A 52,468-nucleotide genomic window follows, 5' to 3' on the forward strand; every position below is an offset into this window, starting at 1 on the left:
GAACGGGTCCACCCACGCAGCGCGGTGCGGGAGTTGCCCCAGTGGGTCAGACGGCGAACCGGGCCACCGGCCACAGCGGCGGTGTAGATCTCGGGGTGTCCGCTGCGCACCGACGTCCAGGCCAGTGACCGCCCGTCCGGGGAGAAGCGGGGACGGGAGACGGGTAACCGGTCCGTCGTCAGGCGCCACGCTCTGCCGCCGTCGGCCGGTGCCAGCCAGACGTCGTCGTCGGAGACAAAGGTGATCAGCTCACCGTGCAGGTGGGGGTACCTCAGGTAGGGAGAACCGGAACGATCAGAGTGGATCATGGGCACACCATAACGGCGGCGGGCAAGCCGCCACCGTGGTTCTGGTCAGCTCGCGTCGAATCGGCCCGGCCCTCTCGGCCGAGTTCGCTCGCGGGCCGGTCCGATTCCCCGGCGGTGCCGCAGACGGAACTGTCGAATGGGCCTTGTCGGCGGCCGCTCGCAGGGAGTGGCAGGGGTAGTCGGAATCGGACCCTCCGGTCCCGATGGCCAAGTCTCCCGAACGCGTCCGGATACTGCTTGACATACGAAGTCATACGAATAACTATGTTGGTCCATGGACTCACTGAGGAGCGACTTAGCCGAACCGCCCGACATCGAGGGCCACAGCAAGCGGATCTGGCGTCGTGCCGACGGGACCTGCATCGTCGAACTGATCCCCAGCCTGCGTAGTTTCACGTTCGACCGGGACGAGCTGGTGCCGCTCACCGCTAAGCTGCGCCTCGACTTCTACGAGCGCGCGGCTCTCGCCCTCAAGGCGTCAGGTGTCCCCACCGTCTTCCGGGAGCGGGTGGGCGAGATCTCCTATCTCGCCGATTACGTTCCCGCTCCGCCCTTCGAAGTGATTGTCAAGAACCGTTCGACCGGATCGACCGTCCGCAAGTATCCCGGGCTCTTCCCCGAGGGGCATCGATTCGATCCTCCCGTGGTGAAGTTCGACTTCCGGGTGGATCCCGAGGACCAGCCGATCGGCGAGGATTACCTGCGGGCCTACGGGGTGGACGTCGAGGAATTCCGCCGCATCGCCCTCGAATGCAACGACGCATTGCGGAAATGGCTTTCCCCGCTCGATCTGTGGGATTTCTGCGTCATTATCGGGCAGGATTCCAACGGTGCGCCGACCATCAACTCCGAAGTGTCTCCGGACTGCATGCGGCTGCGTGACCAGCAGGGCAATTCGCTGGACAAGGACCTGTTCCGGCAGGGGGTCGGTCATGACCGCATCGTCGCGGTCTGGGCCGACCTGCTCGGCAAGCTGCCGACATGACGGTGGCTCAGCAGCCGGTCGCTCTCGTGACCGGCGCGAACCGGGGCACCGGTCTTGCCGTCGCCGCCGAGCTGCACGCGGCGGGCTGGGAGGTCTGGGGGCTGAACCGCACGGCGGCCGGCCACCCCTGGATGCGCGAACTTCACTGCGACCTCCGGTCCACGACGGCCGTGACAGCCGCGGTCGGGACGGTCGTCCAGGAGCGCGGCGGGATCGACGCGCTCGTCGCCAACGCGGTGGTGCGCTCGCTCGGCCGTCTCGACTCGCTCGACGCGGACCACTGGCGAGCCGCACTCGACGTCAACCTCACCTCCGTCGTCCAACTCCTCCAGGCCGCGCTGCCGTCCCTGCGCAGGCGCGGCGGCAGCATCGTCCTGATGGGAAGTCACGCCGGGAGCCGGTTCTTCGAGGGCGGGGCGGCCTACTGCGCCACCAAGGCGGCCCTGAAGGCGCTGGCCGAGGTGCTGCTTCTCGAGGAGCGGCCGAACGGCGTGCGCACCACACTGATCAACCCCGGCGCGATCGCCAACGAGGCAGCGGACGAATCGCCGTTCAAGCTTTCCACCGCCTCCGTCGGCCAGGCCGTGCGCTGGGTCCTCCAGGCGCCGGCCGATACCGCGGTGGGAGAGATCGAGCTGCGCCCGGCGTGCCTGCCGGCGATGGCCGTGAAAGGCCTGGACCGGCTCCAGGCGGTGTGAGCGCGCGAACGAAGCCGTCCGATCGCACTGTTCATTCTTGATTCGAGTAGGGAATCCAATGACGGACATTCTAGATCGTGACCCCACGACGACCCCGACCGCGGTGGGTCACGCCTCCCGGGCGAGCGATCTGCCGGTGCTGCAGAGCGCCCTGGAGAGCTGGCCGATGCCGCCCTCCCGCACGGTGCTCGTCGCGCACCTGCTGGACACCGCGGTGCCCTATGTACGCCTGCTGAACAAGGCCACCGAGCTCGTCGAGGTCGTGCCGGTGCCCTACAGTGCGCAACCCGAGGCCCTGGCGTTACTCGACGACCTGCCAGTGAGCCTGCCGGGTTCGATCGACGAGGTCGGTCGTCTGGCGGTCACGGCCGCCAAGCAGGCCGCGCAGCACGGCAGTTCGCCGGTCATCATCCAGGAGGTGGGTGGCTACTGCGCGGATGCGGTCGGCGAGTTGGCCGGCGCTCCGTACTTCCGCGGCATCGTGGAGGACACCAAGCAGGGACAGTGGCGCTACGAGCGGGCCGCACCGCTGCCGTTGCCGGTCTTCACCATCGCCGACAGCCCGCTCAAGGCGCTCGAGGACGTCCAGGTGGGGCGCTCGGTGGCCTACAGCGTCGAACGGCTTCTCCGGCTCCGGTTCTACCGACTGCTCAGCGAGCGGCGGGTCCTGGTGCTCGGGTACGGCGGAATCGGGACGGCCCTGGCCGAGCACCTGCGGCGCAACGGTGCCCAGATCGCGGTCTACGACCCGAGTGAGGTCCGGATGTCCGCCGCCGTGGTTCACGGATTCCGGGTGGGCGCGCGCGAGGACCTGCTCTCCTGGGCCGAGGTGATCATCGGGGTCTCCGGACACCGCGCCCTGACGGCGGACGACCTGCCCCTGCTGCGCGACGGCGTCGTGCTGGCCAGCGGCAGCTCCAAGCAGGTCGAGTTCGACGTGGAGGGTCTGCGCCGGGCCTCCTCCGCGATGGTGGAGGTCGACGAGGTGCAGGAGCTCCAGGTCGCCGACCGCACGGTGTACCTGCTCAACGAGGGCAAGCCCGTCAACTTCATGGAGCAGAGCATCCTCGGGTCGGTCCTGGACCTGGTCTACACGGAGCTCTACCTCTGCACGCGCGAACTCGCTCGGCAGACCCACGAGCCCGGCCTCCACCGCTTGGAGCCCACGATCCAGCAGGAGTTGGCACAGAGGTGGCGAGAGGAGTACGGACCGCGGTGAACCCGATCCTGAGGAAGGTACGAGCGCGGGTGGCGACGGACTTCGCCGAGGCCGACTCCGCCCACGACATCGGTCATCTCGACCGGGTCGCGACGCTGGCGGGGGAGATCCTCTCCAAGGCGGGTGGGGACCCGCTGCCGGCGCAGGTGGCCGCGTACGTCCACGACTACCACCGGGTGGAGGAGACGCGGCAGGGACGGCGGCCCATCCGCCCGGAGGAGGCCCGGGCCGCCGTGGTGCAGGTGCTGGAGAGTTGCGAGGTGCCGGGCGAATGGCACCCGACGATCCTGGACGCGGTGGAGCTGACCGGGCGCTACCGCTTCGCCGGGGAGGACCTCGATGCCGAGTCCCCGGTGGCGGCCGCGGTGCACGACGCGGACAACCTCGACGCCATGGGAGCCATCGGTGTCGGCCGCGCCTTCGCCTTCGGAGGGATGCTGGGCGAGCCGCTGTGGGATCCCGAGGCCGCCCTGAAGGGCGTCTACGCGGAGGGTGGGACGTCCTCCGTCCTCGCCCACCTCTACGAGAAGCTCGTCCGGCTGGAACAGGACATGCTCACCGAGCCCGGTCGCCGGATGGCGGCGGACCGCGCGCTCCAACTGCACCGGTTCGCGGCCGAGTTCCGGTCCGAGTGGGCCGGGCCGCAGGATCCGCAGGATCCCGCCGAGCGGCGGGTCCGGTGGGATGAGCGGACCAGGTACCTGTCGGTGCAGGAGCCGGAGGACTCCTCCGACGGGCCGGCCGTCCGGATCGGCTTCCGCGGGAAGGTCTGGCTGACCTTCGACGAGCAGGGGCAACTACTGGCCGTGAACCTGCTGGAGGTGCCCGACGCGCTGGCCGTCTGCGTGCCGCGGGCCGAACGTCACCGCTTCCCGTGGAGCGGCCAGGCCGAGAGTACCGAACCCAGCTGGCTCCTCGACCCCGACAGCGCCTGGGTGTGGGTCAACCTCGCCAGCGGCATGCCGCAGCGACGCCTGGTCGGCATCGGGGACGCCGAGGTGCTCCTGCGGAAGGAGAAGCCGGTGGCGCTCCACCTGCACCTGTGGCAGGAGACTCCGGAGGCGACTGTCGCGGGAGTGTCGTGATGGGCTACCTGAACCTGCTGCGTGGCCGGCACGTCACCCGGTTGCTGCTCGGCACTCTGGTCGGGCGCCTGCCCAGCGCGATGGCCGCCCTGGCGATCCCGCTGGTGCTCCGAGCGGCCGGCGCGGACTTCGGCTTCATCGGCTTCGTCGCCGGGGCGTTCGCACTGGCCACGGCGGCGGGCGGCCCGGTGCTCGGCCGGCTGGTGGACCGGACCGGCCAGGTGCGGGTCCTGGTCTGGTCCGCCGCAGTGGCGGGGGCGGGCCTGGTCGCCATCGCGGCCAGGCCCGCGGACCCGGTCGTGGTCCTCGTCGGCGCGCTGCTCGCGGGAGCGGCGACCCCTCCCCTGGAGCCCTGCCTACGGGCGCTGTGGCCGCACATCGTCCCCGCCGGCCGGCTGGAGTCGGCCTACGCCCTGGACTCCGCCTCGCAGGAACTCGTCTTCATCGGCGGTCCGCTGGTGGTGACCGGTTGCGTGGCCGTCGCCTCGCCCCCGACCGCCCTGTGGGTCGCGGCGCTGCTCGGCGCGCTCGGGGTACTGGTGGTCGCCACCGCGCCGCCCACCACGAGCTGGCGGGCCCCGGCCCGGTCGACCGACTGGCTCGGTCCGCTGCGCAGCCGCGGCCTGCTCGTGCTGCTGGTGAGTCTCACCGGGGTGGGTGTCGCGATCGGCACCCTCAACGTCCTGGTGGTCTCCTACGCCGAGCAGCACCAGGTGCTGGGCGGGGCGCCGACCCTGCTGGCCCTGAACGCGGCCGGAGCGCTGACCGGGGGGCTGGGCTACGGCGCCGTGCGCTGGTCGTCGGCGTTGTCGCAGCGGGTGCTGTTGCTGACCGCCGGCCTGGCAGGCGGCTATGCGCTGCTCTGCCTGGTGCCGTCCCCGCCGTACATGGCGGGTCTGATGATCCTCACCGGGCTCTTTCTCGCGCCGGTGCTGTCGGCGGTCTTCGTCCTGGTGGGCGAGTTGGCGCCGGAGGGGACCGTCACCGAGGCCTTCGCCTGGCTGGTGACCTTGATGACCAGCGGAGTGGCGCTGGGATCGGCGGCGGTGGGTACCACGCTCGAGTTCGCGACGGAGTCCTGGGCGGCCTCCTGCGGAGTCCTGGGCGTGGCCGTGAGCGTTCTGGTCCTGCTGGCCGGCCGACGCCACCTCGGCCCGCCGGCCGTCCACCGCAGCGAGACCCCCACGAGTGCCCCCGCATGACCCGGCCCGCGTCGACCCGTACCATGTTGATCTGTACCGACCTGGACGGGACCCTGCTCGCCAGCGACGGCAGCGTCAGTGCCGCGACCACGAGCGCACTGGCCGAGGTCCGGGCGGCGGGTGTGCACCTGATGTTCTCCACCGGGCGACCGACCCGGGACGCCCTGACCTGGGCAGCGCAGGCGGGTGTCACGGGTCTGCTCGCCTGCAGCAACGGTGCGGTGATGCTGGACATCCCCGCGGCCCGGGTGCTGTTCAACCACTGCTTCACCGACGAGCAGCTCGATCGCCTGCTCGGTCACCTCGAACGGCGCTTCCAGGGATGCCTGTTGGGGCTCGACACCGAGCACGAGCTGGTGCTGCAGGCCGGTTTCGCCGACCGGGTGCCGAACTGCTGGTCCCACACCGAGTCCGCCGACCTCCGCAGGTGGGCCACCAGGACCAACCGTGCGGTCAAGGTGCTGGTGGCCCACCCCGTGCTGTCCTCCGCGCAACTCGCCGCCGCGGTCGGTGCGGAGGCGTCCCTCGGGGTGCGGATCTCCTACTCGACGCCGTACTTCCTGGAGATCTCCCCCGAGCGCGCGGACAAGGGCCAGGCGCTGCGATGGGCGGCCGACCACCTCGGGATTCCGATGACCGCCACAGCCGCCGTGGGAGACATGCCCAACGACATACCCCTGCTCCGAGCGGCCGGGCTACCGGCCGCGGTCGCCAATGCCCACCCGGACGTCAGGGCGATGGCGAAGGTGCTGCTGCCCAGCAATGACGACGACGGGGTGGCTGTCCTGATCCGTTCCGTCCTGGCCCGGCTGGCGGGTGGGCGGCCGAGCCTTCGAACGACCTGAGCCACCGGATCGCTGAGCGTAGGAGGACGTTCGTGCCACACATGGACTGGGTTGCCGACAGCTGCGGACTCCTGGCGAGGACGGCCGAGGAGTTCGCTCGAACCCGTCCCTTCGCGGGGCTGACGATCGGCGCGGCCATCCACCTGGAGCCCAAGACGGCGGCTCTGCTGCTCGTGCTGCGGGAAGGCGGAGCGCGGGTCGTCGCCACCGGGAACCTGATGACCACGCAGGCCGAGACGGTCGCGACGCTGGCGGCCAGAGGCGTCGAGGTGATCGGCGGTCGCACCGACGACCAGGAGATTCACGACGCTCACCTCCGTCAGGTGCTCTCCCGCCGACCGGACCTCATCCTCGACAACGGGGGCGACCTCTTCGTCCGCTTCCTGGAGGCACCGTACGACCACCTGCTGGGCGGAACGGAGGAGACCACCTCGGGCCGGGCGCGGCTCTTCCCGGAACGCGGCCGGATCGGTCGCCCCCTGCTGGTCATCAACGACAGCCCGATCAAGCAGTTCGCCGAGAACGAGCACGCGGTCGGCCAGAGCGTGCTCGAGTCGTTCATGCGGATCACCAACCGGGCCACCAACGGGCGCAGAGTCACCGTCATCGGGTACGGAGCGTGCGGACGCGGGGTCGCCCGCAACTTCGGCAACGCGCATGCCCGGGTCTCCGTTCTCGAGTCGGACCCGGTGCGACGCCTGAACGCGCTGCTCGACGGCTTCGCGGTGCCTGATCGAGGGGAGGCGATCTCCTCGGCAGAGATCATCGTGACCGTCACCGGCGCTCCGCAGGTGCTCACAGCGGACGATCTCCCGCTGCTCTCCGACGGTGTGATCCTGGCCAACGCCGGCCATGTCCCGTGGGAGATCGATCTGACCGGCTTCCTGGCGCATCCCGACGTCCTCGGGTACGGAGAACCGACGGAAGGGGTCAAGAGCCTGATCCAGCGCAACGGCGGGCGGGTCAACGTGCTGACCGACGGTCATATGGTCAACCTGTCCGGACCCCGCCCGCTGGGGAACTCGGTGGAGTCGATGGACCTCGGATTCACGCTCCAGGCGCGCTGTCTGGAGGCCATCGCGCGCGGGACGGTTCCGCCGGACCAGTGCGTCGTCCCGGTGCCCCGGGACATCGACGAACGCGTGGCCCAGGCGTTCGTCTCGCTCGCCAACCGCGCCGGGTAGCCGCAGCGGCCGCGGCACCGTACCCGGCCGGCGACGGCTTGTCGGCGCGCTATGCGGGCTGCGGGTAGCGGGATGACGTTCGGGTGGTCGAGGGGGCGAGCTGGTTGCAGCCTTGGTGGGGCCGATGGCCGCCACCAACCAGACATGCGCGGACCGGATCCGGGGGTGTCCGGCGCTGTCCGGAGGGTGTCCGGGAGCGTCCGGGACTGTCCGAGATGGTGCTCGACCAGTTGTTCTCCGTTCCGTCGGCTGCTGAGGTTCGGGGTGTTCCCGGCGTCAACCCCGGGGCGGAATCGACTCTTTGGAGGAGCACCATGCGATTCACCAGGACCAGGAAGCGCGTCGCTGCCGCCGCGATCGCCGCGATGGCGATGGGCGCGATCGGGATCGGGACCGCGACCTCGGCCCAGGCCGCCGAGGGCACCTGGCAGTTCGGTACCGGCGGCTGTGTGGCGCTTGAGGAGATCAACCTCGGGGGCGATTACCACGACTACATGGGGATCGTCCCGACCGCCAACCCCGGCCACTGCCTGTTCGGCGTCTTCGACCGGAACGCCTGGCAGTGGTTGGGCCCCGGCGCGACCCCCAGCAGCAACTCGTCACCGTGGTACTACGACGGACCGGGCCAGAGCCTGGAGGCGTGCCTGATCGATACGGCCCACAACAACACCTGGGCATGCGGCCCGATCAACTGAGCAAGGTGCGGTGAGTGAGGTGGGAGCGGGCCCTTGCGGTCCGCTCCCACTGCGCAGCCGCAGCCGCAGCCGCAGCCGCAGCCGGACGTGAACTCGATCATCCGGCTGCACCCGGAAGATGACGCCAATGAAGGACGTCCGAGATTACAGTGATTGCCGTGCAGCTTCGGTACGGCTTCGTCTGTACCCGAACGGGCCTCAGCGTGCCGCGCCGGCAAGGGCGTTCGGGTGTCCGCGGGTGGTCTAGCAGGGCCCGGGCTTCGTCCGCCTCGGGGATGTTCAGCGAGGGGTGGATCTCGACTGCCTGTTCGGCGTGCTCCCGAGAAGTGTCGGGTTCTCCCGGGCGCTGGTACGTGCGCGCCAGTCCGAAGTGGACGCGAGGTCGTACCGCTCGCCGGAGCGTCCATGGCCAGCAGGGCGTCGCCGAGCAGGGTGTGCGACTCGGCCTGGCCGACGGTGTCGCCGAGGTCCTGGTGGGCGCGATCCTCGGTGCGCAACGGAGCGCACTCTCGCTGACGCCGACCACCCGGAGCAGACTCGCCAGCGCCGCGCCCGGTTCAAGCGGCCGCTGACCCGGAGTGAACCCGCGCAGGTCGACGAAGAGCTGCCCGTCGGGGAACCGGCCGGCGAGGGTGTGCCCGGTATGAACGGCCGAGGCGGTCTTGCCGACGCCGGCCATACCGTCGATGGCCGAGAATGACGACGGCAGGAACGGCCCGGCGCTCCGGACGCGCACCCCTCCGTCGGCGGCCCCAGTCTGTAGCCATGGCGGGTCCCTGACAACAAGAGAACGCCAAGCAAACGCCATGGAGCGATCAGTCGGTGTTGGTCAGGATGGTCCCCGGCACATGCGCCGCGATCGGCCGATCGGGCCGATCCCTCAAGGGGGGTATATGACCGGGCAGCACATCGACGGGGATCCGGACCGGTTATCGCAGCAGTTTCCGGCGACGATGCCCGATCCGGACGAGGCGACCACACCGCAGGAGTTCGTTCGCCGGCTGCAGGCGTTCAAGGCATGGTCGGGCAGCCCGTCGCTGCGCGAACTCGAGCGCCGCACCGGCTTTCCACGCAGCACCCTCTCGGGAGACCTGAGCCATCAGCGGAGTCGTCTCCCGCCCCTGGAACGGGTGCTGGCGCTGGTCACCGCCTTCGGCGCGTCCGCCGAGGAACTCGCACGCTGGCAGTCGGCCTGGCAGCGCATGCAGATGCGGCAGCAGTCGGCCGAACCACCGGTGCCGGCTTCGCGCTCCGCCGTCGAACCGCCCACACCCGATGAGGCACCGCAGGTGCTCCGGGAGCCGGAGCGGACGAGACGCCACCGATTCGCTCATCGGCGCCTCATGTGGCCGGTGCTGTCGATCAGCGGTCTGCTCGCCGCCCTTCTGGCCGTTGCCCTGACCGCCGCCCCGGTCACCGGCGGGAGATCTGCCGCAGCCGGAACCCGGCCGTCCTTCCCGGTCGGCGCCCAGAAACCGGACCGGTGCGGCTATCTCGGCCGGATCAGCGACAAGGTGGCTGCCTCCCCGATCGACGAGGCTGTCACGACCGGCGAGTCGGTGCAGATCAAGAGCCCGGTGGCCAAGGGTGACACGCTGATCGTCACTCTGATGCTCGCCGGGGCGGGCACCGGCCCCATCACCGTGCGGGACACGGCCGGGAACCGGTACCGGGCCATCCGCGACGAGACCACCGACGGCACCCGGCTGACCGTCTTCGCGTTGTTCGACGCCAGGCCCCTGGACTCCCTGGACCAGATCACCTTTCTCTGGCCGAGTTCGAAACACGACTACACCGCGGTGGACGAGTTCCGGGGCATCCGATCAGCCGACCCGGTGAGCGGCCCCGGCCCACCGGGCGAGTCGCCCATCAGCTCCAAGGACGCAGAGCCGTGCGGCAGAAACGGCGTCACGACCGCGCTTCGGAACGCTTCCGCGCCCCGCTCCCGCTGATCGGTGACCGTGCCCTTGCCGAAGACGTCATCGGGCCGTTCAGGCACGTACCTGAGACGACGTCAGGATCGAACATCTGGGAGTGGAAGAATCCCAGTCGAACAGCAGCAATTCGCTGGCAGAGGGCTGGGCGTCGGGGTGGCGCGACTGGCGGGGTCAGAACTTTGTCGTCACGGTGGCGCCGGTAAAGGCAGTGGCGGCGTGGAGGGTGATGTAGTTCCAGCCGGCCGGGGGGTTGGTGATGGTGAGGGTGTGTGGGCCGTCGCCAGTGGCGGAGGCGGTGTTGGCAGTGCTGTCGGCCCAGGTGGTGGGGCTGTAGTAGAGATCGGTGGTTCCGGTGCCGGGGGTGGTCGTGATGGTGAGGGCCTTGGTTCCGGCGGGGATGTCGATGTAGAGGTAGCTGTTGTCTCCGGCGGCGGCGGTGAGGTTGGATCGGCTGCAGTTCTGGTCCAGCCGGCGGGTGTCGTCAGCGGTGCACTCGGCGGCTGAAGCACCGACCGTGACCGTCTGGTCGGCGGTTGCGGTGGCGCCGACCTTGTCGGTGACGGTCAGCCGGACGTGGTAGCTGCCCGGCTTGGTGTAGGTCTTGGTCGGGTTGGCGTCGGTGGAGGTGGTGCCGTCGCCGAAGTCCCACTTGCGGGCGGTGATCACGGCCGAGTCTTCGGTGGTGTCGGTGAGCGTGACGTCCAGCCCGTTCGCCTTGGCGGTGAAGGTGGCGGTGAGCGGCTTGCCGGTGGCGTTGCACGCGCCGGCGGCGCATTCCTCGAGCCACTTGGCCCAGTCGGCGTCGTAGTTGGTGCCGATGGAGTTGATCAGGCTGAGTGCGGCTTCGTAGTCACCGGATCGGTAGTGGCCGAGCAGGGTGTCGATGTCGGAGCGGTGCTTCTCCATCATGTAGCGCACCGCGAGGTAGCCCCAGGGGTAGATCCGGTCCGTGCCACTGCTGTAGGTGTTGGCGAAGACGGTGCTGAGCGGGTAGGTGCCCTTGGCCGCGTCGGCGACCGCCTCGGTGTCGGTCACGCCACGGTAGCCGTAGGACTCGTACTCGGCGAAGCCCTCGATCCACCAGATGGTGTCAGGGGTGGAGGTTGCGGCGGCGAAGTCGCCGGCGGTGTCGAAGCGGCCGTCCAGGTAGTGGGTGTACTCGTGGTTGAGGTTCCATATCTGGAAGCTCGGGCGCAGCCAGTCGGCTTCATAGGCGACGAACCGGGCTTGGTTGTCGGGCTTGGAGGGGTCGCCTTCCTCGTAGATGCCACCGTTGTTGGTGTCGACGCCGAAGATGACGTTGGCGTAGGTCTGGTAGTCGCTGGTGGAGTGGAAGACGTCCACCTCCATGGCGCTGTTGTGGTCGTCGGGCAGCGGGCCGGGGTCCTTGACGAGGTTGTGGAAGTAGGCGTTCTCGCCGGTGAGGCTGTCGCAGGTGCTGAGCAGTTGGTCCTTGGTGAGCGCCTGGGTCACGATGTGGATCGTGCCGCACTGGTAGTCGATGGTCAGCACGGCCGCCTTGAGCCGGTTGGCGAGGTCGCAGGTGCCGTAGTCGGAGCAGTTGTTCTGGTCGTTGTCGTTCGCCTGGGCGGCGATGCCGACCCAGAGGGGTGCGGTGGGGCCGGTCATCGAGGACTTGGCCAGCAGGCTCTTGATCATCGGACGGACGGTGGGGGCCAGGGTGCGGTCCTGCAGGAACCGGGCCAGTTCGGTGCCGGCGTTGGACGCCAGGTAGCTCTGCGGTCCGCCGAGCAGGCCGAGGTTGTTGTCGGCGAAGGTTTCGAGGGTGGTGAGGACGGAGGGGTCGGCATCGGTGGCGGTGACGAAGTCGGGGTTCTGGTGGCCGCGGAAGAGGACGGTGTAGACGTTGTTGACCGCGGTCAGCATGTTGTACGAGTTGTTGTACGAGCTGTTGTAGCCGGTGAGCAGCTTCTTGAGGACGGGCAGGTAGCGGGCGTTCTGGCTGGCGCTGTCGATCAGGGTGACGGCTTCCGAGAGGACGGCGCCGTTGGCGTCGGTGGCGTCCAGGCTGTGGGGGTTGGCGTAGAAGGAGTCCAGGGCTGACTGGATCGCGGTCTGCAGAGCGCTGCCGTAGGTGCCGACGTCGGAGGGGCGGTTCCACTGCACGTAGTAGCCGGCCCGAAGGTAGAGCACGAGTTCCAGGACGTGGGTGCTGTTGTCACCCGGGTAGTCGCGGGAGGCGGCGGCCAAGGCGTCCGCCACTGTTGTCATCTGCGACTCCTGGAAGGCCAGGTGTGCGTCTGGACCGGTGAGGCTGAACAGGCCGTTGATGCAGTCCGGGCCCGCGGACCGGATCGCCTGGAGCAGGGCGCCGCCGGTGTTCGCGGTGAAGGCGCTGGTGGAGCAGGCGGCGGCACTCGCCTTCGGGCCGCCTGCCTTCGCGGTCGTTGCCTTCGACATTGCCGCGGCGGACCTCGTCGGCTTGCTGTAGCTCTGGTGCAGAGCCTCGGTGTTGGACGGCAGAGGTCGACGGTCCTTGGGGCGCACCCGCTTCGAGTCGTCGTCCTGGACGGCGTCGGTGGCTGACTGGGGTGCCAGGCCTGGGCGGGGAGTGGCGGTCTTGACTGCGGGGGAGGGGCTGATGAGCCCCGCATGGGCCCTGCCTGGCCCGTTGACGGCGATCCCCACCCCGGCGGTCAGCGCGAGGGCGGCGGCTATCAGGAGCTTGGGCAGCTTCTTGCGGGCGTGTGCGGCTTTCATGTGGTTCTCCTGGTGTGGGGGCAGCGCCGTGCGGCAACGGCCTCGCGGAGGGAGGGACTGCGCGCGCAGATGATGCGCCGTCTGGGTTCACGGCGCCGTTGGCCGCGGCGGGCATTGGGCGCCGAGCCGATAACGGGTTCTGGCCGATCTTGAGTCCGAGTGATGGAACTGACTGTCAGTCAGTTCTGGATCATCCGTGGCGGCGGGACGGGATGCCGGTGATGACGCTCGCCGTCACCGAAGTGCCCACCGGTGCACGGCTCCTGTCACGGCCCACGTACCGCTCGTTTGCCAGTCATGTGCTCTCCTTCACCGGCAGATGGGTGGTTTGCTGCCGACGTATGGGAGATGGGGCACGGGGCCTGCGGATAACGGAAAAGTGCGCGAGATCTTCAGGATGGCGAGCGCGGGCAGCCGACCTGAATCGCTCAACCGCAGGTGGGGCGCGGTTGTTGGAGTACTGTGCTGACGGGCGCGTAGACGCCGCGGTGATCACTGCCCGGGCTCCGGACGGGGGGATCCGATCCGACCGGTTCCCAGTCCGTCCCCCGGACACCAGTAGTCTGACTTCATATCAGTTCGCGAGGCGGGGGCCTGAAGAGATTTCAGTGATCTTCCCGGCGTTGTTCGTCCCGAACGACCAGAAGGGGTGCGGTGGGATGCTGGGGGGCAGAGGGTTCGGCGATCGGCAAGACGGTGCCGGCTTCCATCCGGACTTGCAACCCCCGTTCTGGAAGCGCCACGACGCGCGCATCCGGATCGCTGCCTTCACTGCCACCATCGGCGTAGTGGCAGGCCTGCTCATAGCCGGCGTCCCGTTCGACGACCAGGCGCCGGCGCCGGCGCCGGCGCATTCGACCGCGCCCGAGCTGGTCAGCACCACCCTCACGGATCGCGACCCCAAGGCCGCACCGAACGCGCAAGCGGTCTATCAAGCCCTCGCCGAGCTGGAGAACGCGGCCCGCGGCGGTGCCGCCGAGGGCACCGTCCTCGGCCAGCACGTGGAAGCGCACAACGAGCGGCTCAACCCCGAGTACGGCGACCAGCCGGGACTCAAGCAACCCGGCTACTACTACCGGAAGACCGAGGAACTCACCGGCCGCCTGGCAGGCTTCGTGGAAGCCGATCTGGGCCCGGGGTACGAGGAGCCGGGGTGGGCGGCGGGCGACCCGCGCAGCTACTCGACCGGCAAGTGGCCGACGTGCCGACCGGGTTGGCAGTACACCGACGACGTGGTGGACCTGCTACAGGGCGTCTGGTCCGGGCTCCCCCGGCCCGCCGACGGCAGCTACTACACCGGTGGCACCGAGCACAACTGCGACGGCTCGACCACGACGCTGCCGGAGAACGGGGGCGGCCCGGCGGGAATCGTCGGGATGTCCTTCCACGAGCCCTATCCGGGCAGCGAGCTGAAGTCCTTCTCCGAGGTCCAGTGCTCCGGTTCGCCGGCCGCGCACGACCCGGGCTGGTTCGACCGGGTCATCGACTGGCGCGACAACACGCCGGAGTACCAGGCGCTGCTGGGTGATCTCTCCTACCTGGCGGACCACCTGGCCTACCTGGCCGACCACGGCGTTCCGGTCCTGCTGCGGCCGTACCACGAGATGAACGCCACGAGCTGCGCCAACGGCTTCTGGTGGGCCGACCAGCCGCCGGAGAAGTTCAAGGCGCTCTGGCAGATCATGTACAACTACCTGGTCGGCACCCGCGGACTGCACAATCTGATCTTCGTGTGGTCGCCTTCGGCCTGGGACGGCGCCAAGGGCGGCGATCCGGCGGCCTACTACCCGGGAAGCCAGTACGTGGACCTGGTCGGCGTGGACGACTACAGCACCACCCCCCGGACGCCCGGGCGGTCCGCCTGGACGTCCCAGTGGTACGACGGCCTGGCCTCCTACCGGAAGCCGCGCATGCTGGCCGAGTCGTTCTACGTCCCGGTCAACCAGGCCCAGAAGGACACCCTCGGCCGGACACCGTGGGTGGTCTGGTCGGTCTGGGGGCAGGCGATCACCGCGGACAACGCCACCGAACCGAGTCGGCGCAACAGTCAGGACGACCTGACGGCGAGCTTCCGCGCGCCACTCGCCATCACGGGTGGCGGCAGGGCGCAGGGCTCGACCTTCGACTGGCGGAAACTGCACCGGCAGTGACGGTCGGGTGTTCCGGGCGCCGGGCGCCGGGCGAACGACTTCGCCACAATCGGATGCCGGGCGATCTGTGGAGTGGCGGACCGTCACGTCACTTTGTAATGTTGCTACTTGGCCTCATCTGACCATAGGCATATTGACGCGAACTCCTAGAGGTGAGTGCGATCATCGGGGGAAACCAGAACAATTCCGGCATCGGGTCGCACGACTCCGCCGAGGTGCCCAAGCTTTACCGGGTCGCGGCCCAGGTTGCGCTCGGATGGGCCGCCCTACTGCTGGTGCGGGCGCTCTGGAACTGCTTCGCCGATGTGGGCATCGGCAACTTCCTTCTCGGAATCGTGTACTACGGCTCGACCGACAAGACCGGCCAGGCCGAGACGTCCAGCCTCAGCTATGCCGTCTTCTACGGAGTCGGCGCGTTCTTCATCCTGCGCGGGAGCCACTGGGCGCGCGGTCTCGTCTGCGGTGTCGCCCTGGTCGAGGGGTACAACCGGCTGCGCAGCCTCACCGGGGCGCTGTTCGACCACGCTCAGCGCGGTTGGTTCACCAGCAGTACCCAGGGCGAACTGCTGCTGGCCACCTTCGTCCTCGGTGTGATCGTCAGCGTCGGGCTGGTCCTGATGCTGACCCGCCGGGTCGGCGCCCATGTGCCCTGGCAACCGCCGGTCAACGCCTGGACGGCCGCCGCCCTTCAGGCCCAACAGGCTCTGGCCGCCCAGCAGTCCGCCTACGGGCCCGGTCCGTTCCCGCAGCAGCAGGTGGGGCAGCCCTTCGTCGCCCCGGGGCCGATGAACCCGTACCAGCAGCCGGCGATGCACCAGCAGGCGCAGCCGCCGATGCAGCAGCCCCTCGGGCAGCCGCAGCCGCAGCCGCAGCCGGTCGCCGGGCCGGCCGCGCCCGAGGGGTTCGGACAACAGGCCCCGGCGCATCCGGGCACGGCGGCACCGGCCCAGCCCGCGCCGGGGGAGTCGCAGCAGCGGGGCTGACGGGCCGACGGCCACAGTCGCAGGAGCAGGGCCCCGAGGCGGTCCGGCCACCGGTCGGACCGCCTCGGACCGTTCGGAGGAAGGCAGTACTACCGTATGACCAGGGCAACCGACAAGCTGGCCCACCGGATCTCCCAGTGGCGCCCCGGCCTGACGCCGTTCGCCCTGCCGTTCCTGGCCCTGCTCGGGTTCGGCCTGTGGACCTATCGGCCGAACCACACTCCACTGGGCTGGATTCTCACCATCATGTGGTCGGTCCCGGCCGTGGGCGTCCTGGTGGGCCTCCAGGGCGCACTGCTGATCCGGCGCCGGATCCGGCGCCGGCACGAGATGACCCCCGCCGCGGAGGTGTCCGACGATCTCCTGATCGTGCTGGTGCCGACCATCGGCCGGCACGACACCTACCCGGCCCTGGAGCGATCCGTCCAGTCGTACGTCGCCCATCTCCCGGTGTACTTCTCCCAGCTCCGAGTCGACGTCCTCACAGAGGAGGGCTGCGAGGCCGCCGAGCGGATCGACACCCTCGGCGCCACGGATCCGCGGATCAGGATCGTCACGGTGCCGAAGGCCTACCGGCCGCCCAACGGCACCCGGTTCAAGGCCCGGGCCAACCACTACGCGCACGAGTTGCGGATCGCCGAGGGTGAGGCCCGGGACGAGGTGTGGGTCCTGCACATGGACGACGACACGGGCGTCGGACCGGACACCGCCGAGACGCTCGCGCAGTTCATCAACCGCCAGCGCCGATCCAGCCCCGACGAGGCCAAGCACATGGCGCAGGGCATTCTCACCTACCCGCGCGAACTCGCCGTCAACCGCTTCACCTGGCTGGCCGACGCGGTCCGGCCGGCCGACGACATCGCCCGGTTCCGGGCGCTCACCGGCACCGGAACGCCCATCGCCGGCGTGCACGGCGAGCTGCTCCTGCTCCGGGCCTCCATCGAGGCGACCATCGGCTGGGACTTCGGCCCGAAGGCCATCGTCGAGGACGCCCAACTCGCGCTCACGTTCTGCCGCCGCTATCCGGGCCGCAGCGACTGGTTCAACGGCCGCTGCTACGGGGCTTCGCCGGCGGGCGTCCGGGACTTCGTCAAGCAGCGGGAGCGCTGGTCGTGGGGGCTCGTGGCGCTGTGCTTCAACCGGAGCATCCCACTGCGGCACCGCTGGTTCCTGGCCCTGTGCGTCTCCACCTGGATCATCGGCCCGCTTCAGCACATCGCCATGGTGCTCGCCTTCGCCTGGCTGAGCGGCTCGCTGAACACCTCGCCGGTCGCACAGTCCGTGGTGCTGCTCTGGGCGCTGAACTTCGGGTACGTCATCTGGATGTACTGGGAGGGGCTCCGGCTGAACGGGCTGGTCTCGGCGGGCGGTCGGCGCCGCTGGTGGGAGCCGATCGCCGTGGTCGCGCTCATACCGGTCTTCTCGGTGCTGGAAGGCATCGGCGGGTTCCGCGGCTTCCTGAAGTTCGTCCGGGGCGAGGAGAACAAGTTCGTGGTGATCGCGAAGCCCGCCTGAGCCGCTGCGGGCCCCGTGTGGCGCCAGCGACCCGACCTACTCAGACCTCACAGGAACCCGACGCCATGACCCGATCCCGTCGCCCCTGGCTCGCCGTCCTCCCGGTCACCGTGGTGACCGCCGTCGCCGCCGTACCGCTCGCCCTGGGAAGCCAACCGCTGCACTGGGCGCCCGGCTCGGCCGTGCCGAGGCTCTCGACGGGTGCCACCCCCTCCCCGGTGCCGAGCCCCGTCAAGGAGTTCGCCGACCCGGTGATCAATGCCGCGGACCCGGTGACCGCCGCGCCGTCGGCCGACGTGCCGACCGTGGCCCACCCGTGGGAGCCCGGGATGCCTCAGTGGGGTGCCCAGGTGTACTGGGAGGACATGCCGTCCGACGGTGAATCCGAGATTCGCGGGAAGGCCCAGCGCATCGCCGACTACCTGGTGGGTCTGGGCGCCAATTCCGTCGCGCTCTCCTTCCCCGTCTACACCGACGGCATCGACGCGAACAGCCTGCACACGGGCCAGAAGACCCCCTCCCCGGCCAGGCTCAAGCCGGCACTGGACACCTTCCACAAGGCCGGCCTGCGGATCACCCTGCGACCGATCATCGACGAGCGCAGCCTGCTCCCCCAGTGGCGGGGCGCGCTCGCCCCCGCGGACAGGGATCAGTGGTTCGCCTCGTACGGCAGTCTGCTGGCCCAGTACACGGACGTCGCCAGGAGCTCGTCAGTCACCACCGTGGTGGCCGGCACCGAACTCGTCTCGCTGGAGGGCGATCCGCACTGGTCCGCGCTGGTCTCCGACCTGCGCAAGCACTTCCCCGGCGAGCTGGTGTACGACACCAACTGGGACAACTACGTGGCGCACGACGTCGACGTGCCGGTGGACCAGGTCCAGGTGGACGCCTACTTCCCCGTCGACGCACCGGACAGCGCGGGTGTGGAGCAGATCACGGCCGCCTGGAACCAGTGGCTCGACCGCAAGCACTCCGGCGACTTCTCCGCCACCCTGCTCTCCGAGGCCGGCATCGGCGCGGAGAACGGCGCCTATCGGAGCCCCGGCGACTTCTACCGGTACGGGCGGGTCAACCCGCAGGTGCAGGCGACCTGGTACACCGCCGTGTGCCAGGTCGTCCGGCAGCGCAGGTTCGGTGGGGTCTACTGGTGGTCCGTCAACTTCCACACCAACCCGTCGATACCACCGGCCGACGACCACTCCCGGCTGGACTTCGCGGGGCGCTCGCAGACCGAACAGGCCGTCAAGTCGTGTTTCTCGCAGTCGTACCAGCTGCCCGTCGACAGTCAGGACGGAAGCTCCGGCGCCGGCCATGAGACCGGCTCCGGCAGCAACCGCCCCGTCAGGCCGCCGAAGCGCTGACCGGCCCTCGACCACCAGCCCGGCGGTTCTGCCTACCTGGTGGTGGCCGGGGCCGTCAGGCGCAACTGTTGCTCGAGCCACGGCGCGATCAGGGCCTGGCCGTCAGTCGTCAGCCGGGTGCCGTCCACGGTCGCGTAGAACCGGCGGCCCCGGGGCGTGCCCTGGCGGCAGGCATCCACCGGGCAGAGCTCGGCGTTGAGGTCGACCATTCTGACCCTGCCCCGATGGGTGTCGGCGAACTCCTTGACCCGCTGGTTGTAGCAGGCGGCGCCGATCGGGTCGGCCGCGCTGTTGTCGAGCCGCTCGTTCATCACGAACACGGTGGCCTTCGGCACCACCGACTCGATCACCTGGAGGGCGTCGGCGAGCCGCGCGAGGTACAGCTGACGGTAGGCCGGGTCGCACGCGGTCTGCTTCCGGCCCGCCACCGTACGGTCCGCTGCGTCCCTTCCGAGGTGCAACAGCACGGCGTCGGGCTCGTTGGCGGCGAGGCTCGTCCGCCACTGCTGGCGCCAGCCGTCGCATCCGGGGTGGCCGTCCGCGTCCGCCAGTACCCCGCAGCCGGCGAGGGGGCCGACGACCCCGCTCGCGCCGTTCAACGACCCACCGGGCCGGTTGAGCGCGGTGGCGAAGTCACCGGCCAACCCGTCCCCCAGGCCGAGGACCAGTGCGGGGCCGTTCGGACGGAGCAGCTGAGCGGCCCGGGCGGGCAGCCAGTACGAGCCGCCGGCGACCGCGAGGCATCCGGTGAGCACCAGAGGCAGGGCCCGCGCCGCGTTCCAGGGCCTGACGGCGGCCCGCCGGGTCGGGTAGTGCACGCAGATCGCCACGAGCCAGCTGAGGCCGAGGCCCGCGAGCAGCACTCCGTACCAGGTGATCTGCGGCCAGCCGCGGCGCAGCAGCCAGAACAGCAGCGGCCCGACGAGCAGCACCGCGTACCCGATCCGGCCGAACTCGACCAGCAGGGGGCGGCCGAGCAGCCCGCACAGCGGGCCGCGGCCGAGTGCCGTCACCAGGGTGAGCAGGGCGAGCAGCAGCGCGGTGGCACCCTCTACCAGCAGCGCGGCGGTCGGCGCCGGGACCAGGTGCGCCAGCCTCGACTCGGCGCCGGTACCCGATCTGACGCCGACCGCTGCCAGCCCGACCGAGAGCACGGCCCCGGCAAGCGTCCAGCCGATGGCCGCGCGGGCACCGCCCGCACCGGCCACGGCACCTCCCGCACCACGACGTTGGATCACGATCACGGCGCAGCACGCGGCGACTCCGCCCAGCGCAAGGTCGAGCATCCGCTCGGCGCCGGCGAAGAACGCCTCGTGCGAGGCGAGCCCCCGCCAGGCCGCCGCGGGCAGCGCGAACGGCAGGGCGACCAGGGCTGCGGCCGCCGAGAGGAGGAGCGCGCCGAGCACCCGCAGCGATCCGCGCAGCAGGAACAGCAGGACGGTCAGCAGCAGCGGCCAGACCAGCGCGATCTGACCGACGACGCTGAGCGGCCAGACCGCCCCGAAGGGCTCGGGAACCCACGAGCCGTCGTAGGCCGACTTCGGCAGGATCCCGTCGGCATGGAACTGGGCCCAGTCCGCGCACTGCAGAAAGACCGCCGGCACGAACGTGCGGAACACCTTGGCGATCGGCAGCCCGCCGACGAGCCCGACTGCGCCCAGTGCCGCCCCGAGGCACAGCAGCAGTACGAGGGTCTGCTGCTTCAGCAGGCGCTGCCAGCGCGGCAGCAGGCCCGGACGCCCGGACGCCAACTGCTCCCGCAGTACCGAGAACGTGACCAGGAACCCGGACGCGACGATGATCGCGTCAACGGCGGGGACGGACCTCGCGCCCGGCATCCCGTCCGCCTCGGCCAGCACCCCCAGTACGGCAAGGCCTTGCAGACCGAGCACGGACGGTGTCCGGAGTGCGGCCGCCGGGGTGTTCGCCGCCGGTTCGGCCCCGGCGGCCGAAGCGCCGTCGAGGGCATCGGCCGGCTCGCCCCCGGCACCCGCAGCACTGGCGGGCACACCCTGGAGGACAGCGGTCCGGCCTCCGCCACCGGACCGCGCCCGCGGCACGACTGCCGCCGCCCCCTCCAACTCCGATTCCGTTGAACCTGGCCTGACCGTCCTGAACTCAGCCATCGATGCCCGCCGTTCGCCCCTGGTTGCTCCGCCGCTCCCCCCGCGCAAACTCAGCTTCCGTGACAGCGCGGACCGTTGGCGGGCTCGTCGCGTTCGCCCACCAACAAGCCAACCTTTATATCAAACGGACATCCGGCCCTCCGCGACGCACTTCCGTCCTGACAGGCGCAGTTGACAAGCCGTCATTCCAAGGCCCTCCCGGCTGCCCCGGGATGATCCGGTGCCATGCCCCGTCTGCGGGAGGCCAACGAGGCAGGTCCGCGGCCGCTGGTAGACCGGCGCGCCTGCGGGTGAGGCCCACGGCCACCTCGGGGCGATCCGTACGACGAGCACCCAGCGGCGGTGCTCAGCCGGCAACCCACTCTTCCGAGCGCTGTGCCGAAGCTCGCCCCAACGGGGACCAACGTCTCCCCGGCGCACCTCGTCCAGCTGCAACCGACCCCGCGGGCGAGCCCGTTCCAGTGGCCCGGCTGCCGCCGCCAGGCAGTCGGATGACCTTTCCCGCGCGATCGCCGCAGGATCGCGAGAGCCCCCCGGGGGTCGACGGCTGTGCCACGGGGTGGCAGGTGTCCGTGAGGTAGGCGTGGCGACACCCCGACATCCGGCGCGTAGACAAAATCGAACAAGCTTGAATGCGGGATGTCATCAACCATGCAAAAAAATATCGCTCGGTGCTGATGAGCGAGCAATTCGCGCCTGCCTGGTCGGAAATTCTGTCGCTGCGACTACAGTGCGATTCCCTGAGCCGGCATTCGGGGAGTCGGCGGCAACTGTCCATGAGAACACGGTCGATTGCGGAGACATGTCAGAAAGCGGTATATCGTCGCGACGGAATTCAGGTCCCCGTGCGGGCGAGGTCGGCTCCGTGCTGGCACTGCCGCTGCCCGCGGCATTTCGGTCGGGCAGGGCAGGGCTGGATTTCGCCAGGATGCTGACGGGAGTCCTGCACGGTCGGCTCTCCGGAACTCTCCTCGTGAGCGGGGATCCGGGCGGCCGCTTTCACCTCGGGGACGGCGCCATCGTCGAGGTCACCTCACCCGGTTCGCCGGGGATCGAGACCCTTCTCCTGCGCTCGGGTCGTGTCAGCGAGGCTGACTGGGCTTCGGTGGTCCAGTCGGGGGCCGCCGGGGGGCGTGTCGGCGCCGAACTGGTCGCCCGGGAACTGGTCGGCTCCGCGGAACTGCAGCTGATCTGCGTGATGGCGGCGCTGGACGGGGCCCTGGCGATGGGAATGGGCCGGATCGATCGAGTCGCGCTCGACCGCGAATCGCCGACTTCCTGCTTCGCCCCGCCGGAGGGAATCGAGCCGGAATGGCTGATCCATGAAACCGAGCGGCGGATCAGGGCCCTGGGCGGACAGTCGATTTCCCCGTTTCGTGACCGCTTGACCCGGACCGACGCCGGTACCCGGCTGTTGGACGGCGGAGCCACCGGTGAACGGCGGGAGATCCTGCAAAGGGCCAATGGCAGACGCAGTTCCCGGGATATCGCCTTCCTGCTCGGGCGAGGCCTCTATGCCGTCACGGTCGAAGCCTCGCGACTGCTGCACGAAGGGCTGGTCAAGGTCGTGCCCTCGACCCTGGGGGAGACCGATGAGTCGTCTCCTGCTCCGGTGGGCGGCCGGAACCCGGAGCCGGCCGGGCCGGCGGGCCGTGCGGAGGATGCGGCTCGGCTGCCTCGTCGTCGGCCGGGCGCGAGCGGGATCACCGATGTCCTTCCACTGCGTCCCGTGGCCAGTTCCTGGCGACCCTCATCAGCAGTCGTCGCGAAGTACCGGGGGACCGGCAGCGCGCAGTAGCAGTCGACGCGGACGTGCCCGACACGCGCCGGGTGGATGAACGGACTGAGGCGACGCGGCTCGCGTCGGTACCAAGCAACGAATCAACGGGAGAACCGTGACTGACAGGCATGACCAGCTGGCCGCAGAGGTGCGGGTGCTTCGGGATCGGGTCGTCGGTGTCACCGACGTCGTGGTGGCGTCCGTCGACGGACTGCTGATCACAGCCGAGACCGGCGAGACCGCGGGAGCCGAGAGCCTGGCTGCCCTCACCGCGGCCTCCTTCAGCATCGCAGGCCGCGCCGGCAGCATGACCAGCAAGGGTCGGCTCCACCACACGGTGTCGCAGTTCACCGACGGCTACCTGGTCGCCCGGGCGGTCGGCGAGATGGCACTGATCGGGGTGCTCGGCGACGCCGGCATGGATGTGCAGCGGCTTCATGCCGAGGCGCAGGAGTCCGCGGAGCGGATCAGCATCCTGCTTACCGCGGCAAGCAGTAAAGGCGAGGTCAACTGACCTTATCAGTAACTGAGTTACTGACTACGAGGTCGACATCGGTCCACTTCCAGGACAACACGGAGAAGGAGCACAATTGAGCGGGTCAGAGGTCCGAGGGGCCCAGAGCATGAGCGAGAGGGTCGCGAGTCTGGTGAAGGCCTTGCGCGTCGAGGTTCCGGACTGCGTCGCCGCGGGGGTCATCGACATGTCCACCGGCATGCTGCTGTCGGTGGAGACCGTCGACTCGCACCCGCCGGAGGTCCTCGACATGCTGGCGGCAGCCACTCTCGACCTGTTCCAGGGCCGTAATGTGGTGATGATCGAAGGCATCTTCAAGGAGCGGCGCGGGGTCGTCAGTGACCGGCACTACTTCCAGGAGATCCTGGTCAACAGCGACAACCTGACGCACCTCTTCCTGCGGATCAACAGCACCGACGAGATCGTCGCCGTGGTCGTCTGCCGCAAGACGGTGAACGTAGGCATGCTGTTCGCCCAGGCCCGGAGGGTGCTGAAGGACCACGGCCGGCTGTGACCGTCGCCGCACGGCCCGCTCGGCGGTGGCAGGTGGCGGATGCTGCCGGCCGCCGCCGGGTCGTAGGAGGGTGCGGCAGCGTCACCACGAACAGCATCACCGTCAGCCGATGCCCGCGTACGAGTGCTTTCCGGTGACGAAGATGTTGATTCCGTAGTAGTTGAAGAGCATGCAGGCGAACGCGACCACGCCCACATAGGCGGCCTTTCGTCCGCGCCAGCCCGCGGTCGACCGGGCGTGCAGGTAGGCGGCGTAGGCGACCCAGGTCACGAACGACCAGGTCTCCTTGGGGTCCCACTCCCAGTACTTGCCCCATGCGGCTTCGGCCCAGATGGCGCCGGCGATGACGGTGAACGTGTAGAGCGGGAAGACCATCGCGGTCATGCGGTAGGAGAACCGGTCCAGCGTGGCCGCCGCGGGAAGCCGGTCCCAGACGGAGGCCGGGGTGCCGAAGGGGCCGGTGCTCTCGCCCAGGGAGCATCGCTTCTCGTAGGTGTCCTTGCCGAGGTAGAGCAGGGTCGCGGTGGTGGCGGTGTAGAAGGCGCCCACGCAGAGCGTGGCGGCGGTGACGTGGATTCCCAGCCAGTAGGAGTGGAGGGCCGGGACGAGCTGCTCCGCCGCGGTGTAGAGCACGGTCACCGCGACGCCGAGGGTGAGCACGACGCCGAGGGTGACTGGCAGTCCCAGCCAGCGCACCCGCACCTTGGCCGCCAGCAGGCCCAGGTAGACGAGTACGGTGGCGAGCGCGAAGGCGCAGGAGAACTCGTACATGTTGCCCCAGGGCCAGCGCATCACCGACAGCCCACGGGTTGCCACTCCACCGATGTGCAGCAGCACGCCGAGGGTGGTCAGCGAGACCGCGATCCGGCCCGCCAGGTCCGCCCGCGGGCTGTCACCGGCCGCCCCCTGCCCGTCGACCTGCTCGACCCCGCCCCGAGCCGAGGTCACGACGCCCGCGCCCTCGCCCGCCAGCACGGTACGCGTGACCGTCGTGGAACCGCCGTCCCCCGATGCCACGGTGACCACGGCCTTCTTGGCCACCCGGCGCGGAGCGGCCGCCGCCACCGTCTCGGCCAGACTCGTCTGCTCGGCCGAGCGCCTCGCGACGGCCCCCCTGCTGCCGAACGTCCACTCGAAGAGGTGGGCGAACATCGCGAGGAGGTAGACCGCTGTGGCCGCGATGATGAGTTTGATGGACATACCAGCCAGTTGAGGATCAATGGCCGAGGCGAGCTTCACCAAGAACTCCTTTGGAGTCAGTTTCGATGAGGCGGACCTACCAACTGTAAGGCGGGCGGATCACCGCACCGGCTGCGGGGCCGAGTCGACGCCTACCGGGCTCTCGGGCCCGACCGATGAGCGATAATCGTTGCCTGGTAGGCCTCCTGACGGTCAGTCTGTTAGCCCGGTAGTTCGGTGGGGTTCGGTCGGTGCGTCGGTACGGCGTGGCGTCCCGTCAAGTGTTCGAAGAACGACGACGGGAAGCGCGGCGCGGTGAACGGCCGGTGCTCGATCCGTTCGTGGGCCAGGTCCGTGATGGGGTGGTCGGCGCACGGCGCACGGCGCACGGCGCACGGCGCACGGCGCGCGGCGGACGTAGGAGACCGTTCTGGATCTCTACAGGGCTTGTCGGCTACCGGCAGCCGCTCCCCGGGCCGAAGCCGGTGGCTCGCCCTGCGTCGCCACGGACCGTGACCGGTCCGGTCACGGTCCGGTGGTTCCGTCGATGTGCTCGCGGAGGAGGTCGGCGTGGCCGTTGTGCCGCGCGTACTCCTCGATCATGTGGGCGAGGATGTAGCGGAGGGAGAAGACGTCGTCCCGGTACTGCCCGGTGACGTCGAGGGACTCGGCCGCATCCACGATGCCGCGGGATCGGGCGCACTCCTCGTGCCAGATCTCGAACGCCTCGGCCGGGTCCGCGGTGCCGACGTCGAAGGCGCCGCCGTCGCTTCGGGGCCAGTGAGCACTGCTGCCCTCGCCGTTCAACACGTTCCGGAACCAGGTCCGCTCGACGTCAGCCATGTGCCGGACGAGGCCGAGCAGGGACAAGCCCGAGGGCGGCACGGCCCTTTCCCTGAGCTGCTCGGCGGTGAGCCCCGCACATGCCAGCGCCAGCGTGTCACGCTGGCGCTGGAGGAAGCCGGTCAGCGTGGCGCGCTCATCGGCCGCCCGCGGAGGTCCGAACCCCTTCTGGTCGTCCATCGGACCATCATGACAGCGAGGGGTGCGAGGCAGTCGGATCTCCGCGGTTGACCTGCGCCGCCGACGACCGGCTTCCGTTCGGAGGTTCGGTTCGAGCCTTTGGAGTGCTGAGGCTTGAAGGGCGTCGAAGCTTCGAGCCGGCGTCTCTCCGGTGGGTGGCGGGCGGGAGCGTGGGGCATTGACGCCCAAAAGTGTGAGTGATTGAATACTCACATGACAAGAGATCAGGCCCGCCGATTGTCCACCGCCGAGGAGCGTCGCGAGACGGTGTTGCGTACCGCCATCGGCGCCTTCGCGGCCCGCGGTTACTGGGGCACCACCACGACCGAGGTGGCCAAGGCGGCCGGCATCTCGCAGGCGTACGTCTACCGGCTCTTCCCCAACAAGGAGTCGCTGTTCGTCGCCGTGGTCGACCATTGCTTCGTCCGGGTGCGGGCCAGTATGGAGCGTGCCGCCGCCGAGGCGTCGGGCAGCTCGTCGGAGGTGGTGCTGGGGGCGATGGGTGATGCGTACGCCCAGCTGATCAGTGACAACGACCTCCTGCTGATCCAGCTGCACGCCCAGGCCGCAGCCTTCTCCGAGCCCGCCGTGCGCGACGCGGTCCGTCGCGGGTACGCCCGGTTGGTGGAGTACGTGCGCGGTGCCTCCGGCGGCACCGAGGGGGAGGTCCAGCAATTCTTCGCCACCGGCATGCTGTGCCACCTCATCGTCTCCATGCAGGCGGACGATGTGGACGCGCCCTGGGTGCGGACCCTGTCGGCGGGCATCACTCACTACTGAGCCGCATCACGCCGTCTCCGCGGGGGCGGATTGTCGCCGGGCGGGCGGGTCGTTTTTGCGGGCCTCTTAGTGAGTGGTCAACCACACATAATTTCCCTTCCGTCACGCGTGGCGGCGACCGCTGCCCACTGATCCCGATTCCGCCAGGCCGGCTCCGCGCCGACCAACCGAGAGGACGCACCACCGTGTTCACCATCGACGAGTCCGCTCCCGTCATCGTCCGCCTGTCCACCGTGATCGACGCCCCGCTGGAGCGGGTGTGGGCCGCGCACACCGACATCGACTCCTGGGCCGACTGGAACGCCGACGTCGACCAGGCGAAGGTCGACGGCCCGCTGATGCCCGGCACCTCCTTCAGCTGGAAGACCCACGGCCTCGACATCACCTCCACCATCCGCGAGGTCGTCCCCGGCGAGCGGCTGGTGTGGGGCGGCCCCGCGGGCGGCGTCGAAGGCATCCACGTGTGGACCTTCGAGCAGACCGGCGACCAAGTCACCGTCCACACCGAGGAGTCCTGGAGCGGAGCACCCGTCGACGCCATGCCCGAGGACCTGGGCCTGGCCCTGCGGCACTCCCTGACCGGCTGGCTCGCCTCCCTCAAGGCCCGCGCCGAGCAGCACAGCTGACACCACCAGCCCACAGATCACCGAAGACGTCGTGAGAAGCGAGGTTCCCGCCATGACCGGCAAGCCGTACCTGACCGGCCACTACACCCCCGTGGCCGACGAGATCACCGCCACCGGCCTCACCGTCGAGGGCACCCTGCCCCCGGAGCTGACCGGCCGACTGATCCGCAACAGCCACAACCCCAAGCCCGGCGTCACCCCCACCCACTGGTTCAAGGGCAGCGGCATGGTCCACGGCATCCGCCTGCGCGACGGCCGAGCCGAGTGGTACCGCAACCGCTGGGTGCGCACCCCCGCCCTCGACGGCGCCCCCCACCTGACCGACCACGGGCCCGACCTGACCGCCAGCACCGCCGGCACCCACGTCATCGAGCACGCCGGCCGCCTGCTGGCCCTGTCCGAGGCCAACTTCCCCTTCGAGCTCACGCCCGAACTGGACACCGTCGGCGCCCACGACTTCGAGGGCAGGCTCCGCAGCGCGATGACCGCCCATCCGAAGACCGACCCGGTCACCGGGGAGCTGCACTTCTTCGGCTCCTCGCCCTTCCCGCCGTTCCTGACGTACTACGTCGCGGATGCCGACGGACGGATCACGCACAGCGCCGAGGTGCCGGGGGCCACCGCCTCCCTCAAGCACGACTTCGCCATCACCCGCCACCACGTCGTCTTCATCGAGGGAACGGTCACCTTCGACCCGGCCGAGCACTCCGGCATCCCCTACGGATGGAACGACGCGCAGCCCGCCCGGATCGGCGTCATGCCGCGCGGCCCGCAGGGCGCCGGGAAGATCCGCTGGTTCGCCATCGAGCCCGGCAACCTGCTGCACACCGCCAACGCCTACGAGGACGCCCAGGGCCGCATCGTGCTGGAAGGCCCGACCGTCGACCGCGAGGGCTTCCGCCTCTCCTGGAACTGGTGGGTCGGCGCCCCCGAACGCGGCAGCGAACCGGGCAGCCGTTCCCGCAGCCGTCGCTGGGTGATCGACCTGACAGCGGGATCGGTGAGCGAGCGGGAGATCGACGACCTCACCGTGGAGTTCCCCACCATCAACGAGGACCTGCTGGGCTCCGAGCACCGCTACCAGTACGCCATCTCCTTCCCCGACGAGAAGGGCTTCGGCGGCTACGGCATCGTCAAGTACGACCGCGTCACCGGCGCCCGCCGCATCCACCGGGTCGGCGACGCCCGCATGCCCAGCGAAGCCGTCTTCGTCCCCGCCGCCGGAGCGACCCGCGAGGACGACGGCTACCTCCTCACCGTGACCTCCGACCTCAAGCAGGACGCCTCCCAGCTCCTCGTCCTCGACGCCTCCGGCCTCGACCGGATCGCCGCCGTCCAGCTGCCCCGCCGTGTCACCGCCGGCATCCACGGCTCCTGGATCCCCGACACCGCCCTCGACCGGAACTGAACGGCCCGGCTACCTTCGTCCCAAGGAGAACGTGTCTTGAAGCGGTTGCTGTTCCCCGGTGACGCCGAGTCCTGGCACGAGACGCTCCGGTCGTTCGGCCACATCGCCCACGGTGGCGCGGACTTCGGTGAAGTGGTCTCGACCAGCCAGCGGATCGTCGAAGGCGACTACGACAGCTGGCACGATGAGTGGTCGGCCAACGGCCGACCGGGTCTCGGGCGAGGCCGCGCGGGACTTGCAGCAGGCCACCCGGTGAGTGCCCGGGACGGCTTCCTGCGGGCCTCGAACTACTACCCTCCGACACCGCGAGGGCGCGTCCACGCCGGCGTAGACGCATCGCGGAGTGCCACCGCCGCCGCGACGTCGGCCTGCGGCGCCGCGACGGCAGGGGATGTGACGCACGTCACCGGAACTCGCTCCGGGGTGCCGGACAGTCCACAGGGGTGACCACAGATATGCGAACCCGGGTACGGGCCGGGGATCCCAATGTCTTCGCGGAGCTGTTCGACCTCTACGCCCGAACCGTCTACAACCACGCCTTCCGCCTGACCGCCGACTGGTCGGTCGCGGAGGACGTCATGTCGGCGACGTTCATGGAGGCATGGCGGCTGCGCGGCAAGGTGGACCCCGAAGGAGGCTCGCTGCGGCCGTGGCTGCTGGGCATCGCCACCAATCTGGCCCGCAACCACTGCCGCAGCAACCGCCGTTACCGCGCCGCGGCCGCGGCGCTCGCCGCGGCGGGACCGTCGATGGCCCAAGTGCCGGACCACGCCGAGGAAGTGGTCGGCCAGGTGGACGACCGGCGACGGATCGCCGCCGCGCTCACCGCCATGAGCTCGCTGCGCCGCACCGAGCGCGAGGTCCTGGTCCTGTGCCTGTGGGAGGGCCTCGAGTACGCCGACGCCGCCGAGGCCCTCGGCATCCCGCTCGGTACCGTCCGCTCCCGGCTCTCCCGCGCCCGTACGAAGCTGCGCAAGCTCGCCGATGCGGAACTCGTGGCCGACAGACGGGAACCCGCCCGCCGCTCCCGACAGATACATGGCGACCGCGCGACCGCGGTCCGGTCCGCACAGGAAGGAATCCGATGAACGCCAGCCCCTCCCAGCCGCACCCGGCTGACTGGCAGGAGACCCGAGGGCTCCTGCCGGCCGTGGAGCGGGATCTGCCGGCGGGCCGCCACCAGTTCCACAGGGAGCACCTGATGGCCCAGATCCACCACGACCTCGACAACTCCGCCTCCAGCCCCGCCCCGGCCCGCACCGCCAAGCCGCGCAACCGGTTCCTTCGCCGAGGGATCCTCCTGCCGGTGGCGGCGTGCGCCCTGGCGGGCGCGGTCGCCGCCGGGGTCCTGCTGTCCGGCAACTCGGGCGGTGTCACCACCTTGGCCGCCGGCCCCGCGCTGACCACCCGGATCGGCACCGCCGATGCGCACGGAGTCACCCAGCTCCTGGACCAGATCTCGCTGGCCGCCCAGGAGACCCCCGTCCCGCAGCCGAGTGCCGGCCAGTTCGTCTACATCGAGGCGAAGACCGCCAACACCTACGTGCGGACGGACGAGGGCAAGAGCTCGGTGGTCAGCGCCCCGCTGCACACCCGCCAGACGTGGCAGTCGCTCGACGGCCACAAGGGCTGGCTGATGGAACAGGGCGCCACCGACGGCACGTCCCTGGACTCGAAGGTCGAGCCGTACCTCAACGCGCCGTCTTACAACTACCTGGCCACCCTGCCCACCGACCCCGACGTCCTGCTGAAGAAGATCTACACGGAGACCAAGGGCCACGGGCGCGGTCCGGACTTGGAGGCGTTCACCACCATCGGCGACCTGCTCAGCCAGAGCTACCCGCCCGCGAACCTCTCGGCCGCGCTCTTCAAGGCCGCCGCCAAGATCCCCGGTGTGGTCAAGGTCGACGACGCGGTCGACGCCACGGGCCGCCACGGTGTCGCGGTGGCCCGGCTGGACGAGACCAGCGGCCAGCGCACCGAGTGGATCTTCGACAGCAAGTCGTTCGCCTTCCTCGGCGAGCGCACCGTCCAGGTCGAGGGCACGTCCGGTGAGCACGGCCTGATCAAGCCCGGCGTGGTCGTCTTCACCACGGCCATCACGCAGCGCGCGATCGTCAACGGCATGAAGCAGATCCCCTCCCACACCGCTTGAACGATCCAGGCAGCGAGGAGCACTTGACCCGGGCCGCAGGTTCGAATTCTGTGGTCCCGACTTCGGCCCGGTGTCCTCAAGTCGCAGCTCGGAGGCCGTGTCCGTTCCGACGGATGCGGCCTTCCGCCGTTCTCGGGGGATCCTTGGCCCACGGCGACGCCTCGGCCGGCTGCGCGCTGCTGTAGCCGGCCGGGGCGTCTCCCGTCGGCGGGGACCCGGCCGCCGGAGCGGTCAGACCTCCCGGGGCGCCGTGGTGACGGTCGTGGTGAAGACCGGCGCGCCGTCCTGGGTGGCGCCGACCTCCACCTGGACCCGGCCCGGACCGGCGGACGGGCCGGGCTCGGCCGTCACCAGGCAGGGCCGGTCGAACTCGACGTACCGCAGGAACGTGGTGTCGAACGCGACCGACACCACGGGGTGGTCGACCACGGCCTGGGCCGCCTGGGCCGCGGCCTCCAGCAGCACCATGCCCGGCACGTGGTCGTGCGGGTGGTCGAACAGGACCCGGTGACCGACGTCCAGGCGCAGCCGCCACCGGTGCGCGGAGTCGGTCGGCGTGAGGACGACGTCCCGTTCGCTGCAGCGGCCCATCCGGGGGGCGGGGACGGGCGGACCGGGCGGCAGGGCCCGGGCGAACGCCTCCCGGGCGTCCGCGTAGCGGCCGCGCAGCCGGTCGTACACGACGGGCGGGTGGGTGCTGTAGTGCACCTCGGCCTCGCCGAGGTGCAGCCCGGCGCGGGTGGCCTCGACGTGCGAGACGAACTGGGCGGAGCCGAGCCGCCGGTGCCGCACGAGCGAGTGCCGGACCAGCAGGTCGACCTCGGACGGATCGTCGGCCACCCGGAGCGCCGCGGGGTTCACGGCCATCCGGATGCGTTCCATCCCGAGGCGGTGGCCCAGTGGGACGTGGTGCACGCCGCTGGTCAGCAGGGCCAGCGCCTGTCGCGCGGTCTCGGTGAACAGCAGCGGGCTGTAGCGCCCGTCCTCGGCGTAGAAGGCATGTGCGTGCGGCCATCGCGCGGTGACCCGCTGCGAGCCGTCCGGCAACTGCCGCCAGCCGGTGACCAGGGCCTCGGCCGGGACGGACTTGCGGACCAGGGACGGTACGTCGTGGGTGGCCGGCGGATCGACGGCGGTTCTGTCGTGGGTGACGGTCGGACTCGTTGCCATGGCGAATCTCCCCCCAGGAAGGTGAGCAGGCGAAGGCGCCCGGCTGGCGCCCGGCCTGCTGCCGTGAATAAAATAAAGAGCTTTTTTCTTTTCGTATAGATGAGCGAAGGTGAACGATGGCGCAACGGGTCGTCAAGCAGGAACGGGCCGAGCGGACGCGTGCCGCGCTGATCCGGGCGGCGGCGGAGGTGTTCGGCGAGCTGGGCTTCCAGGGCGCCAGCGTGGTGAAGATCGCCGACCGGGCGGGTGTGACGCTGGGGGCCATGTACTTCCACTTCCGGAACAAGGACGAGCTGGCGCGCGAGATCGTCTCCGCGCAGCCGGAGCTCGTGGTTCCGCCGCAGCCCTCGCAGGGCCTGCAGCGTGTGGTGGACATGACCCTCACCTGGGCGTACCAGCTCCGCGACGACCCGATGCTGCGGGCGGGGGCGCGGCTGGTGTGGGAGCAGGAGCAGTTCCTCCCGCCGGAGGAGAACTCCCACCAGCAGTGGACCCGGATCATCGTCGACGAGCTCCGCACGGCCAAGAGCCGGCGCGAGCTGCGGGCCGGGACGGACGCCGAAGCGCTCGCCCGGGTGTTGGTCAACTCCTGTACCGGTGCCCAGATGCACTCCGCCATCGAAACCGGTCACCGGGACCTGCCGCAGCGGATCGAGGAGATCTGGCGCTGCCTGCTGCCGGGCATCGCCACGCCGAGCGCGACCAAGCGGATCGAGCTGGGCGAGGCTCGTGTGAAGGTATTGTGAAACTATCGGTGCGATGGAAAGATCCCCGTGCTTCGCCCATATGACGGAGCGTCAGTGACTGGGCTGGTCGAGAGGGGAATTTCCGATGAGACGCCGCCTGGGACTACTGCACGACAAGACGGTCATGATCACCGGAGCTTCGAGCGGGATCGGCGCGGCGGCCGCCCGGTTGTTCGCCGACGAGGGGGCGGCGGTGGTGCTGATGGCCCGCCGCGAGGAGTACCTGCGCAAACTCGCCGACGAGATACGGGCCGAGGGCGGCCGGGCCGTGGTGGCGGCGGGGGACGTCACCGCACCGGCGGACGTCGAGCGGGCCGTCGACGCCGGTGTGGCGGCCTACGGCCGGCTGGATGCGGCGTTCAACAATGCCGGCTGGGGCGCGATCGGGGTCGAGCTGCACGCGACGGACCACGCCGTCTTCGACCGGATCATGGACGTCAACGTCCGCGGCGTGTGGAACTGCCTGAAGCACCAGCTGCCGGTGATGCTGCGGCAGGGCTCCGGCGGTGCCATCGTGAACACCTCCAGCACCGCGGGGCTGTTCGCCACCGGGGCGGTCTCCCCGTACGTCGCGGCGAAGCACGCCGTCCTCGGTCTGACCCGGGCCGCCGCGTCCGAGTACGGGCAGCGGGGCATCAGGATCAACGCACTTATGGTCGGGGCGACCCGTACCGAACTGCTGGAGGAGGCCATGCGTCAGCTGCCGCAACTGGAGCAGGCCGCGGCGGCCCGGGCGATCCAGCGGCGCCTCGCGGAGCCCGGTGAGGTGGCGCGCGCCGCGGCCTGGCTGCTCAGTGATCAGGCCTCGTTCGTCACCGGTGGCGCCGTCCCGGTCGACGGCGGCTGCACCGCGATCTGACCCGAACAGGGGAGTTGTGAACATGACGTGACGTAAAGTCAGGATGCGCTTTCCGCCGCGAGCCCGCGCAGGACGATCTCCCAGATCCGGGCGAGCGTCTCGGTGGTCCGGTCATCGAGTGCGTCCGTCCGGCCAGCCTGCCGCCGGGCCTGGTCCTCCGCTCCGAGGAGCAGGTAGTCGGCCAGGGTGGCGAGGACGGTCCGGTCCGCCGCCGGGCCCGACCGGCCCGCACCCGTGCGCCCCAGGTGTTCCTGGATCACCGGCGCCCAGGTGGCGGTCCAGTCGGGCCCGACCCCGGGCTGCTCCCTGGCCAGCCGGGCCGCGGCGCGCACGGCGGCGTCCTGCTCCAGCAGTTCGGCGAGGGCCACGGTCAGCGAGACCATCGACCGCATCGGGTCCTCCCGCCGCTCCGCCACCCGGCCCACCACGGCGAGGGTGGCGGCCTGGCCCTCCGCCCGGACCTCGGCCGCGAGGTCCTGCTTGCTCCGGAAGTGGAAGGTCAGCGCCCCCATGGAGATCCCGGCGGACCTGGTGATGTCGGCCAGGGACGATCCCGCGTACCCGTTGCGGTCGAACTCCCGCGCGGCGGCGCAGATCAAGCCTTGGCGCGTCCGGGCGGCCCTCTCCTGCATCACATGATCCTCCCCTGTCGGCGGGCGATGGTGCCGTGATCTGTTGTCCACCCGACGTTAGCCCGCGTGACCGCTGACTACAAAAATAAAAGTTACTATTATTTAGGTGGGACGATACGTGGCATACGAGGGGGAGCGATGACTCAACTCGACCAAGCCGCCGGAGCGTTGGCGGTCCGGGTCCTCGTCGTGGAGGATGACGCGGCCGAGGCCGAGACCCGGGTGCGCGACCTGCGTCGGCAGGGCTACTCCGCCCGGAGCGTCGACACCGGCGCGGAGGCGCTGAAGGCCCACCAGCAGTCGGACCTGGTCCTGCTCGACCTGGACCTGCCCGACATCGACGGCCTGGAGGTCTGCCGGCAGATCCGCGAGGCCGGGGACAAGCCGATCATCTCGGTGACCGCGCGCGACACCGAACTGGACCGGATCCTCGCCCTCCAGGCCGGAGCGGACGACTGCGTCGTCACCTCCTGCAGCCCGCGGGAGATGACCGCGCGGATCAGGGCCCTGCTGCGCCGGGCCTACCCGCGGTCGGACCCGGCCCGCACCGTCGTCCTCGATCCGCTGCGGATCGACGGCCGCACCCGGCAGGTCCGCCTGCGCGGCGAGCCGCTGACCCTCACCGCGAAGGAGTTCGAGCTGCTGTACGTCCTGGCGGCGAACCCGGAGAGCGTGCTGTCCCGGAAGGAACTGATGGCCCGGGTGTGGGACACCGACTGGTCGGACTCCAGCCGGACCATCGACACGCACGTGAGCGGGCTCCGGGCGAAGCTCGGCAGCACCTGGATCATCACGGTGCGCGGGGTGGGCTACCGCATCGGCCACGGGTGATTGGCCCCGCCCCGTCGCGGGGTCGGGACGCGGCCGGAACGCGGCGCGGCCCCTGATGGCCAGCGGTTTCGGAAACCGCTGTGCACCAGGGGCCGTTCCTCGTACCGGGGCCGGGCCGGGCCCGGTCTCCCGGGCGTCGGCCGGCCGTGGGTCAGAGCGCTCCCGGACGCTTGGCCGGGAAGGCGTGCGCGCGGGCGCCGACCACGACCAGGAGCACCGGCGCCAGCAGCGCCAGGACGAACCAGGGGAACGACGTCGGGCCGAGGGCGTCGAGGATGATGCCGCCGGCCGCGCCACCGCCGGCCATGAAGGAGTTCCAGGTGGTCACCAGCAGGGCCTGGCCGCGGTCGCCGCCCGCATCGGTCACCGCGGTCTGCAGCAGGGTCGCGACGCCGCCCCAGCCGAGCCCCCACAGCACCATCGCCAGGTAGACCACGGCGGCGTTGTCGGCGAGCAGCCCGAGCAGGACGGCGGCCACGATGAACAGCGCGGTGCTGGCGATGGTCAGCGTCCGCAGCCGGCGGTCGACCAGGGCGCCGGTGATCCAGATGCTCACCATCGAGGCGATGCCGAAGATCAGTAGCACCAGGTCACGCGAGCCGCCCATGTGGTACTTGTCGAGGAAGGTCGCGATGTAGGTGTAGAGGATGTTGTGCGCCAGGACGTACGCGGCAACCACGAACAGCACCGCCACCACACCGGGCAGGCGCAGTCCGCCCAGGATCGGCTCCCGCTTGCCCGCCCGCTGGCCGGGGTAGTCCGGGACGGACGCCATGATCCAGACCACCAGGGCGACGGAGACGACGGTCACCAGGCCGAAGGTCAGCCGCCAGCCGAAGACCTTGCCGAGGAACGTGCCGATCGGGATGCCCAGGGAGAGCGCGAGCGGGATGCCGGCCATGGTGATCGCGATCGCCCGGCCCTGGAGCTGCGGTGGCGCCAAGCGGCGCGCGTACCCGACCAGTTCGGCCCACACCACGGCGGCGGCCACGCCGGCGACCAGTCGGAAGGCCATGGTCAGCGTGTACGCGGACGAGACTGCGGTGACCGTGTTGGCGATGGCGAACGCCACCACCGCGACCACCAGGAGCTTGCGGCGGCGCCATGCCGCCGTGGCCATGGCCACCGGGATCGCCGAGAGTCCGGTGGCGATCGCGTAGATGGTCAGCGACTGCCCGGCCGCGGACTCGCTGACCGAGAGGTCGCGGGCCATCTCCGGGAGCACGCCCGCGGGCAGCGCCTCGGTCAGGATGCCCATGAAGGCGGCGGTGGCGAGCGCCAGCAACGGCGACCAGGGCAGCCCGCCGCCCTCCGGTGCGGCGGGAGCCTCAACGAGTGTGTCTGTCTGAGAAGTTGACATGCTGTTATCCTCGAACCCTCACATAGGTGTGAATGTCAAGCGGTTGGACATGAGGTGGGTCACATGCGGATCGGGGAGCTGTCGACGCGCACCGGAACCCCGCGCAGGCTGCTGCGCTACTACGAGGAGCAGGGGCTGCTAGTGGCCGACCGCTCCCCGAACGGCTACCGCGACTACGACGAGCGCTGCGTCGACCGGGTGCTGCAGATCAGGGGGCTGCTCGAATCGGGCCTGCCGACCCGGGTCATCAAGCAGATCCTGCCGTGCCTCGGTGGCCGTCTGATCCACGTGACCGGCGCCAGCGACGAGACGATCGCCACCCTGGAGCGCGAGCGGGACCGGATGCGGCAGCGCATCGAGTGCCTGACCCGCAGTCAGGAAGCCATCTCCGACTACCTCGACGCCGTGATCCGGCACCGGCGGCCTGCCGCCGGGCGGGCGGCCGGCACCATCGCGGAGCCGTCCTACGACCTGGCCGCGACGGCCTGACCGTACTGGACGGGGTTCGCCAGGACGACGCCGTGGCTGGTCACGTCGATGACCAGCCGGTCGCCGTCCTCGATCCGGAACCCGTCGTGGTAGCTGGCCTTGTCGGCGCCCAGCAGCAGGTAGTTCACCAGCCCGGGCCGGCGCAGCAGCGGGTACGAGAACAGGTGCTCCGCCATGTCCGGCACCCGGTGGTACAGGGAGTCGGCGCCGCAGGAGAAGTCCCCCGACCAGGCGGCGGCCCCGTCACGCTCGACGGTGACCCGGCCGGTCACCGTCCGGGGCGGCTCGTCGAGGAACAGCCACGGGGTGAGGGAGGTCTCGCAGAGCTTGGCGTACGGCGTCCAGGCCCACTTGTTCCGCAGGTGCAGGCCGATGTCGTTCAGGTCGTTGCCGAAGGTGTAGCCGGCGTAGTGCGGGTTTCCGTCCTCGTCATTGACGTAGACCAGCGCGACCTCCGGCTCCTCCAGCAGCCAGACCGGAGCGGCGGGGGTGACCAGTGGTTCGTCCGGCATCCGCAGCCAGGAGCCGAAGCCCTTGAGGTAGTAGTTGGGCGGGGTGAACTCCTCGTCCGGCGCCGGATCGCGGTCGAACTTGGAGCGGTGCGTGCCCATGAAGCCGTTGACCAGGGAGCTGTTGGTCGCGGTGGGCAGCAGCGGGGGGAGGTAGCGCAGTTCGGGGTCGTCCGCGCGCACCGAGACGGTCTCGGCCCCGCCGCCCGCCTCCCCGGTCACGGCCGCGGCGACGGCCTGCGGACCGCCGGCGATGACGGCGGCGCTCAGCTGCCCCTCGGCCACCCGGTGGAGGGTGTGTGGCTCGCCGGGGGCGGGGAGGCCGAGGCCCGCGTACCGCAGGCCCTTGTACTCGCACTCGAAGACGATGGTCATGACAGGGCTCCTAGGGAGGAGGGGGACTGGTCGGACACCAGGTGGGCCAGGGCCTTTGTGATGTGGTCCAGGGAGGCTCTGATCCAGGGGAGTCGGAGGGGGTCCGGGGCGGACAGGGCTTCGGAGCGCTCGGCGTCACTCTCGCCGTAGAGCCGGCTGGTCGCGGCTCTGATCCGCAGCGAGCGCATCTCCTCGCCGAAGGCACTGCCCGGCAGCAGGCCGACTCCGTGGCGCTCCGCCAGCAGGTCGGCCAACTCGCGGCCGTTGCCCACCTGGTGGACCCTGGCGAGCCGGTCCCGGAGCGGTTCGAAGTCGGGGTAGAGGTAGCAGGTGGCCCGGACCGGCGCGAGGGTGGCGCCGGCGGCGGTGAACCGCCGGGCCACCGCGCGGGCCACCACCTCGTGCAGCCGCTTGGCGGCAGCGACGTAGGCGACCACCTCGGGCGGCTCCTCGAAGGCGTGGGCCGCTGCGGCCTGCACCGGGGCCGCCATGCTGGACCAGATCTGGCTGGCCACGCCCACCAGCCGGGCCGAGAGCCCGAGCCCGAGCGGGCTGTCCGGGAGCCGGGCGACACCCGTGCGCCAGCCGCCGAGCGCCAGGTTCTTGGTCAGGCCGGTGGTGACGACCGTCCGCTCGGGCGCGAAGACGGCGGGGGAGACCGCCCGGTCGGCCGGGTCGAAGACCAGGTCGCAGTAGATCTCGTCGGAGACGATGACCAGGTCCAGCTCCCGTGCCGCGCGCGCCAGTTCCCGGACGGTGGCGGGGGTGGCGACGGTGCCGGTGGGGTTGTCGGGCAGGGTGACCACCACGCACCGCGGGTTCAGGCCCGCGGACCGGGCGCGCGCCACCGCCGCCCGGAGCAGCGCCGGATCGGGCACCCCGCCCTCCCCGGGCCGGCCGGGTACCGGGACGACCCGGGCCCCGGCCAGCCGGGCCTGTGCCGGGTAGCTGACCCAGCTCGGCACCGGCACCACCACGTCGCCGCCGATGGCGAGCACCAGGGCGAACAGCAGCGGCTTGCTGCCCGGGCCGCAGACCACGAGCTCGGGGTCGGTGTCCAGGCCCCGCCGCCGCCAGTAGCCGGCAGCCGCGGAGCGCAGCTCCTGGCTGCCGGCGACGGGGCCGTAGGCGTTGCGGCCCGCCGCCGCGGCCAGCCTCTCCCGCAGGACCGGCAGGACCGGGAGGCCGACCTCGCCGCTGGCCAGGGACAGGACCTGCTCCCCGGCGAGGCGCCGGCGGGCCAGTGCGTCGTCGGCGGCGAGGGTCGCCGACATGGTCACCGGTGCGGGGTGGGGCATGGTGCTCCTCCAGGGGGTACGGGCTGCGCGGAAGGGGCGCGGTCGGGGCGCGGACGGCGGCGGGTCGGGTCAGGCTCCGGCGTAGCGCTCCCGGAGCTCGACCTTGCGGACCTTGCCGGTCAGGGTCTTGGGCAGGGCGTCGACCACTTCCAGCCGCTCCGGGAGGAACCGGGGGGCCTGGCCGTGGTCGAGCAGGTGGGTGCGGATGTCCGCCAGCGTGGGCCGGGCCCCGCCGCGGGGGACGACGACCGCCAGGATCGGGTCGTCCACCTGCCCGGTGGGGCCGACCAGGGCGGCCTCGGTGACCGCCGGGTGCCGGGAGATGATCGCCTCCAGCTCGGCCATCGGGACGACCACCCCGTCGCGCAGGATGGTGTCCCTGGCGCGGCCCAGGATGCGGATGCCGTTGCGGCCGTCCTCCCGAGCCACGTCCCCGGTGTCGAACCAGCCGTCCTCGGTGAGCTCGGCGTCGAAGGCGTCCTGCTGCTTGTAGTAGCCGAGTGCCTGGGACGCGCCGCGCACCCGCAAACGGCCCACCGGGGCCCGCTTGCTGGGGTCGTGGCACAGGTCGATGCGGATCTCCATGGAGTCGATCGGCCGGCCGTGGCTGTGCGCCGCCCAGTCCTGGTTGTAGTCCAGCCGGCTGATGGTGACGGGACCGAACTCGGACATGCCCCACACCGAGTACGTGCGGGCATCGAAGGTGTCGCGCAGCTCGTCCACCAGCTCCTGGAGCACCGGCGCCGCACCGGTGATGGTGTGGCGCAGGCTGGACACGTCGTGCGGATCGCGCTGCTGGGCGGAGGCGACGCCGGACAGGGTCGGCGGCGGCCCGTACAGCACGGTGGCGCCGTACCGCTCGACCAGGTCCAGCAGGCCGACGTGGTCCGGACCGTCCTGGAAGGCGATCGTCCCGCCGAGCATCACCCCGGCGAGGATGCCCTGGCCGAAGCCGGAGTAGTGCACCAGGGGCGTGGTGACCGCGACCACCAGGTCGTCGCAGAGCAGGAAGGTGTCCACGTAGCCGCGCACGCCCGAGTGCACGGTGTTCTGGCTGTGCACCACGCCCTTGGAGAATCCGGTCGTGCCGGACGTGAACAGCACCACGAACGGCTCGTCGGGCCGGAGCTGGCGGCCCTCCAGGTCGCCCATGCGCTCCTTCTCCCAGTGCACGGAGACGAAGTGGTCGTGGAAGTCGATCGCGTCTTCGGGAGCGTGGCCGTCGACCACCACCACGTGCTCCAGCGGAAGTTCGCCGCGCAGCGCGTTCACCGTCCCGGCGAGTGGGTAGCCCTCCCACTCCGGCACGGTGATGCACACCCGGGCCCCGGTGAGCGAGAGCCGGTGGCGCAGCTCCTCCTCCTGGCAGACCGGCGCGATGGGGCAGATGACGGCGCCGACCGCCATGCAGGCGAACATCAGCGGCACCATCTCCCACCGGTTGGGCAGCTGGACGGCGACCACGTCGCCCCGCTCGACACCCAGTTCCAGCAGGGCCCCGGCGAACCGGTCGGCCAACCGGGACAGTTCGGCGTAGTCGAGGGTGTCGGTGCGGGCCTCGTCCAGGCGCCGTCCGGCGATGGCCAGCTTGCGCGGCCGCAGCCGGGCCTGCCGGCGCAGGTCGTCGAGGAAGGTCTCGTCGCGCCACCAGCCGCGCCGTCGGTACTCGGCCAGGCGGTCCGCGGCCGAGGTGGTGGCCGCCTTGGCGGTGGCCGGGCTCACCGGAGCTCCTGCCGGCGGGTCGCGAGCAGCTCGGGCAGCGGGTCGCCCGCGCGGGACGCGGCGATCTCCAGCAGGTCCCGGGTGTTGCGGCGGACCTTGTCGGCGACCCAGTCGAAGACCCACGCCTTGCGCGCGTGTGCCGGCAGTTCGAACGGGACGACCCGGGTGACGGCCAGGGCCGCCGAGCCGGCGCCGCCGATGTTCGCGATGACGCCCGGGACCAGGGTGACGCCCGCGGCGGCCGCCTTCTCCTTCGCCTCGGCGCTGGAGGCGAGGTTGGCGCCCTCGACCACCAGGCCGGCGCGCAGCCGGTGGGTGTTCTCGGCGTTGAGCGCGTACTTCTGGGCGGCGAGGACCAGCAGGTCGGCGTCGACGTCGAGCCAGGCGTCCGGCGCGGTGTCCACGGTGACGTGCTGAGGTAGCCGGGAGTGGTCGATCCGGCCGAACTCGTCGGTGATGGCGGCCAGGTCGGCGACCGGCAGCCGGTCCGCGCGGACGGTGCCCTGCACGTCGGCGACGCCGACGACGAGGTGCCCGCGCTCCTCCAGGAACCGCGCGACCGCGCGGCCCACCGCGCCGAAGCCCTGGATGACGACCCGGGCGGGCTCGGTGCGGCCGCCCGCCTCCAGCGCGGTGAGCGCGGCGACGCCGACGCCGTGGCCGGTGCAGTCGATCAGCGGCTCGTAGTACGTCCGCCAGTCGACGGGCATGTCCGGCGCGCCCAGCCGGTAGCGCGGGTCGTAGCCGGCCTCCTCGAAGAACACCGCGCGGTCGGCGGGGGTGACGCCCATGTCGATGCCCAGGTGGATGCCGCCGTGCAGCAGCGGCTTGACGGTGCGGCCGAAGGTGCGGAAGGTCTGCTCGCGGTCACTGCCGTCGGAGACGATGCCGGCCTTGGCGCCGCCGATGCGCAGACCGGCGAGGGTGAACTTCTCGGTCATGTCGCGGGCGAGGCCGGCCACCTCCTCCTCGGTGACGCCCGGGGTCATCCGGGTGCCGCCCATCGCCAGCCCGTCGACGAGGCTGTCGACGACCACCCATCCCTTGACGCTGCCGCCGCTGCCGCCCAGGTGGACGGTGAACGCGGGCTGCTGCGGTCCTTCCAGATCGGTCATGTCCAAGTCCTCCAGTACATGAGGTGGTTGGTGCTGCGGGGTGCGGTCACCGGTAGAGCTCGGCGAAGCCGCGCAGGATCTCCAGGCCGTCGCGGCGGAACTCCAGGTGGGCCTGCGAGCCGAGGATCCGGCCGTCCTCGGAGCGCAGGAACTCCACCGGCGCGTGCTCGGAGCACCCGATCGAGCGGAAGCCCTCAGGCGCCTCCTGCAGGTAGAGGGTGTGGCGGTGGAAGACCGTCACCGTCGGCTTCACGTACGCGAAGAGCGGCTCCTCGGTGTCGACCTGCACGTCGAATCCGCCGACCCGCTGCGGCCCCTCGGCAAGCCGGCCGCCGGCCGAGACCGCGAGGATCTGCATGCCGCCGCAGATGCCGAACACCGGGACGCCCGAGCCCATGACCAGGTCGACCAGTGGCCGGTAGAAGTCGTGGTCCCAGGCCCGGACCTTGGTGCCGCTCAGGACGATCGCCTGGTGGCGGCCGTCGAGTCGGGCGGGTACCGACGCCGCGTCGACCACGTCCGTATCCGAGCCCAACTCCTCGAATCTGGAGCGGAGTTGCTTCAGGGACAGGGTTCCGTTGTTGACGACGAGCACACGGGATCGCGCCATGTGCGTACTCCTCACGTTCGCGTGATGACGGTGCCGGTACGGGCGGCGAGCAGCTCGGTGACCGGCGCGCTGCCGATCACGACCTGCCCGACACCCCGGTCCAGGGCCTCGCCCGCGGCCCGCAGCTTCTTGCGCATGCCGCCCTTGGCGCCCCGGTCGCGGAACTCGGCCGCGGCCTCGGCGGTGATCCGGTGCACCGGCTCGCCGTCGATCAGCAGGTGCGTGACATCGGTGACCAGCACCAGATCGGCGGCGCCGGTGGCCCCGGCGACGGCGGCGGCGGCCCGGTCGGCGTCGGTGTTCACCTCCTGCCCGGCGGCGTTGCGGGCCAGCGGCGTGACCAGGCGGCACCGGCCGGGCCGCAGGTCCGCCAGCGGGCCCGGGTCCACCCCGGTGATCGGCCCGACCAGGTTCTCCAGCTCGACCAGCTGCTTGTCCTGCCACCACCAGCGCTCGCCCTCACCCGCGCTGACCAGGCCGTCGCTGCCGACCAGGCGCTCGGTGCCGATGCCCCGCGCTTCGAGCAGGCCGATGACCTGCTCGGCCAGTTCGGCGCTGACCCGCTTGATGTCGGCGATCACCTGCGGGGTGGTCCACCGGCTCTGGTTGCCGTAGCGGTCCCGCAGGATCGCCGACGGCTCGGAGTACTCCGGCCGCAGCTCCCTGAGCGGCTTGGACCAGCCGTGCACGAGGACGAGCGGATGGTCGCGCCCGTGCTCGGCCAGGTCGTCCCACCACGCCTCGGACATGGCGTGCAGGGTGGAGCCGCCGAGCTTGACCACCGTGGGTGCCGCAGCGCTCATGCCGGCATCACCGGCTGCATCGTCAGCCCCGTCTCCTCCGGCAGCGAGAACCGCTTGTTGATCGCCTGCACGGCCTGGCCGGCGGCGCCCTTGACCAGGTTGTCCAGGGCGGCCAGCACGACGATCCGCCCGCCCTCCGGGTCGTGCAGGACGGTCACGTCGCAGTAGTTGGAGCCCAGCACCGCCTGCGGGTCGGGCACCGGGATGAGCGTCTCGTCGTGCCGGCGGACCCGCACGAAGTGGTGCCCCTTGTAGAAGCGCAGGTAGGCGCGCTGCAGGGAGCGGCTGTCCACCTCGTCGTCGGTGAACACGTAGGAGCTGGCCATCAGCCCCCGCACGTGCGACACCCCGTACGCAGACATGCTCAGCGAGCCGATCCGCCCGGGCTTGCCCCGGTCCAGGAAGTCGCGCACCTCCGCCGCGTGGCGGTGCCCCACCGGCGCGTACGGCGCGATCGCGCCGTTGCGCAGCGGGTGCAGGTCCGCCGTGCGCAGCTGCAGGCCGCCGCCGCTGGAGCCGCTCTTGCCGTCCACCACCACGGTCCTCAGGTCGAGGCCGAGGGAGAGCACCAGCGGGGCGAGCCCCAGGGTGATCGCGGTGGCGTAGCAGCCGGGCAGGGAGATCAGCGCGGCGTCGGCGAGCTGGTCGCCGACGAGCTCCGGCACGCCGTAGACGAACCGGTCGGCCAGCCCGTCCGGGCGTGGCACACCCGGGTACCAGCGGTCGTGGAGCTCGGGGGTGCGGATCCGGAAGGCGCCGCTCAGGTCGATGACGCACGGGACGCGGTCGGCCAGCCGTACCGCGAGCTCGGCCGAGACGGGCGCCGGCGTCGCCAGCAGGACGACGTCGCAGCGGTCCGACAGGTCCTCGGGGACCGGCTCGACCACCAGGCCGAGGTCCAGCCGCAGGCCCGGGTGGAGCTCGGCCGGGCGCCGCCCGGCGCTGGACGCGCCACCCAGGAAGGTCAGCTCCAACTCGGGGTGCTGGGTCACCAGTCTGATCAGCTCGCCGCCGGCGAGCCCGGAGGCGCCGACCACTCCGACGCGGATCATCCGACGACCTCCCTCAGGTAGCGGGCGACGGCCGTGGCGACGTCCGCCCCGGTCGCCGAGGCCACCGCCTTGAAGGCCGGCGCGTGGTTGACCTCGTTGACGAGGTAGCCGCCGGGCGTGTTGAACAGGTCGATGCCGTAGATGCCCTCGCCGAGCTCGTCCACCACACTGTCGACGATCTTCAATACCTCGGGGTCGTGCTCCACGGCGCGGTGGCGGTTGCCCAGGGCCGCGTTGCTGCGCCAGTCGGTCCCGGCGCTCTCGAACTCGGCGGCCGCGACCAGCTCCCGGCCGGCGACGAAGCAGCGGATCGAGGAGCCGCCGCTCAGGTAGGGCTCGATCAGGCAGGCCTGCTCGAAGCCGTGCCCGAGGTCCTCGACGTAGTCGTAGACGGACGGGGCCGTGTCGGAGGTGCGCAGCAGCGCCACCCGCTTGCCCATGCCGCCGAAGACGGGCTTCAGCACCACGGGCATCGGCAGCTCGGCGAGCGCCTTGTCGAAGTCCTTCCGGGACAGGATGAGCCGGAAGTCGGGCACCGGCACACCCGCGCTGCGCAGCACCGCGCGCAGGGACAGCTTGTTCTCGCAGACGCGGATGGCCGAGGCCGAGTTCAGGGTGGGTATCCGCGCCGCCTCCGCGAGGGTGGCGACCAGGCCGCCCCGGGTGTAGCTGCGGCTGCGGACGAGGACGGCGTCGTAGCCCTTCAGCGGCGCCTGCTCGGGGTGGCCGAGGCAGAGCGACTCGTCGTTGACCCAGTCGATGCGCAGCCCCAGGTCCGGGGCGACGTCGATCAGCCGGCGTTCCTCCCAGCCGATCCGGTCCGCGATGATGGCGATGGTCCGGTCCATGGGATCACTGGCCCCAGTCACGGAGCTGGACCTCGACCATCTGGAGCGAGAGCTCTCCGCCTCGGACGTCGTCCACCCGGAGCGTCAGCATGCACTCGGGGCAGGAGAGGGTCTCGCCCTGCACCATGGGCGGGGTGGTCAGATCGGTCTCGCACTCGGGGCAGGAACCGGTGAGCGTGTCGGTGGGCACGGGTGTCCTCCAGGGTTTCCGGTTGGGGTGTCGGCGCTTTGACGTTCGGGCGGTTCGGGGGACGGCGGTCGTTCGGGTGGTCCGGTCTCCGGGAGCACCGGATCAGCGGGACTGGAAGTCGACGGCGGCCTTGCGGACGGCGTCCCGGTCGAGCAGCCGGCGTTCGCCGCTCTCCTGGCGCGCGGTCAGCCAGTCGGTGAAGGCGTCGACGTCGACCTCGATGCCCGAACCGTCGAGGGCCCAGCCGACGAGGGCGGGCGTCAGACGGGTGCGCACGCGCAACTCCCGTGCGTTCCCGACGAGTTCGGCGGGAAGGGTCTCGTAGGCCTCCGGGTGGCTGAGCTGGCCGGGCAGCTCGTAGGCGAAGGCGTGCGGGGTGGTAGGGCCGGACTGGAAGGCGTCGCCGAGCTGCGCCCCGTGCAGGGCGAGCCGGCTCAGCTCGGTGAGGTGGGTCAGGTCGAAGCGGGTGTCGCCGTAGACGACGCGCAGCGAGGTCAGCAGTTCGGCCAGCGGGGCGTTGCCGCCGCGCTCGCCGATGCCGCCGACCGTGGCGGAGATCCAGGCCGCGCCGGCCCGGTGGGCGGCCAGCGAGTTGGCGACCGCCATGCCCAGCATGTTGTGCGAGTGGATCTCGATCTCGGACCCGTCGATCGCGGTGAGGTTCCCGATCACCTCCTCCATCTGCCAGGGCGACAGACAGGCGACGGTCTCCGCGAGCCGGAAGCGGTCGGCGCCGGCCGCGAAGCCCGCCGTGACGTAGGGGACGAGCCGCTCCTTCGGGGTGCGGGCACCGTCCTCGCCGCTGAACGTGACGTGGAAGCCGTGGTCCTTGGCCAGGCCGATGGCGGTACGGGCCAGCGCGTTGAGGTACTTGAGACTCGGCGAGCCGAGTTTGAGCTTCGCGTGCTGCTCGGACGTCGGGATCGAGAACATGACGTACCGGACGCCCAGCCGCTTGGCCTCGTCCAGGGCCTTCGCGACCTGATGGCGGTCCCGGACCATGACCAGGGACATGCTGTTCTCCGGGCCGATGGCCTCGTGGGTGGCGGTGATCAGGTCGGCGTCCTTGGACGAGGGGCCGGAGATCATCCCCACCTCGACCAGTTCCACCCCGGTGCGTACCAACAGCTTCGCGATGCGTGCGGCGTCCCTGGGGCCGAACTCCACGCCGGCCATGTGCGCGGAGTCCCGCAGGGTCGCGTCGGACAGGCGGGGCAGTGGCTGGGGTGGGGCGCTCTGGTGCTCTGTTGCTGACATGGCGTTCCCTCCGTTTCCCGGAGTCGGGTTCCTTTTTCCCGCTGCGAAACATGCTGGGTGATTCACCGGTGGACCCGCAATGATTTCTTCGTCAGGGCTTTGTCAGGGACTGTCAGGGACCGTTGCGCCTCGGCAATGACCTGTGCCGAAAGGTAGTTGACTGTGCTCCACAGGCCATGGATTGTTGCACGCGGGCAATTTTCGGGCCGGTCGGTCGGCAATCAGCGCAGAGCTCGCTACGGTGTTCGAGAATTCCTGGGAATCGAGCCCCGGAAAAAGGAGAGAAGGGGATCTGAATGGTTTTTCCGAATTCTCCGACCGGCCACGGCCCGGACGGCTTCGAGCCGGCCTGGGCCGAGCGTGCCCGCAGCCTCGCGGATCGGGTGGCGCGGCCGACCGCGGCCGACCGCGACCGCGCCGGCCGCTGGGACCACGCGCTCTTCGCCGAGCTGGCCGCCGACCGCCCCGGGCCCGGCCTCGCCGGGCCGCTGGTACCGCGCGCGCTCGGCGGCGGGGGCCTGTCCGCCGCCCAGACCTGCGCCCTCCTGGAGGGGCTGGGCGAGGGAGCCCGCGATCCCGGGCTCGCCCTCGCGGTCGGCGCGCACTCGGTGCTCGCCACCGTGCCGATCCGGGCGTTCGGCAGCGCCGGGCAGCGCGAGTGCTATTTGCCCCGGATGGCCTCGGGCGAGTGGCTGGGCTCGGTGTCGCTGCACCAGACCCGGGGCGCCGCCGCCGACCCCGCCGTGGCGGCCCGGCCCGCCGGTGACGGAAGCGGCGGCTGGGTGCTCGGCGGCGACCTCGACCTGGTCGTCGGTGCCCCGGTGGCCCACCACTTCCTGGTCGTCGCCGGGCACCACGGTGGTCGGACGGCGTTCTTGGTGGACGCCACCGCGCCCGGCCTGCGGATCGCCGACGCGGGCCCGGAGGCGATGCCCACCTGCCGCTGGGGCCGCCTCGTCCTGGACGACTGCGCTCTCCCGCAGGAGGCCGTGCTGGGCACGGTCGGCGGCGCCCCGGACGAGGTGGAGCCGCTGCTGGCGGCGCTGGACTGGGTCTTCACCAGTGCGCCCTGGCTCGGTCTGCTACGCGCCCTGACCCGGGACGCCCTCGACGGCGCCGGAGACCGCCGGCTCTTCGGCCGGCCGCTGACCCACTCCCAGTCCGCGCGCTTCGCCCTGGCGGACCTGGCCACCCGGTGCGAGCTGGCCGCCGGGCTGCTGTACCGGGCGGCGGCCCAGTTCGACGCCGGGCGTCCCTCGCTCGCCGATGCGGCCGCCGCCCGGCTCTTCGTGGCGTCCGCCGCCCGCGCGGTCACCGAGGGAGCGGCGCGCCTGGCCGGGCCGTCGTCCGCCACCGGTGACCGGCTGATCGAACGGACGCACCGCGACGCGCTGTTCTTCGCAGAGACCGGCGGTGTCGACGTGCTGCACCCGGTGATCGCGGCATCCGTGCTGGAACTCGGCTGAGTGTGAAGAGGAGAGCGACATGAACGAACGTCACACGACCGCCACCGCGTTCGACTTCTCCGGTATCGCGGTGCGGGCCGCCGAGACCGACGCGGCGGCCCGAATACCGAGCCAGAACTGGAAGGACCTGGTCGACAGCGGCTATCTGCGGCTGTTCTCACCGCGGGAGATCGGCGGCCTCGGAGCCGATCCGCTCACCCAGACCGCGGCCATGGAGGCCCTCGCCCGGGCCTGCCCCGGCACCTACTGGTCGGCGACCGTGTCCGCGCTGCTGTGCGTCAAGCTGATCTCCGCCTACGCCGATCCCCGGACGCACGACCGGCTGGTCCGGCCGCTGCTCTCCGGCGAGCGGCTGGCCTGCTTCGCCGTGGCCGAGACGACCGCGGGCAGCGACTCCGGCACCATCCGCACCGCGGTGCGTGCCGCCGGTCCGGGCGGTGGGTTCGTCATCCGCGGCGAGAAGTCCAGGATCACCAACGCGCCCAACGCCGACCTGGCCGTGGTGCTCGCCCGCCGGGAGCGGCTTGCCGGGGACGACGGCCCCGCCTGGTGCCTCGCCTTCGTGGACCTCCACCAGCCGGGCGTCAGCCGCTACGAGATCCCGCGCATGGGGCTGCGCGGCATGCCCTGGGGCGGCCTCGTCCTCGACGACGCCCACATCGCGCCCACCGACCTGGTGCCGGTGCCGATCGAGGAGCTCGCCGAGACCATGGCGTGGGGGTGGCTGAAGAACTCCTTCGCGGCGATCGGCGTCGCGGAGTCGGCCCTGGCCGCCGCCACGCGGCACGCCCTGGAGCGGGTCTCGTTCGGCCGTCCGCTGGCGCACATGGAGGGGGTACAGGCCCAACTCGCCCAGTCCCGTGCGCAGATCGACGCCACCCGGCTGCTGGCCCGCCGGGCGGCGTGCGAGCGCGCCGCCGGCCGGTCCGCGCGGGACCTGATCGCGATGCTCAAGATCTACGCCACCGAGATGGCCGTCGAGGTCGCCGCCCGGGCCGTGCAGATCCACGGCGCGACCGGCGTGACCCACGGTCACGAGGTGGAACGGCTCTACCGGGACGCCCAGATGAACGTCATCGGCGGGTTCACCTCCAACCGGCTGCGCGAGCAGGTCGCCGAGGGGCTCGGCCTGGGGCCGGCGGTCTTCCGCACCTTCGACTGGGTGGTACCCGCCGGTCTGGGCCACGACCCGGCGGGCCTCGACGGCTTCCCCCGCCCGGCCGCGGCCGCCTGAGAACGCGCTCGGCCGGCCGCACGCTGCTCGTGGCAGCGCTCGGCCGGCCGAGGCGCGTCTGGTGACGCCGGGAGCGCGGCGTCCATCGATCGGGTGCTAGCACGGTTCGGGGCCGGTTACGCCCGGGGAGAGCGTGTTCAAGGTTTCCTTCACACGGTCGACGTCCAGCCAGCCGTTGAACTTCGGCTCCCACCAACGCGGATGAGGTCATCGGCAGGAGCAATGCCGAACGCCCCCGGCGCGGTGACCACCGCACCGGGGACGTTCGGCCGGCGCGGGTCGGATCAGCCGATCCCCTCGCCCTCGCCGCCGCTGGCCAGGTTGCCCTTCGGCAGCAGCGCGAACACCACCACCGCACTGACGAAGCTGAGCACCGCGCCCACGACCATCGCCAGGTGCATACCGCCGGTGAACGCAGACCCGGCCGACCGCACCAGATCGTCGGCCCGCTCGGTACCGAGCCCGCCGGCGACGGCCTTGACCGCGCCCACCGAGTCGCGCACCTTGTCCGCCAACTCGCCCGGCAGCCCGCTCAGATGCGAGGACAACCGGTCCGAGTAGACCGACGCGAGCACACTGCCGAGAATGGCGATCCCCAGTGCACCGGAGCTCTGCCGCACCCAGTGACTCGCGCCGCTCGCCACTCCGGCCAGCTCCTTAGGCACCGCGCTCAGACTCGCCGCGATCGCCTGCCCCACGTTCAGCCCGGCCCCGAACCCGGTGAACCCGAGACTCACCCCGATGATCGTGTACGAGGACGAGGCATCTGCCGTGACCAGTGCGAGCATGCCCACGCCGACCAGCACCAGCCCGATCGCGATCACCGCCCGGCTGCCGATCCGCGCGGCCAGCGGCCCGGCCAGCACGCTCGACGCCGTGAACAGCACGGCCAGGGGCACCAGCCCGAGCCCGGCGTTCAGCGGCTGGTAGCCCAGCACACCCTGCAGGTACTGGGTCAGCACGAACATGATGCCGCTGAACACGAAGAAGCTCAGCGACGTCGCCAGCGACCCCACCACGAACACCCGCAGCCGCAGCAGCCGCAGGTCCAGCACCGGGGCCTTCGCCTTCCGCTGCGACAGCACGAACACCGCGAGCAGCAGCACACCCGCCACGCCCGCGCCCACCGTCGGCACCGACGTCCAACCCCGGTGCGGCCCCTCGATCACGGAGAACAGCAGCCCGCCCGTTCCGACGGTGGACAGCAGCACGCCCGGCAGGTCCAGGCCCCCGGACGCCGTCTCCGGCGCCCGGTGCTTGATCAGCAGCTGCGCGGCCACCGACGAGACCACCACCAGCGGGATGTTGATCAGGAAGACCGAGCCCCACCAGAAATGGTTCAGCAGGTACCCGCCCAGCACCGGTCCGAGCGGAAGACCCAGCACCGTCATCGCGCTCAGCACACCGATCGCCTTGCCCAGTTCGCCCTTGGGGAAGCTGACCGTCACCAGCGCCAGCGACGCGGGCAGAATGCCGGCCCCGCCCACACCGAGCATCGCCCGCCAGGCCACCAGCTGCGCCGTGCTGGTCGCCGTCATGCACAGCACGGACGACACGCCGAACAGGGCCAGGCACGCGATCAGCAGTCTCTTGTGCCCGAACTGGTCACCCAGCCGACCGCCGATCAGCATCAACGCCGCGAACGTCAGGATGTACGAGTCGTTGACCCAGGCGAGATCGCTCGCGGACGCCGACAGGTCGACCGCCAGGGATGGCAGCGCGATGTTGACGACGGTCGCGTCCACCTCGACGATGGTCACGACCAGGCACAGTACGGCCAGCACCAGCCAGCGCCGGGGCGAGAAGCCCGCGGCGTCGTCGTTCCCTGTCGATGCTGGGTCGCTCTGGTCCCTCGTGGAGTCCACCAGGGAGTTCGGATTGGACACCGGATTCTCTCTTTCAAGCTGGTGTGCGGTGTGAACGGACGGCCGCGGTACCGGGTGGTCGACCCGGCACCGCGGCGGGAATCACCGCTACGAGCTCCGGCCGGTGGGCCTACTCGGAGCGGGAAGCCAGGGCGGCGGAGATGACGCGGCCGATCTCGGCGGCCGGGCCGGGCTGCATCATCTCGCCGTGGCTGCAGGCGACATCGACCTTGTAGACCACGCCGTCGACGTACCGGTCCCAGCTGTCCCGGCTCGGGGAGGCCTCGGTACGCCCCGTCGTGGCCGTGAACAGCAGCGCGTTCCCCTTGAACGTGCCGGGCCTGAACTGGCGCAGCAGATCGACGTTGTGGACCCAGGTGTCGACCAGGTTGCGCACCTGGTCGAGCCGCAGGAACTGGACCGCCTCGACCTGGCTGTGCATGATCGCGGCGAACCGGTCCCGGTCGAGGGACGGCAGGTCCGCCTCCTCGACCCGCAAGCCGAAGTCGTCCAACAGCAGTGCCAGCGCCTCGTTCTCGGTCACCTCCACGGTTCCGAAGGCGTATTCCTCACCCGGGTAGGTGTCGAGGATCGCGACGAACTCGACCTCCTCGCCCTGCTGTTGGAGCTCCACGGCGACCGTGTGCGTCACCAGCCCGCCGAAGGACCAGCCGAGCACGTGGTACGGACCGGTCGGCTGGACGCTTCGCATCTGCTCGATGTAGTCCCGGGCCATGTCCTCGACACTCGCCGGCCGCAGCCCCGGGCTACCGAGGCTGCGTGCCTGGATGGCGTACAGCGGACGGTCCTTGCCGATGCTGCTGAGGAGTGCCGAGTAGGGCCAGCCGAAGCCCAGCCCCGGATGGATGCAGAACAGTGGTGACTTGTCCCCGGTCGGCCGCAGCGGCAACAGCACGTCGAACGGGTCCTTGGCCCCGCCGCTCTCGACGAGGTGGGCGAGTTGGGTGGTGGTGGGGTTGTCGAAGAGGTCGCGGATGGTGAGGTTGGTGTTGAGGGTGGTGTTGATGCGGGTGATGAGGCGGG

At 70.8% G+C, this 52,468-nt stretch carries 50 protein-coding genes (1 of these 50 running past the window's edge); 30 read left to right on the plus strand and 20 right to left on the minus strand.

Annotated features, from left to right (window positions below; translation table 11 throughout):
• On the minus strand, window positions 1-308 hold the start of the coding sequence (locus ACZ5ON_RS26330) for a S41 family peptidase (protein ID WP_465597536.1). 2,842 nt of this gene lie to the left of the window's left edge; 308 of the gene's 3,150 nt are visible here — the first part of the coding sequence; the start codon lies at window positions 306-308; its stop codon lies beyond the left edge, outside the window.
• A gap of 274 nt (window positions 309-582) precedes the next feature.
• Between ACZ5ON_RS26330 and ACZ5ON_RS26335 the strand changes: the two genes are divergently transcribed.
• From ACZ5ON_RS26335 to ACZ5ON_RS26385, 11 genes are all read left to right on the plus strand, one after another.
• Window positions 583-1,293 carry a phosphoribosylaminoimidazolesuccinocarboxamide synthase gene (locus tag ACZ5ON_RS26335; RefSeq protein WP_465597539.1) on the plus strand — a complete coding sequence of 237 codons (711 nt, stop codon included), beginning with the start codon at window positions 583-585 and terminating at the stop codon, window positions 1,291-1,293.
• Window positions 1,290-1,991 carry an SDR family NAD(P)-dependent oxidoreductase gene (locus ACZ5ON_RS26340; RefSeq protein ID WP_465597542.1) on the plus strand — a complete coding sequence of 234 codons (702 nt, stop codon included), beginning with the start codon at window positions 1,290-1,292 and terminating at the stop codon, window positions 1,989-1,991. Before ACZ5ON_RS26335 ends, ACZ5ON_RS26340 begins: the two co-directional genes overlap by 4 nt.
• A gap of 58 nt (window positions 1,992-2,049) precedes the next feature.
• Window positions 2,050-3,210: an NAD(P)-dependent oxidoreductase gene (locus tag ACZ5ON_RS26345; RefSeq protein ID WP_465597545.1), complete on the plus strand. Its 1,161-nt coding sequence runs from the start codon at window positions 2,050-2,052 to the stop codon at window positions 3,208-3,210.
• Between the two features lie 29 nt (window positions 3,211-3,239).
• Window positions 3,240-4,295, plus strand: a complete 1,056-nt coding sequence (locus ACZ5ON_RS26350) for an HD domain-containing protein (RefSeq protein WP_465597548.1) — start codon at window positions 3,240-3,242, stop codon at window positions 4,293-4,295.
• Complete coding sequence (locus ACZ5ON_RS26355; RefSeq protein ID WP_465597551.1) at window positions 4,295-5,497, plus strand: MFS transporter; 1,203 nt, start codon at window positions 4,295-4,297, stop codon at window positions 5,495-5,497. Before ACZ5ON_RS26350 ends, ACZ5ON_RS26355 begins: the two co-directional genes overlap by 1 nt.
• 23 nt (window positions 5,498-5,520) lie before the next feature.
• Window positions 5,521-6,342: an HAD family hydrolase gene (locus ACZ5ON_RS26360; RefSeq protein ID WP_465597554.1), complete on the plus strand. Its 822-nt coding sequence runs from the start codon at window positions 5,521-5,523 to the stop codon at window positions 6,340-6,342.
• A gap of 41 nt (window positions 6,343-6,383) precedes the next feature.
• Complete coding sequence (locus tag ACZ5ON_RS26365; RefSeq protein WP_465597685.1) at window positions 6,384-7,526, plus strand: adenosylhomocysteinase; 1,143 nt, start codon at window positions 6,384-6,386, stop codon at window positions 7,524-7,526.
• Window positions 7,527-7,840: 314 nt separating this feature from the next.
• Window positions 7,841-8,221 carry a hypothetical protein gene (locus ACZ5ON_RS26370; protein ID WP_465597557.1) on the plus strand — a complete coding sequence of 127 codons (381 nt, stop codon included), beginning with the start codon at window positions 7,841-7,843 and terminating at the stop codon, window positions 8,219-8,221.
• A gap of 127 nt (window positions 8,222-8,348) precedes the next feature.
• The gene (locus ACZ5ON_RS26375) at window positions 8,349-8,468 is read left to right on the plus strand and encodes a helix-turn-helix domain-containing protein (RefSeq protein WP_465597560.1); all 120 of its coding nucleotides are present in this window, start codon (window positions 8,349-8,351) and stop codon (window positions 8,466-8,468) included.
• A 106-nt stretch (window positions 8,469-8,574) separates the two neighbouring features.
• Window positions 8,575-8,793 (plus strand): hypothetical protein, encoded by a 219-nt coding sequence (locus ACZ5ON_RS26380; RefSeq protein WP_465597563.1) that lies wholly within the window; start codon window positions 8,575-8,577, stop codon window positions 8,791-8,793.
• A 114-nt stretch (window positions 8,794-8,907) separates the two neighbouring features.
• Window positions 8,908-10,173 carry a hypothetical protein gene (locus ACZ5ON_RS26385; protein ID WP_465597566.1) on the plus strand — a complete coding sequence of 422 codons (1,266 nt, stop codon included), beginning with the start codon at window positions 8,908-8,910 and terminating at the stop codon, window positions 10,171-10,173.
• Window positions 10,174-10,329: 156 nt separating this feature from the next.
• On the opposite strand, the gene ACZ5ON_RS26390 is transcribed toward ACZ5ON_RS26385, so the two are convergent.
• Window positions 10,330-12,879 carry a collagenase gene (locus ACZ5ON_RS26390; protein ID WP_465597569.1) on the minus strand — a complete coding sequence of 850 codons (2,550 nt, stop codon included), beginning with the start codon at window positions 12,877-12,879 and terminating at the stop codon, window positions 10,330-10,332.
• A 788-nt stretch (window positions 12,880-13,667) separates the two neighbouring features.
• Between ACZ5ON_RS26390 and ACZ5ON_RS26395 the strand changes: the two genes are divergently transcribed.
• The 4 genes from ACZ5ON_RS26395 (at window position 13,668) to ACZ5ON_RS26410 (ending at window position 18,888) form a co-directional block, all read left to right on the plus strand.
• Window positions 13,668-15,029 (plus strand): glycoside hydrolase family 26 protein, encoded by a 1,362-nt coding sequence (locus ACZ5ON_RS26395; protein WP_465597572.1) that lies wholly within the window; start codon window positions 13,668-13,670, stop codon window positions 15,027-15,029.
• 152 nt (window positions 15,030-15,181) lie between these two features.
• On the plus strand, window positions 15,182-16,012 hold the full coding sequence (locus ACZ5ON_RS26400) for a hypothetical protein (protein WP_465597575.1): 831 nt from the start codon (window positions 15,182-15,184) through the stop codon (window positions 16,010-16,012).
• A 96-nt stretch (window positions 16,013-16,108) separates the two neighbouring features.
• Window positions 16,109-17,527, plus strand: a complete 1,419-nt coding sequence (locus ACZ5ON_RS26405; RefSeq protein WP_465597578.1) for a glycosyltransferase family 2 protein — start codon at window positions 16,109-16,111, stop codon at window positions 17,525-17,527.
• 65 nt (window positions 17,528-17,592) lie between these two features.
• Window positions 17,593-18,888, plus strand: coding sequence for a glycoside hydrolase family 113 (locus ACZ5ON_RS26410; RefSeq protein ID WP_465597581.1), 1,296 nt, complete (start codon window positions 17,593-17,595; stop codon window positions 18,886-18,888).
• A 32-nt stretch (window positions 18,889-18,920) separates the two neighbouring features.
• Here ACZ5ON_RS26410 and ACZ5ON_RS26415 read toward each other — a convergent pair whose 3' ends face one another.
• A complete protein-coding gene (locus tag ACZ5ON_RS26415) occupies window positions 18,921-20,897 on the minus strand; it encodes a hypothetical protein (RefSeq protein ID WP_465597584.1) in 1,977 nt (658 codons plus the stop codon).
• A gap of 982 nt (window positions 20,898-21,879) precedes the next feature.
• Between ACZ5ON_RS26415 and ACZ5ON_RS26420 the strand changes: the two genes are divergently transcribed.
• The 3 genes from ACZ5ON_RS26420 to ACZ5ON_RS26430 all read left to right on the plus strand — a co-directional run bounded on the left by ACZ5ON_RS26420 (window position 21,880) and on the right by ACZ5ON_RS26430 (window position 23,822).
• Window positions 21,880-22,812, plus strand: coding sequence for a MarR family transcriptional regulator (locus tag ACZ5ON_RS26420; protein WP_465597587.1), 933 nt, complete (start codon window positions 21,880-21,882; stop codon window positions 22,810-22,812).
• A 97-nt stretch (window positions 22,813-22,909) separates the two neighbouring features.
• The gene (locus ACZ5ON_RS26425) at window positions 22,910-23,308 is read left to right on the plus strand and encodes a roadblock/LC7 domain-containing protein (protein WP_465597590.1); all 399 of its coding nucleotides are present in this window, start codon (window positions 22,910-22,912) and stop codon (window positions 23,306-23,308) included.
• 109 nt (window positions 23,309-23,417) lie between these two features.
• The gene (locus ACZ5ON_RS26430) at window positions 23,418-23,822 is read left to right on the plus strand and encodes a hypothetical protein (RefSeq protein ID WP_465597593.1); all 405 of its coding nucleotides are present in this window, start codon (window positions 23,418-23,420) and stop codon (window positions 23,820-23,822) included.
• Window positions 23,823-23,924: 102 nt separating this feature from the next.
• Here the strand turns inward: ACZ5ON_RS26430 and ccsB are convergent, their stop codons facing one another.
• Both ccsB and ACZ5ON_RS26440 read right to left on the minus strand, forming a co-directional pair.
• Window positions 23,925-25,061, minus strand: coding sequence for a c-type cytochrome biogenesis protein CcsB (gene ccsB / locus ACZ5ON_RS26435; protein WP_465597596.1), 1,137 nt, complete (start codon window positions 25,059-25,061; stop codon window positions 23,925-23,927).
• A gap of 465 nt (window positions 25,062-25,526) precedes the next feature.
• Window positions 25,527-26,024 carry a DinB family protein gene (locus ACZ5ON_RS26440; protein ID WP_465597599.1) on the minus strand — a complete coding sequence of 166 codons (498 nt, stop codon included), beginning with the start codon at window positions 26,022-26,024 and terminating at the stop codon, window positions 25,527-25,529.
• 213 nt (window positions 26,025-26,237) lie between these two features.
• On the opposite strand from ACZ5ON_RS26440, the gene ACZ5ON_RS26445 reads away from it, so the two are divergent.
• From ACZ5ON_RS26445 to ACZ5ON_RS26470, 6 genes are all read left to right on the plus strand, one after another.
• On the plus strand, window positions 26,238-26,804 hold the full coding sequence (locus tag ACZ5ON_RS26445; RefSeq protein WP_465597602.1) for a TetR/AcrR family transcriptional regulator: 567 nt from the start codon (window positions 26,238-26,240) through the stop codon (window positions 26,802-26,804).
• 185 nt (window positions 26,805-26,989) lie between these two features.
• The gene (locus ACZ5ON_RS26450; RefSeq protein WP_465597605.1) at window positions 26,990-27,430 is read left to right on the plus strand and encodes an SRPBCC family protein; all 441 of its coding nucleotides are present in this window, start codon (window positions 26,990-26,992) and stop codon (window positions 27,428-27,430) included.
• A 52-nt stretch (window positions 27,431-27,482) separates the two neighbouring features.
• The gene (locus ACZ5ON_RS26455) at window positions 27,483-28,838 is read left to right on the plus strand and encodes a carotenoid oxygenase family protein (protein WP_465597608.1); all 1,356 of its coding nucleotides are present in this window, start codon (window positions 27,483-27,485) and stop codon (window positions 28,836-28,838) included.
• A 36-nt stretch (window positions 28,839-28,874) separates the two neighbouring features.
• A complete protein-coding gene (locus tag ACZ5ON_RS26460) occupies window positions 28,875-29,285 on the plus strand; it encodes a hypothetical protein (RefSeq protein WP_465597611.1) in 411 nt (136 codons plus the stop codon).
• 8 nt (window positions 29,286-29,293) lie between these two features.
• On the plus strand, window positions 29,294-29,926 hold the full coding sequence (locus ACZ5ON_RS26465) for an RNA polymerase sigma factor (protein ID WP_465597614.1): 633 nt from the start codon (window positions 29,294-29,296) through the stop codon (window positions 29,924-29,926).
• Complete coding sequence (locus tag ACZ5ON_RS26470; RefSeq protein WP_465597617.1) at window positions 29,923-30,993, plus strand: CU044_5270 family protein; 1,071 nt, start codon at window positions 29,923-29,925, stop codon at window positions 30,991-30,993. The genes ACZ5ON_RS26465 and ACZ5ON_RS26470 overlap by 4 nt, the downstream gene beginning before the upstream one ends.
• 231 nt (window positions 30,994-31,224) lie before the next feature.
• Here the strand turns inward: ACZ5ON_RS26470 and ACZ5ON_RS26475 are convergent, their stop codons facing one another.
• Window positions 31,225-32,163, minus strand: a complete 939-nt coding sequence (locus tag ACZ5ON_RS26475) for a ScbA/BarX family gamma-butyrolactone biosynthesis protein (RefSeq protein ID WP_465597620.1) — start codon at window positions 32,161-32,163, stop codon at window positions 31,225-31,227.
• A gap of 116 nt (window positions 32,164-32,279) precedes the next feature.
• Between ACZ5ON_RS26475 and ACZ5ON_RS26480 the strand changes: the two genes are divergently transcribed.
• Entirely contained in the window at window positions 32,280-32,909 is a 630-nt protein-coding gene (locus ACZ5ON_RS26480) for a ScbR family autoregulator-binding transcription factor (RefSeq protein WP_465597623.1), read from the plus strand.
• A gap of 85 nt (window positions 32,910-32,994) precedes the next feature.
• Complete coding sequence (locus ACZ5ON_RS26485; protein ID WP_465597626.1) at window positions 32,995-33,768, plus strand: SDR family NAD(P)-dependent oxidoreductase; 774 nt, start codon at window positions 32,995-32,997, stop codon at window positions 33,766-33,768.
• Between the two features lie 38 nt (window positions 33,769-33,806).
• Here the strand turns inward: ACZ5ON_RS26485 and ACZ5ON_RS26490 are convergent, their stop codons facing one another.
• Entirely contained in the window at window positions 33,807-34,400 is a 594-nt protein-coding gene (locus ACZ5ON_RS26490) for a TetR family transcriptional regulator (protein WP_465597629.1), read from the minus strand.
• A gap of 138 nt (window positions 34,401-34,538) precedes the next feature.
• Between ACZ5ON_RS26490 and ACZ5ON_RS26495 the strand changes: the two genes are divergently transcribed.
• Window positions 34,539-35,231, plus strand: a complete 693-nt coding sequence (locus ACZ5ON_RS26495; protein WP_465597632.1) for a winged helix-turn-helix domain-containing protein — start codon at window positions 34,539-34,541, stop codon at window positions 35,229-35,231.
• A gap of 151 nt (window positions 35,232-35,382) precedes the next feature.
• Here the strand turns inward: ACZ5ON_RS26495 and ACZ5ON_RS26500 are convergent, their stop codons facing one another.
• A complete protein-coding gene (locus ACZ5ON_RS26500; RefSeq protein ID WP_465597635.1) occupies window positions 35,383-36,591 on the minus strand; it encodes an MFS transporter in 1,209 nt (402 codons plus the stop codon).
• A 63-nt stretch (window positions 36,592-36,654) separates the two neighbouring features.
• Here ACZ5ON_RS26500 and ACZ5ON_RS26505 point away from each other — a divergent pair, with 63 nt between their 5' ends.
• A complete protein-coding gene (locus ACZ5ON_RS26505; protein ID WP_465597638.1) occupies window positions 36,655-37,080 on the plus strand; it encodes a MerR family transcriptional regulator in 426 nt (141 codons plus the stop codon).
• Here ACZ5ON_RS26505 and ACZ5ON_RS26510 read toward each other — a convergent pair.
• From ACZ5ON_RS26510 to ACZ5ON_RS26555, 10 genes are all read right to left on the minus strand, one after another.
• A complete protein-coding gene (locus ACZ5ON_RS26510) occupies window positions 37,056-37,964 on the minus strand; it encodes a fumarylacetoacetate (FAA) hydrolase (protein ID WP_465597641.1) in 909 nt (302 codons plus the stop codon). The two genes, ACZ5ON_RS26505 and ACZ5ON_RS26510, sit on opposite strands and share 25 nt — an antisense overlap.
• Entirely contained in the window at window positions 37,961-39,262 is a 1,302-nt protein-coding gene (locus ACZ5ON_RS26515; protein WP_465597644.1) for a pyridoxal phosphate-dependent aminotransferase, read from the minus strand. Before ACZ5ON_RS26515 ends, ACZ5ON_RS26510 begins: the two co-directional genes overlap by 4 nt.
• A 69-nt stretch (window positions 39,263-39,331) precedes the next feature.
• Window positions 39,332-40,984 (minus strand): AMP-binding protein, encoded by a 1,653-nt coding sequence (locus tag ACZ5ON_RS26520; RefSeq protein ID WP_465597647.1) that lies wholly within the window; start codon window positions 40,982-40,984, stop codon window positions 39,332-39,334.
• Entirely contained in the window at window positions 40,981-42,099 is a 1,119-nt protein-coding gene (locus ACZ5ON_RS26525; RefSeq protein WP_465597650.1) for a Glu/Leu/Phe/Val dehydrogenase dimerization domain-containing protein, read from the minus strand. The genes ACZ5ON_RS26520 and ACZ5ON_RS26525 overlap by 4 nt, the downstream gene beginning before the upstream one ends.
• Before the next feature lie 46 nt (window positions 42,100-42,145).
• Window positions 42,146-42,709: a type 1 glutamine amidotransferase gene (locus ACZ5ON_RS26530; RefSeq protein WP_465597653.1), complete on the minus strand. Its 564-nt coding sequence runs from the start codon at window positions 42,707-42,709 to the stop codon at window positions 42,146-42,148.
• Between the two features lie 11 nt (window positions 42,710-42,720).
• Window positions 42,721-43,512 carry an amino acid kinase family protein gene (locus tag ACZ5ON_RS26535; protein ID WP_465597656.1) on the minus strand — a complete coding sequence of 264 codons (792 nt, stop codon included), beginning with the start codon at window positions 43,510-43,512 and terminating at the stop codon, window positions 42,721-42,723.
• Complete coding sequence (argC, locus tag ACZ5ON_RS26540; RefSeq protein WP_465597659.1) at window positions 43,509-44,564, minus strand: N-acetyl-gamma-glutamyl-phosphate reductase; 1,056 nt, start codon at window positions 44,562-44,564, stop codon at window positions 43,509-43,511. Before argC ends, ACZ5ON_RS26535 begins: the two co-directional genes overlap by 4 nt.
• Entirely contained in the window at window positions 44,561-45,412 is an 852-nt protein-coding gene (locus ACZ5ON_RS26545; RefSeq protein WP_465597662.1) for an ATP-grasp domain-containing protein, read from the minus strand. The genes argC and ACZ5ON_RS26545 overlap by 4 nt, the downstream gene beginning before the upstream one ends.
• 4 nt (window positions 45,413-45,416) lie before the next feature.
• Window positions 45,417-45,602: a lysine biosynthesis protein LysW gene (locus ACZ5ON_RS26550; protein WP_344640516.1), complete on the minus strand. Its 186-nt coding sequence runs from the start codon at window positions 45,600-45,602 to the stop codon at window positions 45,417-45,419.
• Window positions 45,603-45,704: 102 nt separating this feature from the next.
• Window positions 45,705-46,859: an isopropylmalate synthase gene (locus tag ACZ5ON_RS26555; RefSeq protein ID WP_465597665.1), complete on the minus strand. Its 1,155-nt coding sequence runs from the start codon at window positions 46,857-46,859 to the stop codon at window positions 45,705-45,707.
• Window positions 46,860-47,155: 296 nt separating this feature from the next.
• Between ACZ5ON_RS26555 and ACZ5ON_RS26560 the strand changes: the two genes are divergently transcribed.
• Both ACZ5ON_RS26560 and ACZ5ON_RS26565 read left to right on the plus strand, forming a co-directional pair.
• Window positions 47,156-48,325, plus strand: a complete 1,170-nt coding sequence (locus tag ACZ5ON_RS26560) for an acyl-CoA dehydrogenase family protein (protein ID WP_465597668.1) — start codon at window positions 47,156-47,158, stop codon at window positions 48,323-48,325.
• A 19-nt stretch (window positions 48,326-48,344) separates the two neighbouring features.
• Window positions 48,345-49,559, plus strand: coding sequence for an acyl-CoA dehydrogenase family protein (locus ACZ5ON_RS26565; RefSeq protein WP_465597670.1), 1,215 nt, complete (start codon window positions 48,345-48,347; stop codon window positions 49,557-49,559).
• A 284-nt stretch (window positions 49,560-49,843) separates the two neighbouring features.
• Here ACZ5ON_RS26565 and ACZ5ON_RS26570 read toward each other — a convergent pair whose 3' ends face one another.
• Together ACZ5ON_RS26570 and ACZ5ON_RS26575 are read right to left on the minus strand one after the other, a co-directional pair.
• Complete coding sequence (locus ACZ5ON_RS26570) at window positions 49,844-51,445, minus strand: MFS transporter (RefSeq protein ID WP_465597673.1); 1,602 nt, start codon at window positions 51,443-51,445, stop codon at window positions 49,844-49,846.
• A 109-nt stretch (window positions 51,446-51,554) separates the two neighbouring features.
• Window positions 51,555-52,468 (minus strand): thioesterase domain-containing protein (locus ACZ5ON_RS26575; protein ID WP_465597676.1); only part of this gene is annotated, 914 nt, incomplete at its 5' end.

This window comes from Kitasatospora sp. NPDC032150, from assembly GCF_055579945.1.

Bases quoted from the DNA above. Each gene is read 5' to 3' on its own strand.
- ACZ5ON_RS26335 (WP_465597539.1), top strand. From the start codon at position 583: ATGGACTCACTGAGGAGCGACTTAGCCGAACCGCCCGACATCGAGGGC.
- ACZ5ON_RS26340 (WP_465597542.1), top strand. From the start codon at position 1,290: ATGACGGTGGCTCAGCAGCCGGTCGCTCTCGTGACCGGCGCGAACCGG.
- ACZ5ON_RS26345 (WP_465597545.1), top strand. From the start codon at position 2,050: ATGACGGACATTCTAGATCGTGACCCCACGACGACCCCGACCGCGGTG.
- ACZ5ON_RS26355 (WP_465597551.1), top strand. From the start codon at position 4,295: ATGGGCTACCTGAACCTGCTGCGTGGCCGGCACGTCACCCGGTTGCTG.
- ACZ5ON_RS26360 (WP_465597554.1), top strand. From the start codon at position 5,521: ATGTTGATCTGTACCGACCTGGACGGGACCCTGCTCGCCAGCGACGGC.
- ACZ5ON_RS26365 (WP_465597685.1), top strand. From the start codon at position 6,384: ATGGACTGGGTTGCCGACAGCTGCGGACTCCTGGCGAGGACGGCCGAG.
- ACZ5ON_RS26370 (WP_465597557.1), top strand. From the start codon at position 7,841: ATGCGATTCACCAGGACCAGGAAGCGCGTCGCTGCCGCCGCGATCGCC.
- ACZ5ON_RS26375 (WP_465597560.1), top strand. From the start codon at position 8,349: ATGAAGGACGTCCGAGATTACAGTGATTGCCGTGCAGCTTCGGTACGG.
- ACZ5ON_RS26385 (WP_465597566.1), top strand. From the start codon at position 8,908: ATGGCCGAGAATGACGACGGCAGGAACGGCCCGGCGCTCCGGACGCGC.
- ACZ5ON_RS26390 (WP_465597569.1), bottom strand. From the start codon at position 12,879: ATGAAAGCCGCACACGCCCGCAAGAAGCTGCCCAAGCTCCTGATAGCC.
- ACZ5ON_RS26405 (WP_465597578.1), top strand. From the start codon at position 16,109: ATGACCAGGGCAACCGACAAGCTGGCCCACCGGATCTCCCAGTGGCGC.
- ACZ5ON_RS26410 (WP_465597581.1), top strand. From the start codon at position 17,593: ATGACCCGATCCCGTCGCCCCTGGCTCGCCGTCCTCCCGGTCACCGTG.
- ACZ5ON_RS26430 (WP_465597593.1), top strand. From the start codon at position 23,418: ATGAGCGAGAGGGTCGCGAGTCTGGTGAAGGCCTTGCGCGTCGAGGTT.
- ACZ5ON_RS26440 (WP_465597599.1), bottom strand. From the start codon at position 26,024: ATGGACGACCAGAAGGGGTTCGGACCTCCGCGGGCGGCCGATGAGCGC.
- ACZ5ON_RS26445 (WP_465597602.1), top strand. From the start codon at position 26,238: ATGACAAGAGATCAGGCCCGCCGATTGTCCACCGCCGAGGAGCGTCGC.
- ACZ5ON_RS26455 (WP_465597608.1), top strand. From the start codon at position 27,483: ATGACCGGCAAGCCGTACCTGACCGGCCACTACACCCCCGTGGCCGAC.
- ACZ5ON_RS26465 (WP_465597614.1), top strand. From the start codon at position 29,294: ATGCGAACCCGGGTACGGGCCGGGGATCCCAATGTCTTCGCGGAGCTG.
- ACZ5ON_RS26470 (WP_465597617.1), top strand. From the start codon at position 29,923: ATGAACGCCAGCCCCTCCCAGCCGCACCCGGCTGACTGGCAGGAGACC.
- ACZ5ON_RS26475 (WP_465597620.1), bottom strand. From the start codon at position 32,163: ATGGCAACGAGTCCGACCGTCACCCACGACAGAACCGCCGTCGATCCG.
- ACZ5ON_RS26480 (WP_465597623.1), top strand. From the start codon at position 32,280: ATGGCGCAACGGGTCGTCAAGCAGGAACGGGCCGAGCGGACGCGTGCC.
- ACZ5ON_RS26485 (WP_465597626.1), top strand. From the start codon at position 32,995: ATGAGACGCCGCCTGGGACTACTGCACGACAAGACGGTCATGATCACC.
- ACZ5ON_RS26490 (WP_465597629.1), bottom strand. From the start codon at position 34,400: ATGCAGGAGAGGGCCGCCCGGACGCGCCAAGGCTTGATCTGCGCCGCC.
- ACZ5ON_RS26495 (WP_465597632.1), top strand. From the start codon at position 34,539: ATGACTCAACTCGACCAAGCCGCCGGAGCGTTGGCGGTCCGGGTCCTC.
- ACZ5ON_RS26500 (WP_465597635.1), bottom strand. From the start codon at position 36,591: ATGTCAACTTCTCAGACAGACACACTCGTTGAGGCTCCCGCCGCACCG.
- ACZ5ON_RS26505 (WP_465597638.1), top strand. From the start codon at position 36,655: ATGCGGATCGGGGAGCTGTCGACGCGCACCGGAACCCCGCGCAGGCTG.
- ACZ5ON_RS26510 (WP_465597641.1), bottom strand. From the start codon at position 37,964: ATGACCATCGTCTTCGAGTGCGAGTACAAGGGCCTGCGGTACGCGGGC.
- ACZ5ON_RS26515 (WP_465597644.1), bottom strand. From the start codon at position 39,262: ATGCCCCACCCCGCACCGGTGACCATGTCGGCGACCCTCGCCGCCGAC.
- ACZ5ON_RS26525 (WP_465597650.1), bottom strand. From the start codon at position 42,099: ATGACCGATCTGGAAGGACCGCAGCAGCCCGCGTTCACCGTCCACCTG.
- ACZ5ON_RS26530 (WP_465597653.1), bottom strand. From the start codon at position 42,709: ATGGCGCGATCCCGTGTGCTCGTCGTCAACAACGGAACCCTGTCCCTG.
- ACZ5ON_RS26535 (WP_465597656.1), bottom strand. From the start codon at position 43,512: ATGAGCGCTGCGGCACCCACGGTGGTCAAGCTCGGCGGCTCCACCCTG.
- argC (WP_465597659.1), bottom strand. From the start codon at position 44,564: ATGATCCGCGTCGGAGTGGTCGGCGCCTCCGGGCTCGCCGGCGGCGAG.
- ACZ5ON_RS26545 (WP_465597662.1), bottom strand. From the start codon at position 45,412: ATGGACCGGACCATCGCCATCATCGCGGACCGGATCGGCTGGGAGGAA.
- ACZ5ON_RS26555 (WP_465597665.1), bottom strand. From the start codon at position 46,859: ATGTCAGCAACAGAGCACCAGAGCGCCCCACCCCAGCCACTGCCCCGC.
- ACZ5ON_RS26560 (WP_465597668.1), top strand. From the start codon at position 47,156: ATGGTTTTTCCGAATTCTCCGACCGGCCACGGCCCGGACGGCTTCGAG.
- ACZ5ON_RS26565 (WP_465597670.1), top strand. From the start codon at position 48,345: ATGAACGAACGTCACACGACCGCCACCGCGTTCGACTTCTCCGGTATC.